Genomic DNA, 57,671 nt, shown 5'->3' with positions numbered 1-57,671 from the left:
CCCTGCGTCACCCTGGAGGATGCCCCGCGCTTCGGCTTTCGCGGCATTTTTCTCGACTGCGCCCGCCACTTCCACACCCCGGCAACCATCAAGCGCCTGCTCAAACTGATGAGCCTCTACAAGTTCAACCGCTTCCACTGGCACCTGACCGATGACGAAGGGTGGCGGATCGAGATCAAGGCATTCCCGGCACTGACCGACGTGGGCGCCTGGCGCGGCCACGATCTGGCGATCGCCCCCCAGCTGAGCGGCGGCGCCGAGCCCTATGGCGGCTACTACACCCAGAGCGAGGTGAAGGAGTTAGTGAGCTATGCCGGTGAGCTCGGCATCACCGTCATTCCCGAGATCGACATTCCGGGCCACTGCCACGCCGCCATCAAGGCGCTGCCCGAGCTGCTGGTGGAAGCGGCGGATCACTCCCGCTACCTCTCGGTCCAGCATTTCGATGACAACGTGCTCAACCCCGCACTGCCCGGCACCTACCGCTTTCTGGAGGCGGTGCTGGACGAGGTGTGCGAGCTCTTCCCCGGCCCGCAGATCCACATGGGCGGTGACGAGGTGCCGACCGGGGTCTGGACCGACAGCCCCGCCTGCCAACAGCTGATGGCCGAGCAGGGCTACTCCGACTGCCGCGAGCTGCAGGGCCATCTGCTGCGCCACTGCCAGCGCTATCTGGCCGCCAGAGGCAAACAGATGATCGGCTGGGAGGAGATCCTGCATGGCGACAAGGTGAGCCGCAAAGCGGCCATCTGTGCCTGGACCAGCTTCCAGGCGGGGCTGGACGCTGCCGCGGCCGGTTATCCGGTGGTGATGGCGCCCGCCCAGTTCCTCTATCTCGATCTCGCCTGGAGCGCCGATATTCATGAACCCGGCCTCTACTGGGCGGGTACCCTTAATCTGGAGCAGGTTTATGCTTGCGATCCTGCGCCAGCCGATTTCCATGCCAACGATAACATCCTCGGGGTGCTGAGCCCCTTGTGGTCAGAATTGATCACCAGTCGTGATCGTCTCGACTACATGTTGTTCCCGCGCATGCTGGCCACGGCCGAGGTGGCCTGGAGCGATCCTGCCCACAAGGGCTGGGATCACTTCGCCGCCCGCCTGCCGGGCCAGCTGCAGATCCTCGATCAGTTGCAGGTGCGCTACCGGATGCCACAGAGGTAATGTTGTCTCTATTTTGGCGGCCAATCGGCCGCCTTTTTTTTACCATTTGCCAACAAAAAATCTACTTACGACTACCACTCTCCTCTCATTGCGGGCAGAATGCAGCTCCCTATGAGGCTTGTCTGATGCGTCATCATGGATAGCCAGCAACCGCATCCAGATCTGCCACAATATAAAAACAAGACTATCAACAAGAACATCGAAGGATTTTCCTATGGCTCGCAGAGACGTCCATACCCAGGACAACGAAGTGGAGTTTCCTGCCGACCAACAACTGGTTTCCACCACTGACCTGCGCGGTGTGATCACCTACGCCAACCCCGCCTTCTGCCATATCGCCGGCTACTCGGTTGAGGAACTGGTGGGCCACAACCACAATCTGGTTCGCCATCCCGACATGCCCAAAGCCGCCTTTGCCGATCTCTGGGCCCGCCTCAAAGAGGGCAAGCCCTGGCGTGGCATGGTCAAAAACCGCTGCAAGGATGGCCGTTACTACTGGGTCGATGCTTATGTCACCCCCATCTACGAAGATGGCAAGATTAGCGGTTATCAATCGGTACGCTGCAAGCCGGAGCCCCAGCTCAAACACGTTGCCAGCCAGACCTATCAGGCCCTGCTCAAGGGCGAGCGAGGTGGCTCGCGCGGCCTCCCCTCCCTCAGCCACTTGCGCATGCCGTTACTGGGCGTGCTGTTGATCGGCCTGTTCAGCTGGGCCTTTCTCAGCCATGGCGCTGTGGCAACCCTGCTGATGCTGCTGCCCCTGCTGCTCATCGGCGGGGCTTACTGGCGCGAGATCTCTGCGCTGCCCCTCTATCTGCAACAGCTTGGTCGGGAGTATGACAGCCTGACCCGGCTGGTCTATTCCGGGGATGGCCCCGGTGCCATCGCCGATTTTCATATCAAGATGCTGCAAGCGCGGATCCGCACCGTACTGGGCCGGATCAACGATGCGACACATCCCCTGCAGGCTCTGGCGACCAATCTGAAACAGGCATCCCATCAGGCTTGCCTCGACATCAACAAGCAAGATGCCCAGACCCAGCAAATGGCTACTGCCATGACCCAGATGGCCAGCACGGCTCACGAGATTGCCCGCAACATTCAGGACTCCAACGGTCAGGTCAACGAAGCCCGCAGCCGCTGCGAACACACCAACAAGCAGCTGGGCAAGACCGAACAGCGCATCGAACAGCTCGCCAAACAAGCAGAACTGGCATTCAACTCGGCGGTGGAGCTGGCCAGCGAGTCAGAGCGGATCGGTAGCGTGATGGGCGAGATCCAGGGCATCGCCGACCAGACCAATCTGCTGGCCCTCAACGCCGCCATCGAGGCCGCCCGGGCCGGTGAACAGGGCCGCGGCTTTGCGGTGGTGGCAGACGAGGTACGCACCCTTTCTACTCGTACCCACAAGGCGACCGAGCAGATCCAGGGCAGCATCCAACAGATCCAGCACACCCTGGGACGCTGGCAGGGAATGATGCAGGAGAACCTGCAGCAGACCCGCGAGTGCGCCGAGATGACCCGCCAGGGCGCCAGCAGCCTGCATGCAGTGCTGGAGGAAATTGAACTGGTCACAGAGCACTCCACCCAGATCGCCACCGCCGCGGAGCAGCAGCAGGCGGTCGTGGAGGAACTCAGCCGCAGCATCCACCAGATCTCCGAGTACTCCCACGCCAACAGCCAGAAGATGCAGGAGGTCGACAGCTCCAGTCAGGAGCTGCTGGAGCGGGCCAAGCAACTCAAGGGGCTCAGCCAGACCTTCGGCTGAGCATTGCCAGCCCGATGACAGAAGCGCCACAATGGCGCTTCTGTCATTTTTGACGAGTCATGTTGATGAGAATGGAATCGAGCCCTGTCCCGCTGAACAAAGTTGCAAGAATCGAGGCGATCCTCGCCCTGATCCCGGCTGGCAAGGTGGTCAGCTATGGTCAGGTGGCCGATCTGGCCGGGCTGCCCGGACGGGCAAGACTGGTGGGCAAGGTATTGCGGGAAACCGACAAAGTGCTGCCGTGGCATCGCGTATTGGGCGCAGCGGGCACTATCTCGTTACCAAAAGGGTCGCAAGGCTTTGCCGAGCAGATGGGACGATTGCAACAAGAGGGGGTGCCGGTGATCGGCGGGCGGGTCAGAATGAAGGAGTGGCAATGGCAGCCCGACTTGGCCGAGCTGCTTTTTCTACTGCCGTTTTGAGGGGGTCACTGCCGGATCACTCCAACGGCGCCAGGATCTCGTCGCTGCGCACCTGCACCGGTATGGTCTCGTCCTCGCGCTGCAGCAGCACCAGCAGGCTCTGCCGGTCCACCTCCAGCACATAGGCCGCCCCTTCACGGGTCATGCAGCTCATGCCCGGCCGGATCTCGTTAATCTCCATCTCAACCTCCTTGTTACAACGCTACACTCCTTGCAGCAGTCTCAGTATACGCACATCAATAAACAAAGAGGCCCCTGGTCGGGGCCTCTTTTCATCACGCTTTCTTCGGCTTGGGCAAGCTCTGTTGCCAGGTGCCGTTGTCGTAGTGCGCGGTCCAGCCAGTCGCCTTGCCGTTAACCTCGCTCATCACGTACTGCTCCTTGGTCTTGCGACTGAAGCGCACGATGGCGGGATTGCCGTCCGGATCGGTGAGCGGCGCACCGGCCAGATACTTGTGCTTGGCGGAGATGCGATCCTTGAAGCGTTGCAGCTCTTCCACCAGCGGCGCGCGGGTCTCGCGCGACTTGGGGAAGTTGCTGGCAGCCAGGAACAGACCGGCCGCACCGTCACGCAGCACGAAGTAAGCATCAGACTGGGTGCACTTGAGCTCCGGCAGCGGCACCGGATCTTCCTTCGGCGGCGCGATATCACCGTTTTTCAGGATCTTGCGGGTGTTCTTGCAGGTTTCGTTGGTGCAGCCCATGTACTTGCCGAAACGGCCGTTCTTGAGCTGCATCTCGCTACCGCAACGGTCGCAGTCGATGCTCGGCCCTTCGTAGCCCTTGAGCTTGAACTGGCCTTTTTCGATTTCGTAGCCATCGCAATCGGGGTTGCGACCACAGACGTGCAGCTTGCGGCTGTCATCGATGATGTAGGCATCCATCGCGGTACCGCAGACTTCGCAGCGGTGCTTGGCGCGCAGTGCTTCGGTTTCGGCCTCATCCCCGTCGGTAGTGGAGACAAACTCGTCCGCAGAGACCAGGTTGATGGTCTTCTTGCAACGCTCTTTCGGCGGCAGGGCATAACCGGAGCAGCCGAGGAACACGCCGGTAGTGGCGGTACGGATCCCCATCTTGCGGCTGCAATCCGGGCAATCTATATCGGTCATCACCATCTGGTTGGCACGCATGCCGCCCTCTTCTGATGACTTGTCCGCTTTTTCCAGCTCTTGAGTAAACTCGGCGTAGAAGCTGTCCAGCACCTGCTTCCACTCAAGGCTCCCTTCGGCAACGCCATCGAGCTTGTCTTCCATCTTGGCGGTGAACTCGTAGTTCATCAGCTCGACGAAGTTTTCCACCAGACGATCGGTGACGATCTCACCCATCTTCTCGGCGAAGAAACGGCGACTCTCGACCCGCACATAACCACGATCGACGATGGTAGAGATGATGGAGGCGTAAGTGGAAGGACGGCCGATGCCGCGTTTTTCCAGCTCGCGTACCAGCGCCGCTTCGGTAAAGCGCGCCGGCGGCTTGGTGAAGTGCTGGCGCGGATCCAGCTTGACCAGTTTCAACACCTCGCCCACGGTCACCGCAGGCAGCTGGCTGTCGTCGCCTTTGCGACCCATCGGCGGCAGCGCCTTGGTCCAACCAGCGAAGCGCAAGATACGGCCACGGGCCTTGAGCTCGAACTCACCGGCCTTGACGGTCAGGGTAGAGGAGTCGTACTGAGCCGGGGTCATCTGACAGGCGACAAACTGACGCCAGATGAGATCGTACAGACGCATCGCATCCGGTTCCATCCCTTCCAGCATCTCGGCCGTGACCAGCACGCTGGAGGGACGGATCGCCTCGTGCGCTTCCTGGGCTCCCGCCTTGGCACCATAGAGCAGCGGTTCAGCGGGCAGATAGGCTGCGCCATACTGCTCGCCGATATATTCACGCAGCGCTTCGACCGCCTCTTTGCTGAGGTTGGTGGAGTCAGTACGCATGTAGGTGATGTAACCCGCCTCATAGAGACGCTGGGCCATCATCATGGTCTTCTTCACCCCGAAGCTCAGGCGGGTAGAGGCAGCCTGCTGCAAGGTGGAGGTAATGAACGGCGCGGAAGGTTTGGAGCCAGTCGGCTTGTCTTCCCTGTTTACCACCTTGTAATCGACCCCTTCCAGGGCGGCGACCGCGGCGAAGGTTTCGGCCTGGGTTACCGGCTTGAAGTCGGCACCATTGCGGCTAACCACATCCATACGCAGGGCAGACTGCTCACCGGTCAGCAGGTCGGCATTGAGATCCCAAAACTCGACCGGCACGAACGCCTTGATTTCACGCTCTTTATCGACGATGAGGCGCACCGCTACGGACTGCACCCGACCAGCAGACAGACCGCGAGCCAGCTTCTTCCACAACAGCGGGGAGACCATGTAACCCACCACCCGGTCGAGGAAACGACGGGCCTGCTGGGCATTGACACGGTGGATGTTCAGCTCGGATGGCTGAGCAAACGCCTCCTGGATGGCGCTCTTGGTGATCTCGTTGAACACCACCCGCTTGTAGCGGCTGTCGTCACCCCCGATGATCTCGCGCAGGTGCCAGGCGATCGCCTCTCCTTCTCTATCCAAGTCGGTTGCGAGATAGATGATGTCAGCTTTTTCAGCCAACGCTTGCAACTCGCTGACCACCTTCTCCTTGCCGGGCAAAATCTGGTAGTTAGCCTGCCAGCCAGCGGTCGGATTGATACCCATCCGGGCGAACAGAGCCTTGCGATCCTTGGCAGCCTTCTCGGTTTCGCTCAACTTGATGCCGCGAATGACAGGTTTCTTGGGCTCGGTGCTGGCGCTGCCACTGGTGGGCAGATCGCGAACATGACCGACGCTGGATTTCACCACGTAGTCCTTGCCCAGATATTTGTTGATCGTCTTGGCCTTGGCCGGAGACTCCACTATGACCAGTGATTTGCCCATGCTGTAACTATTATCCTCATTGCACCCGACGGGGTTGGTGTGCGGTTTTGTGGGGCTGTATAAGAGATTTGGCGCGAAAAAGCAATCTTGTGAGCAAATTTGCCTGACCAGCCCGAACCGCATTACATCTTTTATCGCTTCTTTATTTATTAATGCGAAGGCAGCGGGCCAGACGCAACCGCTTTTTCATTTTTCTGCCATACCGCCCCTCTTTTTATATCTGAAACGACATAAAAACGGCTGCTAGTTACCGGCTTGTTACAAAAAAATAAAATCTCCTTATAATGGCCCAACCCCGACGCAGCACGCGCGGAAGGAACCGCAACCTCTCATAAAAATCAAAAAGGATGTACTCAATGAAGCACTTCGAGGTCAATTTCGACGGTCTGGTCGGCCCGACCCATAACTACGCCGGTCTCTCTTACGGCAACGTTGCCTCCCAGAGCAATGCCCAGGAAGCCTCCAATCCGAAAGAGGCCGCCAAACAGGGGCTACGCAAGATGAAGGCGCTGACCGACCTTGGCATGACCCAGGGGATACTGGCGCCACAGGAGCGCCCCGATCTGGCCACCCTGCGCCGCCTCGGCTTCACCGGCAACGATGCCCGGGTGCTGGAGCAAGCCGCCAAACAGGCACCCGCCGTACTGGCCGCCTGTTACTCCGCCTCCAGCATGTGGACCGCCAACGCCGCCACTGTCTCGCCCAGTGCCGATACCCGGGATGGCCGCATTCACTTCACCCCCGCCAACCTGACCAACAAGTTTCACCGCTCCCTGGAGCCAGATGTCACCGGCCGCATCCTGCGCGCGGTGTTCAATAACGATCACCACTTCAGCCATCACCTCCATCTGCCAGAAAATGATCACTTCGGCGACGAGGGGGCTGCCAACCACACCCGGCTCTGCCGTGCCTATGGCGAAGCGGGGGTAGAGTTGTTCGTCTATGGCCGCAGTGCCTTTGACCACTCCCGCCCGGCGCCGAAGCGCTACCCGGCCCGCCAGACCCTGGAGGCGAGCCAGGCCATCGCCCGCCTGCACGGCCTTAGCGAGGAGAGCGTGGTGTTTATCCAGCAAAACCCGGAGGTGATCGATCAGGGGGTGTTTCACAACGACGTGATCGCGGTGGGCAACCAGAACGTGCTGTTCTTCCACCAACAAGCCTTCCTCAACACCGAGGCGGTGCTGGCCGAGATTAGCGGCAAGTTTGGCGAAGGGGAGCTGCACTTTATCGAAGTGCCGACCGCCGAGGTATCGGTGCTGGATGCGGTGAAATCCTACCTGTTCAACACCCAGATCCTCACCCTGGCCAATGGCGAGATGGCGATCATTGCCCCCACCGAGTGTCGCGACAATCCGGCTGTCTCGGCTTATCTCGACAAGCTGCTGACCTTGGGCACGCCGATCAAGGCAGTGCACTACATGGATGTAAAACAGAGCATGCGCAATGGTGGCGGCCCCGCCTGCCTGCGACTGCGGGTTGCCATGAACGATCAGGAACTCGCCGCCGTCAATCCGGCCTGCCTTATCAACGACCGCCAGTTCACCCGCCTCGACGGCTGGGTCGATCGCCACTACCGCGACCGCCTGAGCCTCGATGATCTGCGGGATCCGGCGCTGGTGCATGAATCCCGCAGTGCACTGGACGAGCTGACCCAGATCCTCAAACTCGGATCCATCTACCCGTTCCAGCGCTAAATGTGATAGCCGAGAAGACCGCCGACGCAGGCGGTCTTCTGCTATTGGCCTCCTCTTCACCACGCTCGCCAAGCTGTACTGTGCGGGTTTGTGCAGAAAATCAGCTTACAACTAGCTGATAAGTTTGAATTTTGAGCTTGCTGTATCAAAAAACAACGAACAGTCATTTTTTACTGTCATATCAGCCTGTCAGGGGTTCACAAACGCTGGGGATCTGCTAGTATGCGCCTCGCACTTGGGGAGGGGTTCCCGAGCGGCCAAAGGGATCAGACTGTAAATCTGACGGCTCTGCCTTCGAAGGTTCGAATCCTTCTCCCTCCACCATTCAAGTGCGAAAGTAGTGACAATCAGGAAATACCCCGTGGAGGGGTTCCCGAGCGGCCAAAGGGATCAGACTGTAAATCTGACGGCTCTGCCTTCGAAGGTTCGAATCCTTCTCCCTCCACCATTTTCCCGATTGATATGGCCGAATAATATATGCTTTACCCCTGTGGAGGGGTTCCCGAGCGGCCAAAGGGATCAGACTGTAAATCTGACGGCTCTGCCTTCGAAGGTTCGAATCCTTCTCCCTCCACCATCATTCAAGAAAACCCGGCCTAGCGCCGGGTTTTCGCTTTCTGCCCTCCTCCCGATTTTTCCCCGAGCATGTCAGATTTGACAGTTGCAACTGCATTCAATATCGCTGATTGTGGCAGCATCAACATCAGAGTATTCACATCATGTTTGAAGTCTGGGACGAGCATGGCCATGCAACCGGTCTGACACTGCAGGCGCTCAAAGTCAGAATAAGCAACGACTATCAGGGCGAGCTGATGGTGCGCTACAGCAACAAGCTGGGACTCCCCACGACCCTCTTTCTGACCATCCATCAGGGCGTTGCCTATCAGCGCTTCAAAGCCGGCTCGCCAAAGCTGGACTGGGAGTGGCTGGCCACCGCAGGCAATGGCCACAGCCCCCGCAATTTTATGAGTGAACAGTTCCCCTTACTCCAATTCTCCCTCGATAACTGAGTACCCATCTCTCTCGCTCAATAGCGTCAACTCCCCGATGATTTGCTGTAATTGGGCACGAAAGCGTGTCAGCTCATCACTACAAGCTGGCGATCCAAACTGGCGGATTTTCTCTTCCAATCGCCATGCCTGTTCAGCCAGCTGTGGCGCCATCATCATACTGATGGTGCCCGCCTGACGATGTACCCAATTGGCCAATCCATTGTCATCGAGTGGCGCCTGTGTCATCGACTGTTCAAGCTCCTGGCGAAAAAGCGGAAACATCTGCCGCAACTTGTCACCATGACCAAAAAATGCCTCCATGGCCGCTACATCAATCAAGGTTGGCGCGGGTAAGATCTGCCACTTCTGCAACATCTGGCGCAGAGTATCCAACAGCACCGGTTTGCCCAGCAGATCGTCCATGCCTGCGGCAAAACAGCGTTCAGCCTGTTCTGGCAACACATTGGCCGTCATGGCGATGATCAGTAGCCGCTCATCTTCCTCACCCGCCCGCACCCTGCGAGTGAACTCATACCCATCCATCACCGGCATCTGACAGTCACATAGCACCAGATCATAGGGATGCTGCGCGACCATCTCGAGGGCTTGCTGGCCATGCTCTGCCACATCGCAGTTCATCCCAAGTTGCCTGAGCTGGCGTATCACCAGCGACTGGTTGAGGGGATTGTCCTCCACCAGCAATACCCGGCAGGGCTGCATGGGTGCGCTCTTTCGCATCGCTTTCGTTGCCGTCCCATCGCTCAAGCCAAGCTGGCGATAGCAGACTTCCCACACCGCATGCCAAGTCATGGGATTGCTGTTGAGAATGTAACCCTCCTCATCACAGCGAAAGCCGAGGGGGGTTGCCAGCGGCAGCACCCGGATGAGCCCGTTGCCCGCCAGCTCATGGTCTGTGAAACGCAAATGAGCATCACCAGACTCTGACGTTCGTGTTACCCCCAAGGCATCAAGATGCAACAGTAGGGTGTGGCACAACTTCTCATCATGGAGATCGATGTGGGCTTGCACGCCGTTGAGACGCAGATCCGGCTCTCGCTGTGCCAGCACTGGCAACGTGACCGTCAGGCTGATGAAAGTGCCCAGCCCCGGGGCACTCTCCAGCCGGATCTCGCCCCCCATCAAGGTGGCCAGGGTCTGGCAGATACTCAGCCCCAAACCGCTGCCACCGTAACTGCGGGTGGTGGAGCTCTCCGCCTGCTCAAAGGCATTGAAGATCCGGCCAAGCGCCTCGGGGCTCATGCCGATACCGCTGTCGCGCACGCCGAACCGCAGTTGTTGTTGCCCCTCCCCTTGCGCCAGCAGTTGCACCGAGATCTCGATAAAGCCCCGCTCGGTGAACTTGATGGCATTGCTGACAAAGTTGAAGAGGATCTGGCGCAGACGCAGCGCATCACCGCTCACCCGAGCCGCCACACCGGCATCAGCCCACAGATAGACGCGCAACCCCTTACGGTGCACCTCGCTCACCGTCATGGTCAGCACGCTGTCGAGCAGCTCCCGGACAAGCAACGGGGCTTGTTCGAGCTGCATTTTGCCCGCCTCCAGCTTGGCGAAGTCGAGCACATTGTCGATCAGCGCATGCAGCCCCTGGGCACCGCGGTTGATGACCTCCACCATCTGGCGCTGATCCTGGGTCAGCTCGGTAAAGGTGAGCTGCTCCGCCATACCGACGATGCCATTCATCGGCGTGCGAATTTCGTGGCTCATGGTGGCCAGAAACTCCCCTTTCTGAGTGGCGGCTGATTCCGCCTTGGCCTTGGCTCTGGCCAGTGCAGCCTCAACCTGATGACGACGGACAATCTCCTGACGCAGCCGCCAGTAAGCCACCGACAGCACCAGGATAAAGAGCGTGATCGCCACCCCGGCGGGCAACAGGGTGCGTACCAGCTTTGCTCGGGGGATCCCCTCGCTATAGTTCAGCGCCAGCCAGCTATTGCGGATCTGGCGCTTCTCCTTGTCGCTCATGCTGACAAACACCCGGTTGACCAAGGGCAGCAAGGGGGCGTAGGGCTCACGTACCGCAACGGCCAGCTCATCCTTGAAGGGGGTGGGCGCGGCAATATGGAGTCGGTCATCAAACTGATCGGTGATAAGGCGGGAGACCACCACCAGATTGCCGATATAGGCATCCCCGTCCCCAGCGGCGACACGGGCCAGCCCCTCGCTGGCATCCCGGGTCGTGGTTAGTTCAAGATCGGGCACCAGCGCCCTGAGCTGGGGTATCAACATGCTGTCGGTCAACAGCAACTGTTTACCGGCCAGATCAGAGAGATCCCCGATAGGGAGGCTGCCACGGGCCGTCACCAGTACCATCGGGAATGATGCAAAGGGCTCGCTGGCATGCCAACCCACCAACCGTTCAATGATCCGGGTAGGCAATACCGCCAGATCCACATCGTGATGCAGCAGCAACTGCTGCAGCTCGGGCCAGCTCTGCACCGGCACACGGCTGTATGCCAGCCCCAGCTTCTCTTGCAGCAAGTCCAGATAATCAGCCATCAAGCCGACCGGGTTGCCACCCTCATCGTGATAAGAGAAGGGCACCCAGCCGGGGATCAATCCCAACTTTAGCGGCGGCAGCATCGAGAGCCAGGCTCGCTCATCAGGGCGCAGCAAAAAATTGCTGTGGCCCATGAAGTTGGGCTCCAGACTCTCCCCCAGCCAGCGTTTCTCCAGTTCACTGCGCGCCTCGACCGTCAGCGCCTGAATAGCAGTATCAAGCCGGATAGCAAGGGTGTGTTTCTGGCTGGCGACGCCAAGATGCAGGGTTTCCATCAACAAGGGAGACTGGGCGACCACCGCCAACGCCGGGTGACGCTCGATAAACAGATTGGCCACATGGAGGTTGCCGATATAGGCATCTGCCTGCCCTTGTTCAACCGCCTGCAGTGCGCTGCGGGTATCGACAAAAAGCCGGGGCGTGACATTCGGGTAGTGCAGCTTGACCAGCTTCTCTGTCAGAAAGCCTTTTTCGATGGCAATGCTCGCGGACTGCAACTGGCTCACATCCCGAAACAGGGCGCTGTCTTGTCGCACCACCACCACGGTCGGCGAGGTGTAGTAGGGCAGGCTATAGGTGACGCACTGACGCACCTCAGAGTTAAAGGCATCGAGCAGGATATCCAGCTTGCCACGGCAGGCATCGGTATACATGGCCTCCCAGTCGGGGTAGACCTGCCAGGCAATCCGGTAGTCCAGCTTTTTGGCTAATTGTTCCATCAATTCAACGCTAAAGCCGGATGCGACCTTGCCGTCCCACTGCTGAAAAGGGCCCCACCCTCCGGCCAATATGCCTACTTCAATCGTGGGTACAGAAGGCCCTTTTTCCGCAAATACGGCAGGCGTCAAGAAAAAAACCGAGACAATAATTATGAATCGTTTGATTAATGACATAAGCGAATAATATATAGGCATAACGATTCACGTATATTTACCAAAAGATAGATGCACCTGAAAAAATAGGGTGCGCACGGTAGTATAGAAATGCTAGCTTTGATAGTCTGAATATTATTCACCGCTTTATAAGAGGCTCATCCATGTCCTTCAAGATTATTCTTGCCGATGACCACCCCTTGATTCTGACCGGGATCCGCAGCCTGATTGAACAGATACAACCTCACTGTGAAGTAATTGCAGAAGCACACCAAGTATCTGACTTACTTGTATTATTGCAGCAGCATCATTGTGACCTGCTGATCACCGACTTCAGCATGCCGGGAGATATCCGCAGCGATGGCATGGTCATGATCCAGCAGTTGCGCCGTGATTATCCCAAGCTGCCCATGATTGTGCTGACCCAGATCCACAATGCCGGTATCTTGCAGTCACTGATCCAATTGGGGGTGAGCGGTGTCCTGCTCAAAAAAGCGGTGATCAGCGAATTATCCGATGCCATTCGTCAGATATTATCCGGACACAGCTATATCGGCAGTTCGGTGAAAAACCTGTTGGCCGAAACGGGCCTGGATCACCAGAGCAGCCTGGTGCACCTCACCCCCAAAGAGAGTGAAGTAGTGCGACTCTTGGCCAGCGGGATGTCCGTCACACAGGTGGCCGAGTACCTGCACCGCAGTGTCAAGACCATCAGTACCCAGAAGAAAAGTGCCATGCTGCGGCTCGGCCTGCAAAGCGATAGCGCCCTGTTTCACTATGCCAAAGAGCAAGGGTTGGCCTGATCTTTGACCGGAAAATGTTGAAGTCAATTTAAATTGCGGCATCATAAATAATAGTCACATTGCCTTTATAAGTGCTCCCAGGAAACTTCATCATCTCGGTCAAGGCTGGTTTATCAATCTTGAATATAAGAGTCCGTGCTGCATTTTTTGATAAACCTCCAAATGCTTTTTTTGTTTTCGTTAAAACAAACTCTTTTTTAGCTCCATTTTGATAAATAACATCAAATCGAGCTTTATGGCCAGTGCGGGTATTATTTAGCATGCAGTATTCACCATCAGGATATTGACAATTCAACCAAACATTATAACCTGCGCTAGACCATAGTCGATATGGTAACTCTGCAATCAAGTGAGGTGGTTGATGTGATTTTCCACGATAAATCCAGTCATGCCATCCACCAGGTGGTTGTAATAAAACTTTGTCACCGCCAGGGGGAAACTCCATTTTTATTTGATGACGAACTGTCATGGTAAAATTAATCGTTAACTGGTTATCTGAATAAGTGCCATTGCCAAAATCTAGATCCTTGTTCCGACCAATTGATAAGACCAAACTCCCTTTATAAACACCATTCTCCATTTTCAGTGGGTCAGGTGCATGTAATTTATAACCAAGATATATCTTTGACAAAGCAGTGCTATTGCTTGAAAATGTAGGTTTGAAATTATTATGATAGCATTTCCCTCCCGCCAACTGATTTGCAGGTTTTATGTCATAAAGATAAGCAACCTCGGACCAACTGGCCCAAGAAGGTAAAGAGTATTGACAATCTCCATCGATATGCCGCAGCCAGTCTGAGTCATTAACAAGCGCCTCCTTAGAAATATTAGGGTTCATATAGGCACCGATTTTAGTAAGAATGAATTTAAACGTATATGATTTCCCGCTATCTTGATTAACAAGAGAAACATCGCGAGCACCAACAAACCCAAGATAAGTAAGTGCATCTATCAGATTATTATTATTTTTTACTACACGCTGTATTCTCATTGATATAAAAACTGGCTGTGACTGGTCTACTGTCGATGTACCACTACACCAAAACCCTGACCAAGACTCACTATGGCAAGGTGTTGTGTTAATAAATTTTGCCCCATCTACTTCATACGTCGCGGGCTTATATTCTGCAGTCACATTGATAGATGCTGCCTGCACGGGTAACCCAAACAGCACGACTAGCCACAAACCATAATGCATCACACCAGCTCTCATTATCTCTTCCTGCTTAAGCACTTATTGACTGGCCCAGGCCTGGGCACTGCAGACCAGATCGCCCAGTAACAACACTTCCTGCTGACGTTCTGCTCGGGCCGTGTCCAGCGCTAGATCGCACTGCTGCGATCCCTGATACTCCACCTGCAAGCTGGGATTACGCTCGCTCATCTCCACCGCAAAGAAGCCATCGGCCTCGCTGACGGTGCGGCCCGCGTGGTTGACCACCATGGCCCCCTTCAATGGCGCACCCTGCCCATCCAGCAGACGGCCTATCACTGTCACCGTCTTCATCACCCGGACCTGGTGATAGGCCACCCCGCCCTTGTTGAGGTGATAGGGCAGCACGTTGGGGCGAATGCTCACCGAGGGCGCATCTTGGCCAGCCAGATCCAGCTGCACGGCACCGCTGCGATAGGCGGCGACAGGTATCAGGTTGCGGCCGGGCCGCAACTTGATATTGCCGCCCTGATCGTCATCGGCGCGCAGAGTCAGCTCAGGCATATCGGATTCCAGGTCCACTATCATGCCCGCCTCGTACCCCTGCGGCTGACCTGTCATGGTCAGGCTGCCCTCATCACCAAACGCCAGGGTACTGTCGAGGTTGAGCCCGCCGCTCAGGGCCCGGTTATAGGAGGAAGATTGCAGGTGAGCATCACCGCTGACCAACTCCCCCTGAAACCTGGCGTAACCTGCAGTGCCGACGCCGTAGCTGTCGGTGGTCAGGTTGGCCCCCACGCTCTGCAGTGCCCCCCACTCCAGCAACTGCTGGTAACTGAGAGAGGCGTTGCGCTCCTGCCCGCCGGAACGGGAGGTTCGGCTGCCGATGCCGATGGCCAGCAGGCTGCGATCACCCCCCAGGTTCATGCTCAGGGAGATCATGCCCCCCCTGTCCCTCGCATTATCGGTACTGATGCTACCCGGCCGGTCGAACACCGTCAGGTTCCAGCTCACCGTCTGACCGAGCAGATCGCCGTTGTAGCGCCAGCCCAGATCGGCCCCCAGCCCCCGCCCCACCTGATGGGCCAGATAGATGTTGGCGGAGTGGCGCTCATCGAGCCGCTGCTGCAACGACAGGTTGCTCTGCTTGAGGTCGCGGCTCTCTCCGTCGGCTTGCCCCTGCTGGCGCTGCTGCTGATGGCTCAGCACCAGGCTGCCCTCGCCATAGTGATACAAAGCCTGCAAGTCGAAGCCACTGCCCAGGCCTTGAGTCGCCATCAGGTTGCCAAACAGTCGCCACTGGTTATCCAGGCTCCAGTCAGCCGAGAGACCATGCTGCCAGCGCTGGTCGATATACTGGCTGGATGCCCCGACGATCACCGAGGGGGTAAGCAGATGGTTGAGCATGATGCCGCTGCTCAGAGGCCGGGCCGTCTCCTCTTCCCAGTTGCTGAGCAAGCGGGTCTGCTGGCCCACAAACAGGTTGAAGCGCCAGCTTTCATCCGGGTTTTGCCAGTTCATCGGCTTGTAGATCATCTCTCTGCGCCGCTCGGTCACCTGACCATCTTCCAGCACCCGCAACTCCACCTCGTAGATGCCGGCGGGCAGTACTTTGGTATCCAGCGCCTGCAAGCCCGAGATCACCTGCTGCGAGTTGATGAGCTGCCCATCCCGATAGATCTCCACCATGCCGGGTCGGCTCGGGGTGACATAGAGCGGCGTGGTACTGGCCTGACCCTGCTCTATCAACAGGGTGTCGGAGTCCCCCAGCATGACCCCCAGCACAGTCGGAGTTCCGCCGCCAAACAAGGTAGGCTGACGCACCAGGCCCTGGGCATAGGGCGAGAAGTAGCCCAACCGGTAGAAGCGCCCCTCTCCCTCACGCTCGGCATAAAGTTGCTGCACATGGTGCTGTGCCACCTGCCCGCTGCCGGACTGGCTCACTTCCCCCTCCAGCAGTGGGGTCCACTGGCCTATGCTGCCCTGGGCCATCAGGTTGTAACGGCCACTGCGCTGCTCCCCTTCCCCCTGAGCCAGGTTCAGCTGGTTGCGCAACAGGGCGCCATAGCTGCCCCCGCTGGGCAGGCTGTAATAGCGGCTCGCGTGCACTCCCTTTTCTGCTCCCGCCGTCAGCACCGACAACTGGGAATTTTCCAGGCTGTACTCCAGCGCCAGCACCTGGTCGGCGCACTGATTCTGGCAAGGGCCCAGCAGATGAGGCTCGCTCAACACCTTGCTCCAGCGCTGGCGGTCCCGCTCTTCCAGCTCACTCTCGTGGCTGTCGGTCAGGGCCAGCAGTTGCACGCTGGTGTCTTTGCCCAGCACTATCTCGCCTTCCCCCAGCAGTTGCCCATCCACCAGGATGCGCACCGCCAGCGGGACGCCGAAGAAGTGATCGGCAAAACCATCAGGTAAATCTTCCGCTTGTTGCAACAGATCAAGAGGTTGTGTGGTTCGCCCTCCCGTGGCCCAGGCAGGTACGCACAACACAACCAGGATCAGCAGGAAAGAGAAATACGGCACAACCTGTCTCACTCTTCTAAACGCAGACGAAAAGGCTCCCCCGATACAGGGAGCCAATTTTAATGACCGTCATTTATTTACGGACCTTTTGGTGGCGCTTCCGATTCAAATATCATGCTCACCACCCCCTGGTAGTTGCCTGGCTTGTAGCCGGCGTCAGGGGCATCCGCCGGGATCACTTCCAGCCCCAGCAACTTGCCGGTCTTGGCATCATCGGCCTTCATGACTTCTGCCGAGGTGGTGCCCAAGGTAACGCCATCAATCTTGACGGTCAGGGGAATGTAGTCATTGCCGCTGGTCATCGCCGCCGGGTTGGTCAGATAACCTTTAATCGCGCCTATGGTGCTCTTGGCATCCAGCTGCTTGCTCAGCTTGTCCAGCTTCTTGGTATAAGGGTTGTAGGCCAGCTTCTGCGGCGTGCTCATCCAGTTGTCCCCGCCGGTCGGCTGCACATAGAAAGCCTCGGTCGGGATCTGGGCGGTCACAGTGACCTGATGCTCAATACGTTCCGCCGCCATCAAGTTGGCCGATACCAGCATTGCCAGAGGCGCAGCTATCCATACTTTCATCACTCTCTCCTCTCTCGGATATACGAAACATCAGTGACCAATCACCATGTTTCTGCTCTTGTCACCTTCGATCAGTTCGAACCGATAAAGGTGATCGCTCTTTTTCATCAGTTGCTTCTGCATATTTGGCAACAGATGGATCTTGCTTGGGGTGGAACAGTTTCTTTTCCGCCCATCGCACTCTTCAAAAAAATCCAGCACTATGGTGGCATTGCCTTTATTCACGACTGTGGTCATGGTGTCTGTCTTTATCAATCGGGTATCAAAGCGACTCTCTTTTGGCATCACAAAAATAATGGCACCAAAGCCGGTCAATATATTTACCCCGGCAGAAACCTGCTGCTGATTCTCTTGAGCCATATTGGCATCCAGATCGAATCCATCCTCCTGTTTTGGTAATACGGGAATAAAACGGACCCTGAAATAGCGCTCTTTGTCCCGTTCCCCCATAAACAGCAGCCGGGTTGCCTGCACCCCATTGGCCGGAATAATCATGCGGGAGGGGCTGGCAATCAGTGCCCGGCGCGCCTCGGTCAGCTCTGCCGACTCCTGCGGCTGGCCTGCCGCATCGTAGGTGATCTCGTGAATTGCCACCTTGACGAAGGCGGTCGCGTCACCCTGATTACGAATGCGTTTTAAATAGGTACTTTGCTGGCCTGACATATAGTCATAAAGCGTGCCTATGCTAATCTCAGCCGATGCAAAAAGTTTACCGCTGAACATCAGCAGCAGGATGAGATATATTCTTTTCATTTTTATTCCAGACTGGTTTTCACATGCCGACGTTAATTTAATAGATGCCATTTATTAAAAAAGGCGTCAGTTGCATATCGCTGCGGCCAGTCTAGGTAGAATGACGGGGGAAGTTAATCAGAATAGTCCTATATTGCATTCGCAAAGTCAGGCTAATTATCAGACTATTCCTACGGAGTTTTGAACGTGCCCTCCTGTATTATGAGCAACCATATCCGTCAACAGGTAAGTGCCATGTTTGCGTTCAAAGAAGAGTTTCCGGTCAGTGACGTGGCATCCCTGACGACAGCGGACATTGCCGTGCCCTTTTATCAACCAATCGTTGACCGGGATCGCCAGGTCATCGGTTTTGAAGTGCTGGCCAGACGCTGGGAGCCCCGCCACCAGCGTTATCAGGGGATCGACTTTCCCTCCCTCAGCGATGAAGAGTCCCTGCATGTGGATATCGTCATGCTCAGAGCCATTCTGCGCGACTTGCCCGCACTGGCGAAGGGGAAGTCCTGCATGCTCTCCATCAACCTCAATCCGGCGCTGGGTTGTGCCACCTATCAGAACCTGTTGCTGCTGGTGCTGCTGCAGGCCCGCAAGCTGGATATCGCAATCTGGTTCGAGGTGGTGGAATACGCCCCGCTACAGCGCAAGGATCTGTCTCTTATCGAGGTGCTGCGCAGCCACGGTGCCCATATCGCCTGCGATGACTTTGGCACCCAGGAGTGCAATTTTCAGCGAGTGATGGCGCTCCCCTACGAGATCATCAAGCTGGATCGCTCCCTGCTGCTGCAAGCAACCAAGAGTAGCCATGCCTTGCGCATGCTGACCGGACTGGTGGAGTACCTGCAGCGGCTCGGTATGAAAGTGGTGTGCGAAGGGGTAGAAAACCAGACCCATATCGAGATAGCCAATCGCCTCGGCTGTGACTACCAGCAGGGTTACGCCTACGCCATACCCTCCCCCCTCTCCCGTTGGGCCTGAGCGGCTATTTCATATCGGCGTCCTATCGGCTCGCGCAGCCAACAATTTGCTGCCAAATTGCATGATGACGTGGGGGCGAGTACAATCTCGCACCCCGAATATCCGGCGCACCTTTTTTAGATAGGCCCCGGATATGCCGTCATCGGGTCGCGCGGCATTGAACCTCCTCCCGGAGTGTCATCTTGCACCGCTGCTCAACCACTACGATGCCATCAGGTGGCATCGTCCTGATTTGCAATCAGATATAAAGAGTCCGCCATGTTTAAACCAGAATTGCTCTCCCCCGCAGGTTCCCTCAAGAACATGCGTTACGCCTATGCCTATGGCGCCGATGCCGTCTATGCCGGCCAGCCCCGCTACAGCCTGCGGGTGCGCAACAACGAATTCGATCACGAAAACCTGCAGCTGGGCATCAACGAAGCCCATGCGCTGGGCAAGCAGTTCTATGTGGTGGCCAACATCCAGCCCCACAACTCCAAGCTCAAGACCTTTATCCGCGATATGCGCCCGGTAGTGGAGATGAAGCCGGATGCGCTGATCATGTCCGACCCCGGTCTTATCATGATGATGCGCGAAGCCTTCCCGGATATGCCGGTTCATCTCTCGGTGCAGGCCAACGCGGTCAACTGGGCCACGGTGAAGTTCTGGCATCAGATGGGCCTGACCCGCGCCATTCTCTCCCGCGAATTGTCGCTGGACGAGATCGAAGAGATCCGCATGCAGGTGCCGGAGATGGAGCTGGAAGTGTTCGTCCACGGGGCGCTGTGCATGGCCTACTCCGGCCGCTGCCTGCTCTCCGGCTACATCAACAAGCGTGACCCCAACCAGGGCACCTGCACCAACTCCTGCCGCTGGGAGTACAAGGTGCACGAGGGCAAGGAAGATGACGTGGGCCAGATCGTCCACCGTCAGGAGCCCATCGCCATCCGTCCGGACAACACGCTAGGCCTTGGCAAACCGACCGATGCGCTGGTGCTGCTGGAAGAATCCAACCGCCCGGGCGAGTACATGAGCGCGTTCGAGGACGAGCACGGCACCTACATCATGAACTCCAAAGACTTGCGCGCCGTCGAGCACGTCGAGCGACTGACCAAGATGGGCGTTCACTCGCTGAAAATCGAAGGTCGCACCAAGTCCTTCTACTACTGCGCCCGTACCGCTCAGGTCTATCGCAAGGCCATCGACGATGCGGTGGCGGGTCGTCCGTTCGATCGCAGCCTGATGGGCACCCTCGAGAATCTGGCCCACCGCGGCTACACCGAGGGCTTCCTGCGCCGTCATAACCACAGCGAGTACCAGAACTACGACTACGGCTACTCGGTCTCCGACACCCAGCAGTTTGTCGGCGAGATCACCGGTCGTAACGGCGACATGGTCGAGGTCGAGGTGAAGAACAAGTTCCTGGTGGGCAACAGCCTGGAGCTGATGACCCCGCAGGGTAACCTCAGCTTCAATCTGGAGCAGATGCAGAACCGCAAGGGCGAGCTGATTGATACCGCGCCGGGCAACGGTCACGTGGTCTATGTGCCAGTGCCGAAAGAAGTAGACGTCAACTTCGGCATCCTGCTGCGCAACCTCGGCGAGCGTCAGGATACCCGTCAGCCCCATTCGGCCGCTTGAGATGTCACTGCTCATCACCGACAAGTGCATCAACTGTGACATGTGCGATCCCGAGTGCCCCAACCAGGCCATCACGCTTGGCGAGGAGATCTACGAGATCGACCCCAGTCGCTGCACCGAGTGCGTCGGTCACTATGAGAAACCGACCTGTATCAGCGTCTGCCCTATCGACTGCATCATCTGGGATCCCGCTCATGTGGAGACCGAAGATCAGCTGATGGAAAAGTTCGTGCGGATGCACCGGCAGTAACTGATGCACAGAGAGTAAAATGAAAAAAGGCCGAGCAATCGGCCTTTTTTGATCCTGCGGTCAGTCGCAGATCATCACTTACCGACCAGCCGGTTCAAGGCTTCCAGTTCGCGCTGGGCCTCCAGCAGCTGGGTTTGGGATGCTTCCAGCTTGGCCTGCCGCTTGGCGATCTTCTCCGGCTTGCCGCCAGCTGTCGCCTCCTGCAAGTCACGTTGACGCTCAGTCACTTCGCGCTGACGCTGACTCACCCGCTGTTGCTGCTCCTTAAGCAGCCCCTCATCGGTGCAATAGGTCTTGATATTGCGGGCGGCACTCTCCAATCCGGCAATTTCCCCGCTGTTGTTGTGCGCCTTGGCAAACACCAGCTGAGCATTGACTGCCTGCAAGCGAGCATCGCAGCCGACCGGTTGACTGGCGTGAGCCTGACTCGCCAACAACAGCAATCCTGTTCCTACTATTTTCCACATAAGGGCTCATCCCATCATCTCTTCGAGCAGATGATGAGAACCCTGATACGGACAGAGGTCAAGCCGTTGGCCAAAAGAGACGACAGAAATTGCGAACCATCACGCCATCGCCACCCTATTGGTTCTACAATGACGCTTTTTAGGATCAGGAGTCTCTTATGAATCAACAGATTGTGGTGATTGCCAACGGCGCCCCCTACGGCAGCGAATCCCTGTTTAACGCCCTGCGTCTCGCTATCGCCCTCAACGAGCAGGGTGGCGCCAGCCTCAAACTGTTCCTGATGTCCGATGCGGTGGGCGCGGCGCTGGCCGGTCAGGCGCCGGCAGAGGGGTACAACCTGCGCCAGATGCTGGAGATCCTGCTGGCGCAAGGGGTGACCATTCGCCTGTGCAAGACCTGCACCGACGCCCGTGGCATCACTGCCCTGCCGCTGATCGAGGGCATTGAGGTCGGCACCCTGCCGATGCTGGCCCAGTGGACCCTGACCGCCGACAAGGTACTGACCTTTTAATCACGGCACCTTGGCTGCTCTGGGACACACTACCTGGCGGCCTCCTCCCGAGCGGAGGAGCTCCGCCGCCCATGATGACGGGCGCCAGCTTCATAAAGCCAGAAGGTGACCACGCAGAGCAGTGCCATCAGCACATAGAGCAGCTGGCCGCTCCACTGCTCGAGGATCCAGCCTCCCAGCAGCGCGCCTGCGGCCCCGCCCAACCCTGCCAATGCGCTGGCGCCAAAGTAGCTCCCCTTGAGGTGGGGCGGGGCCATCTGGTCGATCAGCACGTTGAGCAGGGGGAACAGGATGGTCTCGCCGATACTGAGCAGCAGCACGGCGCCAAACCAGTGGCTGCGCACCGTCGGATCCCCCAGCGCGAAGAGCAGCTGGGCCGCCAGAAAGAGCGCCATGCCGATATGAAGCCGCACCCGCACCGGCCAGCGTGACAATAACCGCAGCAGCGGAAATTGCAGCAGCACCACGGTCAGGGCATTGGTTGCCACCAGCAGGGCAATCAGCTCGGCCACCTGCGGCATACCGGCCCGGGTCAGGTATTGCACCAGAGGCGAGTGAAACTGGGAGTAGACCAGCACCATCAACAAGTTGGCCATCACCAGCAGCAGGAAGGCCCGATCCGCCAGCAGCACCTTGATGGCATCCCGCAGCCCGGGGCCAGCCGCCCCCGGCTTTGCTGCGCTGCCAGCTTTGCGAAATCCCCAGCCAAAGGCCAGCGCCAGCAGCAGATAGCTCACCACCAGAAACAGGAAGGTCTCCTGCTGGGCATTGATCCCGAGGGTCACCCCGAGCAGCGGCCCCAACGCCGCCCCCAGGTTGAGCAGAAAATAGCGCAGGTGCAGTGCCAGCTCCCGCGCCTTGGCCGAGGCCAGGCTGTCGGCCATCAGCGCCTTGCCGGGGGCATCAATGAGCCCCGACGAGAGGCCGCTGCCCATCACCCCGATCCCGAGCCAGAACACAGTGTGCGAAAAGCCGAGCAGGCCGAAACAGAGCATCGCTACCAGACAACCGGCCAGCAGTATGCTGCGCCGCCCGAAGCGATCAGAGAGCCAGCCGCCATAGAAACTCACCAGAGTGGAGAGGGCCATCGAGCCCCCCAGCAACAGGCCGATGAAGGTGGCCGAGAGGTCATACTCCCGATAAAGCAAAATGGAGAGGAAGGGCCACACCATGTAGTAGCTGGTGCGCACCATGAAGGTGCCCAGAATGACGATCCAGACCAGCGGGGTAAAGTGCCTGAAGGTGCTCCATGACATAGCTCTGCTCCATGACCCCGCAGCGGTTACCACAAGATCCTTCATTAAACGGGGAAAGCATTCAGTTGTAACAGAGGGCTTCAATAGAAACAATGCTCGCTCACCATCAAGGTGCCACCGGATGCAACAAGGCCAGCCGGTGGGCACCGGCTGGCCTTTTTATCACGGGTTTCCCCTCGGGCTAACGCCAGAGGGGCGGGCTTAGCGCCAGGGGCTCTGCTGCCACAAACGCCCCAGTCCGGCTTCGAGCGCCTGCGCGCCCTGCTGCCCCAGCTTCTGGGTCAGGCTTTTTGGCTTGCGATAGCTGATACCGATCACCTTGTGGTGGCTGGCCTGCGCCAGCAGGTAGTCATCGCTGGTGCAGAGAGTATCCACCAGCCCCAGTCCCTTGGCCTGACTCGCCAGCCAGTGCTCACCGGTGGTGACCTGATCGATATCGAGTTGCGGGCGGTGCTCGGCCACAAAGGCCTTGAAGCGCTCGTGGATGGCGCCCAGCTCCTCGCGAAACTTCTCGCGCCCCAGATCGTCGTTCTCACCGAACATGGTGATGGTGCGCTTGTACTGACCGGCGGTGTGCATCTCGAATTCGATGTCGTGCTTTTTCAGCAACTTGTTGAAGTTCGGCAGTTGGGCGATCACCCCGATGGAGCCGACGATGGCAAAGGGGGCAGCCAGGATCTGATCCGCCACGCAGGCCATCATGTAGCCGCCGCTCGCCGCCACCTTGTCGATGGCCACCGTGAGTTTGACCCCCTTGTCCCGCAGCCGTTGCAACTGGGAAGCGGCCAAGCCGTAGCCATGCACCACGCCGCCACCGGATTCTAGTCGCAGCAGCACCTCGTCGCCGGGCTGGGCCACGCCGATCACCGCGCTCACCTCCTCGCGCAAGGAGGCCACCTCTTTGGCATCCATGCTGCCGTTGAAATCGAGCACGAACAGGCGACTGCGCTCATCCCCCGCCTTGGTGCGCTTTTTCTGCTCCTCTTTCTGCTGCTTTTCCAGCACCTTGCGTTCGGCCTTGCTGGCCAGCGCGCTCTTGAGGGCAAACTGCCCCTGCTCCAGCTCGCTCGAGAGATCGGTCACCACCAGCTCCCCCTTGCGCGCTTTCGGCTGGCGGCTGCTAACGATCATCATGATGATGGCGCCGATGGCCAGCAGGAAGGTCACTGTCTTGGCCAGAAACAGGCCGTATTCGGTCAGAAATGTCACGATGGACTCCACAATGGATCGGTTTTCGTCACATTCTAGGGAGTTTGACGGATGCGCGCAAAAAATCGCAGTCAGCATGTCGAAAAACCAACCCAAGCATCACAACCTCTCTATTTTGTTCACATTTTTCTTGCCACTGGCTGGTCAAACAGGCGCGCGGATCAGTACACTTAGCGCCGATTGCCATGCACTTATGGCCGGAATTTGTTAACAGGAGTTGTCATGCTCGATTATCAGGCACCCCGCGATCTGCTCAAGGATAAAGTCATTCTGGTCACCGGTGCCGGCGACGGGATCGGCCGCGAAGCCGCCCTCACCTACGCCGCCCACGGTGCCACCGTGATCCTGCTCGGCCGCACCAGCGCCAAACTCGAAGCCGTGTATGACCAGATTGAAGCCGCCGGTTATCCGCTGCCCGCCATAGTGCCGGTGGATCTGAAAGGGGCCACTGCTGCCCACTACCGTGGCATGGCCGAGACCTTCGCCCAGCAGTTTGGCCGCCTCGACGGCGTGCTGTTCAACGCCGGTCTGCTCGGCACCCTCTCCCCGTTTGAACACATTCAAGAGAAAGAGTGGGACGAGGTGATGCAGGTCAACGTCAAATCAGAATTCCTGCTAACCCAGGCGCTGCTGCCACTGCTGCGTCAGACTGCCAAGGCGCAGGGCGAAGCCTCCATCGTCTACACCTCCTCCAGCGTGGGACGCAAAGGGCGCGCCTACTGGGGCACCTATGCCATCTCCAAATTCGCCATCGAGGGGATGATGGAAGTGCTGGCCGACGAGCTGGAGAACACCGGCGTGCGGGTCAACACCCTCAACCCGGGCGGTACCCGCACCAAGATGCGCGCCAGCGCCTTCCCGGCAGAGGATCCCATGAACCTCAAGACCCCGGCCGACCTGATGCCGCTCTACCTCTACCTGATGGGGTCAGACAGCCGCGGCAAAACCGGCCAGACTTTTGTGGCCCAGCCGAAATAAACAGATGGCGCAGCCCAAATAAGCAGGTAGCGCAGCCGAAATAAACAAGTTGCGTGGCCCAGCCCAAATAAATCAATAAAATACCCAGAGAGTTGTGCCGCAGGGATTAAATTGAATAGGGAGCTTCGGCTCCCTGTAGCAGCCCCTGACCATCCTATCTCCAATCAGGTTGAATTATGTTTCGTCCCAAGAGCACGTTTGAGCAATGGCGGATCTTTCAGGCGGTGGTCGATTGCGGCGGCTACGCCCAGGCGGCCGAGGCGCTGAACAAGAGCCAGTCCTCCCTCAATCATGCGGTTGCGAAGTTGCAGCAGAGTCTGGGAGTGCCCTTGCTGGAGGTGCGCGGTCGCAAGGCGGTGCTGACCCCGGCGGGAGAGATCTTCCTCAAGCGGGCACGGCAGTTGAGCCAGCAGGTGGAGGAGCTGGAGAATCTGGCCAACAACCTAGAGCGCCATTGGGAGCCGCAGATCAACCTCTATGTCTCGGCGTTGCAGCCAAGGGATCGCCTCTATCGGGCGCTGGCCAGCTTCTATCCCCGCAGCCGGGGTTGCCGGATCAATCTGCACGAACGTATTCACTGTCACTTCAATGCCCTGCAGCCGGGGGATCTGATGCTCTCCGAGCACCTGCCCGGCGATCAGGCTGGCCTGCCGCTGGACGAGGTATCCCTGCTGCCCCTCTGCGCCGCCAGCCATCCGCTGGCACAGGAGAGGGGGGCGATCCGCAGCGATGTGCTGATCGGCCACAACCAGATAAGCCTGCATCCCCCCATTCACCGCTCGGTAGACTGGAACGATGCAGATGACATCGGCTGGAAGGCCACCCACTACCACGAAGTAACCGCCATGCTGCGTCTCGGCCTTGGCTACGCCTGGCTGCCGCGTCATCTGGTGGAGCGGGAACTGGCGGAAGGCTCGCTGGTACAGCTGGATCTGGAAAGTGGCAACGAGCGCCACCTCTACACCTATCTGCTGACCCTCTCCCCGGAATCCCTCGGCCCCGCTACCGAACTGCTGCTACGCTGCCTGCGCAACGAATATCAGAGTGAGTCAGCACAGCTCCCACGGGCCCAGCCCCGGCACGGCAAATAACAGCTAAATCTCCCATCAGACGTCGGGCACCCGCCAGCAGGCGGCCAGTGCCACCAGCGCCAATACCAGTGCCACCATAAAGACCCCGTGAAAACTCCACACCTCCGCCACCACACCGGCGATGGCCCCCGCCATGATGGAACCGGTACGGATACTATTGGCAAACAGGGTGGTTGCCACCCCTGCCCGTCCCGGCATCAGATCCTGAAAATAAGACATGCCGATCCCCGCCACTATGCCGATGAAAATGGCATTGAACAGCTGCAGCCCAATCAGGGCATGTTGATCAGTGAGGGTCACCAGTCCGCCATAAAACAAAGCGCCGGACAGCACCGCCAGCAACATCATGGGGCGCTTGCCAAAACGGGCCGTGTAGTAGCCTGCCAGCAACATAAAGGGGATCTCGATGGCAGCGGCAGTGCCCATCAATATCCCTGCGAGCTTCTCATCCAGTCCCAGCTCGCGGGTGATATAAAGCGGCATATTGATGAGGTACATGCTGTTGCAGGTCCACATCAGGGTGGAGGCGATAAAGAGCGCCCGCACTGCCGGATCCCGCCAGCTGCTGACCCGCTCGGTCTCTTCAGCCATGTTGGGTAGCGGCAGGGAGGGCAACCAGCGCCACACCACAAACGCGCAGAGCAGATAGGCCAGCGCCGAGGCCAGGTACATCAGCTCGAAGCCATAGCCGATGGCCAGCGCAAAGGCGATGGGCGGGCCTATCACCCAGGCCAGCGAAAATTGAGCCCGCATCACCGAGCTGAACATGTCCGCCCGCTTGTTACGGCTGTCCGAATACTCCCGCGCTAGGGCAAACAACTGGGGGCTGGCAGTGGCCGCCAGTGCCGCCAGCAACACCCCCAGACTCGCCAATAACCAGTAATTGCGGTTCCAGGCAAACAGCAAGGAGAGCGCTACACCGGCAAAACAGCAGCGCAGGATCAGCCGTTTGCGATCCCCCTTGTTGTCGGAGCGATGACCCAGCCACTGGGTGACCAGAATGCCCACCACCGCATTGATGGTGTAAAAGAGCCCGACCAGTACCGGGCGCACCTGCACCTCCTCGGCCAGAAACAGGCTCAAGGTCGGCACCTGCAGCGCCACCGCGACGCCAGTCATAAAGGTCACCGCCAGAAATGAAAGGGACACCGGATCCGGGCGTTTTACCGCCGCTATCGACAAGCTCATTGCGTTACCACTGATTGGAAGGAAAAAGGCGGACCCACTGGCTGCGGCCGTATGAAAATTCGGCGCTTATCTTATGTCACTATCAAGAGCAGGTTCAAGGATGGCATAAGCGGGTGTGCGCCTTGCGAGGGAGGCCGTGACCCCGTAGAGTGAACCCCCATCCGACCAGCACAAGGAGTTCGCATGTTTGATTTTGATCGGGAAATAGAGCGCAGTGGCACCATGAGCCTGAAGTGGGACAAGTACAAGGATCAGGATGTGCTGCCCATGTGGGTTGCCGACACCGACTTTGCCTCCCCCCCTGCGGTGGTCGAGGCGCTGACCGCCCGGGTTGCCCACGGTATTTTTGGCTACTCGCGCCCCTCGCCGCGCCTGATCGAACTCATTATCGAACGGATGGCGACCCGCTATGGCTGGGCTATCGAGCCCGAATGGCTGGTGTTCCTGCCGGGCGTGGTGCCGGGACTCAACCTTGCCTGCAAGGCGTGGAGCCAGCATGGCCGCGGCATTATCACTCCCAAGCCGGTCTATTACCCCTTCCTGCAGGCCCCCGGTTTCAACGACCGTCCGCTGCTCACAGTGCCGATGATTGAAGAGGCAGGCCGCTGGGTGCTGGATCTGGCAGAGCTGGAGCGTCAGGCCCCCGCTGCGGATCTGCTGCTGCTCTGCAACCCCCACAACCCGGGCGGCACCATCTTTACCCGTGACGAACTGCTGGCCATCGATGCCATCGCCGCGCGCCACAATCTGGTGATCTGCTCCGATGAAATCCACTGCGATCTGCTGCTGGATAAACATGCCCGCCACATTCCCTACGGCGCCATCAGTGCGGAAGCGGCCGAACGCTGCGCGGTGATGATGGCCCCGAGCAAGACCTTCAATATCGCCGGTCTTTGCTGCTCCTTCGCCATCATCCCCAACGCCCGTCTGCGCTTTAGGCTGCAGCAGGCGATGCGCGGCATCAGCGCCGACGTCAACTTGCTGGGCTTTGTCGCCGCCGAAGCGGCCTATGAGGGTGGCGAGCAGTGGCTCTGCGAGCAGCTCGACTATCTGGCAGCCAATCTGGCCCTGATCCAGCAAGCGGTTGCCCGCTGGCCCGGCGTCACGCTGGCCAGCCATCAGGCCACTTATCTGGCCTGGATCGATGTGAGCGCCCTTGGCCTTGCCGACCCCATCGCTTTCTTCGAGCAGGCCGGGGTCGGGCTCTCACCGGGTGCCCAATTTGGCAATGGCCAGTTCGTGCGGCTCAACTTCGGCTGCACCAAGGCACGGCTGACCGACGCGCTGGCGCGAATGGAAGGGGCGATCCTCAACCACAGCAAGCCCTAGTCAGCGGCAACGGGATGGGGTCAGCCCCATCCTTTGTTACCCGGCGTCGTCAGCCACAGCTCCACTCAGTAAACGGTCAATTATGTCTCTACGGATCTTGCGTCACCTTCTGCTCCCCCTCTGTGCATTGCCAGCGCTGCTCCCCTTGAGCAGTCAAGCACTGACCATAGGAACCGGCCCGCTCAATGGCGTCTACTACCCGACTGGCGGTGCCATCTGCCGGGTGCTCAATGCTGGCCATGCCCTGCACGGGGACAGCTGCACCGTGCAGAGCACCCGTGGCTCCATGGCTAACCTCAAGGCGTTGAACAAGGGGGAAGTACAGCTGGCGCTGGTGCAGTCCGATGTGTTGCACCACGCCCTGCACGGCAGCGGCCCGTTCAGCGGGCAGGGCGCCAACCATGAGCTGCGCAGCCTGTTTCGCCTCTATCAGGAGTCGCTGACCCTGCTGGCGGCCCCCAATAGCGGCATCACCACCCTGGCGGATATCGAAGGGAAGCGGGTCTATCCGGGCAACCCCGGCACCGGTGAACAGATCACCAGCAAGGCCCTGATGGCCGCGATGGGGTGGCAACCCGGACAGTTTGTCGCCTACCAACTCAAGTCGAACAGTGAACCACTGGAAGGGCTGTGTGATGGCTCGCTGGATGCCGCCTTTGTGGTCGAGGGTCATCCCAGCCTCTCTATTGGCGATCTCATCAATCGTTGCAAAGTTCGCCTCATCCCCATCGAAGGGGAGCAGGTCGACAAGCTGCTCAAACATCATCCCTACTACCAGCGCAGCCGCATCGCGGCCAACCTCTATCCGGGGCAGACCAGCTCTCTTAACAATATCGGGATGAGTGCCGAACTGGTGACGCTGGACAGCTTGCCGGACCCCATCGTTCGTACTGTGCGCGATACCCTGCTGGCCCGAGTCAAGCAGTTCAGCCGCCTCCATCCCGCCTTGAGCAAGGTGACCCCCGAACAGTTGCAGGCCCAAACCGAGCTGCCTTTGCACTCGGGGATGTCGGATCAGCCACCCGAGCCGCTATCACTGACCCCCGAGCAATTAGCGCCAGAGCAGTTCACAGCGGCGCCGTTGACCTCAGGCGCAGAGCAAACGGCGATGCAGGCCAGTGCCGCCGAAGGGACGGCAGCCCTTACCGACATCCCGGCTGATGCCACCGCCACCAGCAGCGCAGCACTGGCCACCGGCAGCGCAGCGCTGGCCACCGAAAGCGCAGCACTGACCACCGAAAGCGCAGCGCTGGCCACCGAAAGCGCCCCCTTGCCCGAGGCCGCGCTCGAGGTCACCCCTGAGCTGACAGCGCCAGCCACCGAGGTGACGACCAACGCCAGCCTGACACCCTCGGCCTCCTCCGCCGCGCCAACCGTTCCTGCGGTATCGGCGGCCGCTGCGACCCAACTGCAGGCGAGCGCCGCGTCGGCAACGGTGTCAGCAGCACAGGGGACACAGCCCACGGCCAGCAGCGCGGTTGCTAGCGAAACCCCACCGCAGGATAAAGCTGACGCAACCCTCTCACCCGCCAGCAGCGCAGCCGCGCCGCTGCAACCCTGAATCGGGCAGCACAGAGCAACGGATCAGGGCAGCCTCGGCTGCCCTGATTGTGAGTGCCCACTTGCGATAATTGGCTGGTAGCAATTGGCTGGTGGAAATTTTCTTGTGGGAATGGTTGCGCAACCTGACTGCCCTGCTACTGCTCAAATCCCCGGGTCAGATAGGGATTGGGCTTCTGGATCTCCTCCTCCACCCAGTGCAGCAGTTGCTTGATGGCCCGCGACAGCACCTGATTCTGACGCACCACATAGCCCAGACTGGTGCCGGGAAAATCGCTCAGGCTGGTGACTGGCGCGGTCAGGTTGAGGCGCGGATGCAAAGAAAAATCCGGCACTATGGCGACGCCAAAGCCAGCCTCGGCCCAATCGAGCTGGGCATCCACGCTGCCCACCTCCATGATGCGGCAAGGGGGCAACGCCAGCAGCGGCAACGACGGATCGATCACCGCCCGGGTACGAGTATCATGGCCCAACAAGATCAGGGTCGGCTCATCGAGGGGATCGCTCTCTCCCGCAATGGCCCGCTCTTGCCAACGTGCCAGCCCGTGGCCCAGCGCACACCAGGTCACCTGCTGCAGCTCGGTATAGAACAGCGGCTCGCTGCGCTTTTGCGCCATCACGAAGCCCAAATCCGCCTTGCCCGCCTTGACCAGCTCGGCGGCCTGATCCGAGGTGGTGTTGAACAGGGTGAGATCGATGCCGGGAAACTCCCGCTTGAAACGCTGGAACGGCTGGATCAACAACAGCCGCGAGATAATGTCGCTGGCGGCGATGGCCAGCGTCCCCTGACTCAACTGGTTAAGGGCATTGAGATCGGACTGACAGAGCTGCAGCTCGGCGATGGTGCGCTCGGCACTTTGCAGCAAGCGCTCCCCTGCCTGCGTCAGCCGAAACGGGCTGCGCTCGATCAGCCGCACCCGGGTCGCCTGCTCCAGCCGCTTGAGATGCAGGCTGACATTGGGCTGGGTCATGTGCAGCTCGGTGGCGGTCTGACCAAAATGTTGCAATCTGGCCAGGGTGACAAAGGTTTGCAGCCAGTGAATATCCAGCATAAGAGTCCCTCAACCCGCTATTGACGCGGTCTGCACGGCAAAACTGGGCCGTTTGCCGCTTAATTGGCCACCATTATATGGCTTTCTTATCGGAATTATAAAAATAATTAATTTTTCTAATCCGCATCAGGCTCCTAGGATGGACGCCTAACGTCTTAGGAGAAAGAGTCATGTCGTCTATCGTAGTCGTAGGTGCTAACTGGGGTGATGAAGGCAAAGGCCGCATCGTTGATTATCTGGCAGGTCAAGCTGGCGCCAGCATTCGCTTCCAGGGCGGCAACAACGCTGGCCACACCGTGGTCAACGATCTTGGCACCTTCAAGCTGCACCAAATCCCCAGTGGCGTATTCAGCCCGGATTGCCTGGTTGTTCTCGGCCCTGGCATGGTGATCAGCCCAGAGAAACTGACCGTTGAGCTTGATGAAGTCAAAGCCTCCGGCGTGACTCCGAAGCTGGCAATCTCTGATCGCGCAACCCTCTGCCTGCCGCTGCACGCGCTGGAAGATACCCTGGAAGAGCTGCGTCTGGGCGATGGCGCCTATGGCTCTACCCGTCAAGGTATTGCTCCCGCCTACGGTGATCGCGTGATGAAGAAAGCGATCCTGGTTGGCTGGTTGAAGCAGCCGGACGTGCTGGTCGAGCGCATCCAGTTCATGCTGGACTGGAAACTGCCGCAGATGAAGGCTATCTATCCGACCTTCGAATTCACCCAGACCGCCCAAGAGATGGCCGACTGGCTGCTGGAAGTCTCTGCCCCGTGGATCGACGCCGTTTGCAACGTCAGCATGCCGCTCAAAGCGCTGCAGGCTGAAGGCAAGACCCTGCTGTTCGAAGCGCAGCTGGGTGCTGGCCGTGACCTCATCTATGGTGAGTACCCATGGGTCACCTCCTCCCACGTTTCCGGTGCTTATGCCGGTATCGGTGGCGGCCTGCCGGCACTGCGCCCAGAGCGCATCATCGCCGTGGCCAAGGCATTCAGCTCCTCTGTCGGTACCGGCACCCTGCTGACCGCCATGGAGAACCAGGACGAGTTCCGCAAGATCACCAACGAGTTCGGTGCCACCACCGGTCGTCCCCGTGACGTTGGCTACTTCGATGCCGTCGCTACCAAGAACGGTGTTGAGCTGCAAGCGGCGACCGAAGTTGCCCTGACCAAGCTGGACTGCCTGACCGGCCTGCCGGATCTGAAGATCTGCGTCGCTTATGAAGGTGCTCACACCGAGAACCCGATCTGGCCACAGACTGCAGCCCTCAAGCCTGTCTATGAAGTGATGGAAAGCTGGAGTGAAGACATCACCGGCTGCCGCACCTTCGAAAGCCTGCCTAAAGCCGCCCAGAACTACGTGCTGCGTATTGAAGCACTGCTGGGTGTGCCGGTTCCGATGGTTTCCGTCGGCCCAGGCCGTGACGAGATGATCCTGCGCTAAGCAGCCCTCTCATCGTCAAACAAAAAACCGGCATCCATGATGCCGGTTTTTTTATGGCTGTCATGCTGCCAGCACAGTGAAAAAGTAAGTAAAAACAATGCCAGTCAGATTTAACTGACTGGCATTAACCATGACGGTGGTAACTTTTATCCCTACCAGCTTAATGCTGTGAGGCCGTTACTGCACAGAGACCGTCAGCTCTGGATGCCCAAATGCTATGAGCTGGCCGTTAGAACGTTGGAAATATTGGCTCCAGAAGGATTCTAGATTCTGGATCATCTTGCCACTCCGATAACCGTTTTTTGTATCGGTAGGCACAAAGGCCGCCCCATGCACATAAACCCTTGCACCGTTGAAGTCAGCAACCAGATTAGCCTTTTCGACCTTGGCTAGCTCCACTGAAGGCGAAATATCACGGATCCCTTTGGATTGATAGAAACTACCAAAGTCACTGTATTCCAGCATGTCAGACATCAGCAGAATGACGTTATCCTTCACGCCCTCAGCCGCTCGGATATCGTCGCTCACCGCCTTGAGGCTAAACAGGATCTCGCTGCGCGGGATATCTGTCGAGGATTTGCCCATGGTTTGAACAAACTGCTTACCAAATTGTTGCAACATAACTTTGGGTTGAGCAGCAAGACATTGATCGAGCTTCTTGGCGTTCATCATCGGCACATCACCCAGTTGCGATTGGTCAAGCCCTTTATCTAGCTGGCCTGCATATTTGAGCTGCATGTAGTGGCCTTCCAAATAGGCGGAAAAGGAGTACAAGCGCAACTGATCGCCCGGCTGCAGGAATCGCTTGATATGCTCCCAGGCGGTGCGCTGCAGATCCGACGTGAGCGGCGTGGTCTGATCCACCACAACCGACAACATGCGGCCCGAGGGCGCTGGCTTGAACTCGATAATCCTAGCCTGTTGATAGCAACTGCTCAGGTCGTTGCGTTCTGCTGCCATCACTGTCGCAGGAAGCATCAACATCAGCGCCAGAAGGATCTGTGGTTTCATCACGCCTCCACTTTGTCGAGCATTTGCAATCGACGTGCTCGTTTAAGGTCGTCCACAGACACGCCCTTCTTCTTAGCGACATAGTCCATGTCGTCAGCTTCAAATTGAGTAAGATCGCCCCAAGCATGAGGATCGAAACCTGCCACCCTTTCTCCCTCGGAATGCGCCTTTGGTGCTTCGATGGTCTGGGTCACCTGTGCCATGTCAGCCACTGGTGCTACCGATTCAGCTGATGGTACTGATGTGGCTGCGAGCGGAACCGGTTGATAGGATTGAGCAACAACTTGTGGCTGTGCCACTGTAGGTCTCGCACCAAAGACAGCCACCAGTTCATTGAACGTCGCCTTTTGAGCCATCAACGCAGGATTATTGATCGCGGCGAACCGGGGGCCAGCAACATCAGTGATCGCCCAGATCTTCTCGTTATCCTTAGCGTTTATCGCGGCCTTCAAATCCGTTATGGTCTTGGCGACGTAATCGGTGAGCAGATCGGTACTATGCTGGCCGATCGCCCGGTTTTTCTGGTTATGCTCAATGATCGCCTGCTCTTCCACATAGCGCAGGAAGGTGCGACTGTCTTTGTTATGACTCAGGTCGTCCTTCGTCTTACCGTTCACCCTGAACACCTTGTCCTGCAACGACTGCAACTTCACCAAAGAAGATTGGGCATCTTGAGCAATGGTGGCAGCTTTGGCCTTGTGGTGACGGACAAACTCGTCAGCACTGTTGTACTTGTGGGTCAACTCCCAGGCACGACGTGAGTAGGTACCAGCGAAGCCGTGACGGAAAGCAAGGTAGGTAGAGGCGAACTGGATAAAGCAGAACAAACCAGACAGCACCGCAAAGGTCACCAACGAGGCGCGGTGCATCGCATCAATCTGGTCTTGCGCTGACTTCTGGCTGCTATTAATTGACAACTCGGCCATGTCAGTAGGCAAAGGGATCTCCTCCTCGCCAGATGCAACAGGGAAATCATCGGCACTCTGGACGACGGATGTCGGATTCTCAACCAACATAGCTTCCTGCTGGTTCAGGGTTTCGGTTCGAACCCAAAATGCAGCGATAGCCAGCCCTACGATAAAGATCCCATACCCAGCAATAATCGAGAACCGGCGCTGTGGCTGCCCGTATTTATCGAGCGGCACATTGATCCGGTTCAGCAATTGTTGGAAGGGTTTAGCCTCATTGTCGTCATAGGTATTGTCGATAGTCGCGTTGAGCGTCTTTGTCATGTCTGCCCCATCACGAATCGACTCGTAGGAGAGGATCTTGTTCACTACCCCGTTGCGGTAGAGTTGACGGCCTGCAAACTCGGACAGAACCAAAGCGATAATGGAGATAACCAAGCCCAGGAAGAACGCGCCGACAATGGCCGTGTTGGGGGTTGCCATAGTAAGGGCAAACGGTGCCAACGCATAGCCAAAGGCTGATGCTTCAATCACCATCAGGACGATCATGAGCAGCCAGATACCCAATCCCTTTTCAGACCGGTCCGCCTCGTCTGCTTTGCCCAGATAATCCAGGTTGCGCTTGAAATTCTCTTCTGATGGCTGATGCTCTGAGTAATAGGTTTGATACGCACCGCACACCCCTTTCTCACCGGCATTGAAGCCGACTGCATTGGGGTTGTCCTCAGACCTCTCCTCGTTTTTACCCGGCATTCTGGTCCAAACTGCAATGCGGCCAATCCATGGCAACCGCAGCCGCATCTCCATGTGCCAGTATTTTACTTCGTACCAATAAACGATGGTGGTCACGACCGCAACCATCAGGCCGATCACCAGACTGATGATGTGCCAGGCACCCGACAGGGCGTGAATGATGTTTTCAAACATGTCTAATTCCCTTAACGACGCTTGGGCAGGTATTGGGCCACATAGGCATCACCCTGCTTCGGATAGTAAATTTCGCCCGCAACCGCAGCACCAGATCGTTTGTCGAACACAACGTCCATGCACGACACTGGCGAAGCGGCCTGATTAACGGCAAATACCCGATAGAGGATTTGAGTCTCCCCTTCATAGGTATTGGCGACCGATTCAATCTTGGCGGTCTGCTTTTTGGATTTCTTGTAGTCCGGGATGAACTGCATGGCGGGCTGCTTAGCCACTTTCGCTTCGTCACGCAGTACCGCAACCGGCCCCACCGAGGCCACATGACCATTCACAGCGGCGACCCATGGTTTACCATTGAGGCCAGGGAAGTATTCTTCGGTAGAATGTTCCGCCAACGGTTGGCCATTCGCCAGATTCTTAACCTGGCCCTCGACCCGGGGCATATCCCCTATGCAAGAACTGATAGGTGCACTGGCGTAAGCCGGAGTGATAATGGAGAAGGTAGGGGTTTTTGGCGCAATGCTGCCGGTCAGCGGTGAGGAACTGTCGGCAACCAGATGACCACCAAAGTCGATAGTTCCCTTGCCGGCCAGTTTGATCGCTACAGATTCACTGGCGGTCGATGAAGGGGAGAGAACGTCACCCGACTTAGGCTGAGCGACCGGCTTATCATTGAGGGGAGCTGTAGCTGTAGCTGTAGTCGTCGACTCGGTAGCGTTAGCAGACTTAGCTGGTGTTGTTTCAGCCTTCATCGTCTTTTGGGTCACAGCTGTGGTAGTGGAAGCCAATGCGACCTTACTCGCAGAACCGGTACCATGAGCTAAATATTTGGGACTGGCACGTTCCTCACTCACACGCTTGACCAGCAAGGCCTCATTTTGCACCTCGACCAACTCGACCCTGCGGTTCTGTGCCCTACCATCTTCGTTGTCGTTGCTGGCAATTGGTCGGGAAGAGCCTGCCCCCTGGTAGTAGATATCGCTACGAGGCACACCGGCAGCAGCCAATATCTGGCCCATGGCCCGAGCTCGTTCCTCAGAAAGGCGCTGATTGAACTGAGCAGCACCAGCAGAATCGGTATGGCCGACCACCAACACCTTTCTACGTTGATTCTCGGGGAGCTTGGACTGTTCTTCCCGTTTGCTGGCAAACTCTTGCGCCACACGGGTCATTTTCCGGTGGCCCTCGGTGGTTAAGTTGGCAGAACCGACCGGGAACATCTCGGCGTACTCTATAGACGCTTCAAGTCCCACAGCTGTAGAAGATTCATCTTTCGGTTTCTGTTGCTCCTGAACGGCAGCCACTTGCAGTTCGCGTACCTGCATTTTTAAACCTTCTTCCTTGGCTATTTTTTGCAACCGATCAACTCGGTCTTTGTACCAAAGGCCGCCACCACACCCCACAGCGGCACCGGCAACAGCGCCGAGGAGCACCTTGTCGCTACCACCTTGGGTGGCACCGATCGCCGCTCCAGCAAGAGCGCCGAGCAAGCCACCACCGGCACAGCTTACCCAGCTATCACTCTCAGCCACTTGCTTGTCGATGGTTGCACACCCTGTCACGGACAAGGTTATGGCCATCGCCAGCACTGTTGGCCTATCTATAGGCATCCTAATCATTACTTATCCCTTTTTTTGTTATGTTTACCTGAATAGCAAGATTTATTGCCAGTCCCTCAAATCACCGCGAGTCAGTAGACAAAACACTGAGTAGCGCGTTGATAAACAATTCCATGATAAATACCGGCACACCCGGAATATCATCGGGACTGGTCTTAATATTGAGTTGGGCGAAAAATCACCAACACACCACGTGCGGTCGCAACATGCTCAGAACGCTCAATAGACAACCAGTTATTTTTATTTAAGTTTTTTAGGCTGTTTTCCTAGGCAATACCGTTTCTCCTCGGGAATATTTCAGCAAAAGACAGGCTCTCTTATCCAGATATCCAATCGCCTTACCATTGAGAAAGTATCCACAAACCAAGGGACTCCAAATGGAGTCAGACAATCAATATTGCAGCCCATATTGTGCCTCATACGAGAATTCAATGCAGCCTCATTATGTAGATTGCGAAGGGGGGATCCCGCGCTGGGCAGAAGTCGCCGACAAGGAGAACGCGGCGCGGGTGCGCGAGGTGATGCTCAACACCCAAGAGTTCAATGAGCAGCTCGGCCAGCACCATCTCGTTAACGGCGCAGCTCTCCATGACGGCCTGGGTGAGCAGGTGACTGGTCAGCTCCATCTGACAAAGCATGCGTACCTGCGGATAGGCGGTCTCACTAGGCAGCAGGATATCGAGCTGATTGACCAGCTGAGCCATGGGGACGTGGTGGAACATGGCCATGCCGATGATGGCCCAGACCCGCAGTTCCATGGGTATATGGCGACGGCGCAGGTTGGCAACGCCCTCCTCACCGAGCCGGTCGATAATGAGCGCAGAGGGAATGAAGTCGGAGAGTGGCTCAAACTGGGCAGCATTGCTGGCATGAAGGAAGTCGAGAGCCTGTTAGATACGCATAAAAAATCCGAAACCAATCAATAGGTTTCGGATTTTTACACATCAGGAGGAGCGGTCAATAGATCTTTAACTGATTGGCATTACCGTGCCGGTCGCTTGGCACCATTCCCTTTGGCCGCAGGCTTGCTGCCTTGAGTGGCGGGTTTGGCGCCCGGCTTGACAGAGCCAGCGCGGGTCGGCGCCTTGCCCTTGTGAGCGGGTTTCCCCTGCCCTGTCGGTTTAGCATCTGGAGCGGCAGGCTTGCCGTTGCCTGCCCCTTTCTGCAACTGGCCACCCACAGGTTTGCCATTGCCCGCCTTGCCGCCATGTTTGCTGGCCGCCGGGGCATTAGCTGCGCCAGCCTCGCTGCGGGCGGCACTGTTACCACGTCCGTTGCTCTGGCCGCCAGTCCCCTTGTTACCCGTGCCATTACCACCATTGCCACGTTGGTGACTGATGTTGCTATGGCGGGTCAGGGCCGGTTTTAGCCCCTTGTTGGTGCTGCGCGAGGCCACCGCCTCACCACGCCCTTCCGCTGGCACCAGACAGCCGGGGCCGTTGCCGATCAGGTGGCCCTTGCCCATGGCGAGCAGGGCTTCGCGGATCATCGGCCAACCGGCCGGATCGTGGTAGCGCAGCAGCGCCTTGTGCAGGCGGCGACGGCGCTCACCCTTGACCACGAACACATCGCCACCGGTGCGGCTCACCTTGTTGAGTGGGTTTTTCTCGGTGTAATACATGGTGGTGGCGTTGGCCAGCGGCGACGGGTAGAAGTTCTGCACCTGATCGAGCTTGAAGCGGTTCTCTTTAACCCACAGCGCCATATTCACCATGTCTTCATCGGTAGTGCCCGGGTGGGCGGAGATGAAGTAGGGGATCAGGTACTGCTGCTTGCCCGCCTCTTTCGAGTATTTGTCGAACAGCTCCTTGAACTGGTAGTAGCTGCCCATGCCCGGCTTCATCATCTTGGAGAGCGGCCCCTCCTCGGTGTGTTCCGGCGCGATCTTGAGGTAGCCGCCGACGTGGTACTTGGCCAGCTCCTTGATATAACGGGGATCTTCTACCGCGATGTCGTAACGCACGCCGGAGGCGATGAGGATCTTCTTGATCCCCTTGAGGTCACGCGCCTTGCGATAGAGGTTGATGGTCGGGGTGTGGTCGGTGTCCATGTGGGCGCAGATGGTGGGCCAGACACAGGAGGCACGACGACAGGTCTGCTCGGCCTTGGGGCTCTGGCAGCGCAGCTTGTACATGTTGGCGGTGGGGCCGCCGAGATCCGAGATAACGCCGGTAAAGCCGGGCACCTTGTCGCGGATATCTTCAATTTCTTTCAAGATCGACTCTTCCGAACGGCTCTGGATGATGCGCCCTTCGTGTTCGGTGATGGAGCAGAAGGAGCAGCCGCCAAAGCAGCCGCGCATGATGTTGACCGAGGTCTTGATCATCTCGAAAGCCGGGATCTTCTCGTTGCCATAGGCCGGGTGCGGCACCCGCTGGTAGGGCAGGCCGAACACGCCATCCATCTCGTCGGTTTCGAGCGGGAAGGCGGGCGGGTTGACCCAGATGATGCGATCACCGTGGGCCTGCGACAGGGCGCGGGCGCAGCCGGGGTTGGTCTCGTGGTGCAGAATGCGCGAGGCGTGGGCATAGAGCACCTTGTCCTCTTTGACCCGCTCGAACGCCGGCAGCTTGACGTAGGTCAGCTCCCACGGCTTGGGCTTGGGCGGCTGCACCAGCACCGGCTGGGCCTCTTGGGCGGCAGGGGCCGCTTCGGTGGCGTCGTCCGAGCAGGGCGCCCCTTCCATATAGGGGTTCATGATGGGATCGATGCGGCCAATCTGGTCGAGCTTGCTTGAATCCACTCCTTTCCAACCCGGCAGCGGCTCCTTGCGGATCACCGCGGTGCCGCGAATATCCTGCATGGTGTCGATGCTCTCCCCCGCTGCGATGCGGTGGGCCACCTCGATCAGCGGACGCTCGGCGTTGCCGTAAATCAGGATATCGGCCTTGGCATCGAGCAGGATGGAACGGCGAATGGTCTCTGACCAGTAGTCGTAGTGGGCGATGCGGCGCAGGGATGCCTCGATGCCGCCAATCAGCACCGGCACCTCTTTGAACGCCTCTTTGCAGCGCTGGGTATAGACCAGGGTGGCTCTGTCCGGCCGCTTGCCGCCCACATCCCCCGGGGTGTAGGCGTCGTCGTGGCGCAGCTTCTTGTCGGAGGTGTAGCGGTTGATCATGGAGTCCATGTTGCCCGCAGTCACCCCGAAGAAGAGGTTCGGTTTGCCAAGGCGCATAAAGTCATCCTTCGATGACCAGTCCGGCTGGGCGATGATGCCGACCCGAAAACCCTGGGATTCGAGCATGCGGCCAATCACCGCCATGCCGAAGCTCGGGTGATCCACATAGGCATCCCCGGTCACCAGAATGACGTCGCAGCTGTCCCAACCCAGCTTGTCCATCTCTTTGCGGGACATGGGCAGGAAGGGCGCCGTGCCGTAGCACTCGGCCCAATAGCGGGGATAGGAGAAAAGGTTGGGTACCGGCTGCATTTTGAACACCTGGAAAAATTCGGGTCGCGCATTATACCGGTTGCGGCCAAGGGGAGCGATGGCTTTTTGTCCCTATAGATCCCACGGAATAGGCCGCCGCCAGCAATAGCAAGGGCGCCCGCAGGCGCCCTTGTGATGATAAGGCTGACAACTGGCCCCGCTTGGGTTCAAGTCAGGATTGAGGTCAGAGCAGCGGAGGGTGCGACTCCCCTGCCCCTTTGGCGGCCAGCGCTTCGTCAACCTGCTGATCCCGCGCCCCTGTCATACCAGCGTGGCGCGCCAGCAGATGGTAGATGGCGGGCACCACCAGCAGGGTGACCAAGGTTGCCAACGACAGCCCGAAGAACACCACTGTACCCACCGCCATCCGGCTCTCGTAGCCCGCCCCCATGGAGAGCATCAGCGGCACCGCACCGATAATGGCAGTGAGGGAGGTCATCAGGATCGGCCGCAGCCGGCGCACCGAACCGGCGATGATCGCCTCCTCGAACGATTCCCCCCGCTGGCGCAGCTGGTTGATGAACTCGACGATCAAGATGCCGTTCTTGGTCACCATGCCGATCAGCATGATCATCCCAATCTGGCTGTAGATGCTCATCTCCTGCCCCGTTAGCCAGAGGCCCAGCAGACCACCGAAGATGCCGAGCGGCACCGTCATCATCACCACCGCCGGGGTCAGGGTGCTCTCGAACTGGGCCACCAGCACCAGATAGACCACCAGCAGGGCGAGGCCAAACACCAGCGCCATCTCCCCCTGATTGTCGCGGTAATCCTTGGAATCACCGGCGTAATCCACCGTCATGCCGGTCGGCAAATTGGTGTTGGCCCAGCCATCGAGAAAATCGAGGGCCTCACCGAGGGTGTGGTCGGGGTGCACATCGGCCGTCAGGGTAATCGCCTTCTGCCGCTGATAGTGGTTGAGACGGTTGGCGGTCGCCACCTGTTTGACGGTGGCCAGGGTCGAGAGGCTCACCATCTCGCCGTTGGCGGCTTTCAGGTAGATACGGCCAAGATCCGAGATGCCGTTGAACTCGGTCTGGTTGCCACGCAGATAAACGTCATACTCCTCGCCTCTGTCCACGTAAGTTGTCTTGCTCACCCCGCCCAACATCGCCTGCAAGGTGTTGGCGACGGTGGAGACCGGAATGCCAAGCTGGCTGGCGCTGTCGCGATTGATGGTCACCTGCAGCTCGGGGGTCTTCTCGGCATAGTCCAGATCCGGGCTCAGCATCAGGCCGCTGGCCAGCGCCGCCTTTTGCAGTTCAAGTCCCTGCAGGTAGAGCTCGCCATAGTCGTTACCCTGCAGCACAAACTGCACCGGCGCAGTGGACCCACCACGAAAACCCGGCATAAAGGGACGGATCATCACATCAGGAATACCTGACAGCTTGCCCCCCAGGGTGCGGGCAAACTCACTGGCGGTGATATCCCGCGCGGCCCAGTCGGTGAGCTGGATGATCGCCATGCCGGTCTGATCGCCACCGCGGCCAAAGGCAGGGGTACTGAAGCTGAGCGCCTGTACCACCCCTTCCCCCAGCATCGGCATGATGGCGGACTCCACCTGCTGCATGTTGCGCTTCATCCGCTCTATGCTGGTGCCCTCGGCCCCCTTGACGAAGACGAACACCACCCCGCGATCCTCGGTGGGGGTCAGACTGTTGGGGATCTGGCTAAACAGCGCGCCAATGCCACCAAGGCAGAGCAGCAACAGCAGCGGCATCCAACGGGAGCGGCGCAATACCCACGCCAGCAGCTGGCGATAGATCTCCTCCAGCCAGCCCATGCCACGATCGAGCCCGGCGGTCAGCCGATTCGGCTTATCCAGCGGGCGCATCAGCCAGGATCCCATGGCGGGGGTCAGGGTCAGTGCCACCAGCGAGGAGCAGAGCACGGCGAGCGAGAGCAGGATCGCAAACTCGGTAAAGAGCCGCCCCACCATGCCATCCATAAAGGCGATGGGGACAAACACCATCACCAGCACGGCGGTGGTGGCGATCACCGCAAAGCCCACCTCGCGGGTGCCGTGCCAGGCGGCCAGCAGCGGCGGTTCGCCCCGCTGCAGATGGTGGTGGATGTTCTCCACCACCACGATGGCGTCATCCACCACCAGCCCTATGGCGAGAATAAGCGCCAGCAGGGTGATGAGGTTGATGGAAAAACCAAAGTACCAGGCGCCGATAAAGGCGGAGATCAGCGATACCGGCACCGTAATGGCCGGAATAAGGGTGGTACGGGCCTGTCCGAGGAACAGATAGAGCACCGCCACCACCAGCACGGCGCAGATGGCCAGGGTCTCGTACACCTCGTCGATGGCCTGCTTGATAAAGACGGTGGAGTCGTAATCCACCTCGAGCTTGGCTCCCTCCGGCAGGAAGCGCTGCATCTCGCCGAGCTTCTGCTCGATCCCCTGCGCCACTGCCAGCGGGTTGGCGGTGGACTGGGCGACGATGCCGATACCCAGACTCTCTTTGCCGTTGCGCTGATAGGCGCTGTCTTCGTTCTTGGCCCCCACCGCCACATCGGCGATATCGGCCAGATAGACGCTCTGACCGTTGGCGGCAGCGCGGATCTGCAACTGCTGGAAATCCTCCGCCGTGTGGTAAAGCCGGGCGATCTGCACCGCCATGGTCATGCTGTTGTTGCGGATCTCGCCCCCCGGCAGCTCGATATTGTCCCGCTTGAGGGCATCCTGCACATCGGTCACATTGATGCCACGGGCCGCCATATCCGCGGGTCGCAGCCGCACATACATCACCTGAGTCAGGTCACCGGAGAGCTCAACCTCACTCACCCCATCCACCAGACTCAGGGGGTCGACCAATACGCGGTTGGCGTAGTCGGTCATGGCGGTGCGGTCCATCTGGCTGCTGCTGAAGTTGAGCCAGATAGCCACATCGCCGTTGCCGCTGTCTTTGGTCACCAGCGGATCATCGGCATCATCCGGCAGCTTATCCTTCGCCCGGGAGAGGGCATCGCGCACATCAGAGACCCCTTCCACCATGTTCCAGCCGAGCTTGAACTCGACGGTGATCATCGAGCGCCCCTTGCGGGTCATGGAGTTGATGTTCTTGATGCCACTGATGCCGGAGAGTTGATCCTCGATGGGTTTAGTCACCTGACTCTCCATCACCGAGGGGGCAGCCCCCTCATACATGGTGGTGATGGAGACCGACGGGGTCTGCACATCGGGCATCTCCCGTACCGTCAACTTGGAAAAAGCCACCAGCCCGAACACGGTGAGCAGCGCGCTGAGCACCACCGCCACCAGCGGGCGGCGTACTGAAATATCGGAGAGCCACATCAGCCGTTCACCTCAGCCAGATCGCGCACCTGCACCCCATCACGCAGATTGACCAAGCCCTCGACCACGATACGATCGCCGACTTTGAGCCCCTCGGTGACCCAGACGGTCTCCCCTTCGGTCTCACCGAGCACCACAGGCACCCGTTTGACCCGGCCATCGGCCTCCAGGCGGTAAACAAAACGCTGCTCACCAGCATACTCCACCGACTGGGCCGGGATCAGGGTGAGTTGCTGGGCAGGCAGTGCCAGCGCCACATTGAGTAACATGCCCGGCCGCAACTGGCCGCTGTCATTGGGGATCATCACCCGCGCCTTGATGTTTTGGGTATCGTTGGAGACGCGGCTATCGAGGGTGGTGAGGGTGCCGCTAAAGTGCTGATCCGGCCAGGCGGTACTGGTGGCGGTGACCGCCATGCCCGGCTTCAGCAGGGAGAGGTAACGCTCCGGCACCGCCAGATCGAGGCGCAGTTTGTCGATCTCATCCAGATGCAGCAGGGTATCGCCGCTGTTGACCAGCGCCCCTTCGCTCAGATCAATCAGGCTCACGGTGCCGGCAAACGGCGCCCGCAAAGTGCGCAGGGAGAGCTCATAACGGGCGGCATCGAGGCGCGCCTGCACCTGCGCCACCATGGCCTCCTGCCCATCCAGCAACGATTGGGTCACGGCGCCACGGGCGACCAGTTTACGCATCTCCCCCAGCTTGCGATTTTCATCGCGCAGGCTGGCACTCTGCTCGGCCACCGCCGCCTGCTGCTTGCCGGTATCCAGCGCAATCAGGGTATCGCCCTGGTTGACCTGCTGACCCGACTGCACCGCAATCTTGACGATGCGACCGGTCACCTCGGGGCTGATCACCACCGAATTGTTGGCAACCAGCTTGCCCACCAGTTTGAGGGTCGGCTCGGCCAGGCTCTGCGCGACCGTTTGGCTACGAATATTGACCTCTCTGGCCGGGGCTTTGGCGGCGGGTTCGCTGTGGCGCATGGTCCAGACAGCAGCAATCACAATCAAGGAAAGGCCCACACCGAGCCAGATACGCATTTTCATCGAACGATCCATGAAGAGTTGGAAGGTAAATCCAGATTGGGGCCATTTTAGCCCCATACTATGCCGTAACTATGTATAAATGTGACAAAACGTAACAGGCGTGGCGCGAGATCACTGCATCTTGGTCGGTTCAGTTTTTTTTCAGACCAGCTCGCATACACTAACGGCTATTTCCTTCGCCATACCGGGTATGTTGCCTATGCCGATGCTGTCAGATCACACCTCTTCCTCGCGTTCGCGTCTTCTCTGGCTGTTATTCGTGCTGGTGATCCTGCTGGTGGGTCTGATCCTGCGACAAAGCCTGAAGCAGATAGAGAGCCTCTACCAAAGCGACACCTTCAACAGCGCCATCCACTTGCGGGATCAATTCAAACAGACCCAGGTGTTTCTGGAGGCGATGCGCGGTCAGGCCGAAGAGCGACTGCGCAGCGACCCCCAGTCGGTGCTGACCCGCCAGCTCTACCATCATATTCAACCACTGCCTGATCAGGGACTGGTGCTCGATCATCTCCCCGCCGAGTTGCCTGCGGGACTGGCGGGTAACCTCACCGGTGAGGGGCCGCTACCGCCACCGGGCAGCGAACGGGAGGCGCGAATTCATCTGGCCCTGAGCCTCTCCCCCTTGCTGGCCACCGCCAGCCAACGCCTGGGCAACGAGATTGCCTGGGTCTATTTCACCGGGGTGGATAACTTCATCTATCTCTACCCCTGGGTCCCCTCCAGTCGGTACCGGTTTTCCTACAACATCTATGAAAAACACGCCTGGCAGGATGCACTGGCCACCCCCAACCCGACCAAAGTGACCATCATCTCCCGCCCCTACGAGGATTTCGCGGGCCTTGGCACCATGATCACCCTGTCGCAGCCTCTCTACCAAGACGACACCCTGGTCGGCATGATCAACATCGATATCTTGCTGGCGCACCTGCAGCAGCAACTCAATACCCTGACTCCAGCGCTCGGCAAGTATCTGCTGCTCAATCAGTACCAGCAGGTGTTGGCCAGCAGTGCGCAACAGCCGGTGGTGCCGAAAAACACCGAGCCAACCGCAGAGTACCAGTGGCGGGAGGGGGCATTGCAACTGACCCTGGCGATCCCGGACACCCCCTTGCGGCTAGTACACAGCGTCACCCTGCTGCCGCTGGCGTGGGCCATGCTCTGCCAGTCAGCGCCCCCCCTGCTCGCCATCCTCTTTATGCTGCTGGCGGTGCTCTCCAACCTGAGATCCCATCGTCTCAACCAGCGGCTTAACTATCTCTCCTGTCATGATGCCCTCACCGGCGCCTTCAACCGCCACTATCTGGCGCGACTGGAGCAGTCGGGCGAGCTGACGCGACAGCGGCCGGGGATCCTGATGTTCGATGCGGATCACTTCAAACGGGTCAACGACAACTTCGGCCACGCCGTCGGCGATATGGTGCTGATCCGGCTGGTGCAGCTCTGTCAGCAACAGCTAAGAAAACAAGACTGCCTGATCCGCTGGGGCGGCGAAGAGTTTTTGCTGCTGGTCAACGATTGCAACGAAACGCAGCTCGCCGACATGGCGGAGCGGCTCAGAACCGCCGTGGCCGATAATGACTGGGCTGCCATTGAACCAGCACTGGCGGTGACCATCAGCCTCGGCTATCACCCCCACGCAGATGGCACCCCGCTTCAGGAGGCGGTGCGCCGTGCCGACGAGGCGCTCTATCAGGCCAAGGCCAACGGCCGCAACCGCAGCGAAAAATGGCAGGGTGACGCCTGATGACTCTCGACGTAAGCTGATCCCTCAAATCCCTTTTTGGAGGAAAGTCGTGCCACGTAAACCCCGCGTAGGGCTCGCTCTCGGGAGCGGCGCCGCCAGAGGATGGGCCCACATCGGCGTCATCCGCGCTCTTGAGCGTCTCGGCATCAAACCAGATTTGATCGCTGGCTGCTCCATCGGCAGCTTTGTTGGTGCTGCGTATGCCGCCGGAGAACTGGATCGGCTGGAGTCATGGGTGCGCGGCTTTACTCGCCTGCAGGTGGTCAGCCTGCTCGATCCTGCCCTCTCTGGCGGCCTGTTTCGCGGCGAAAAGGTGTTTGGCCTTGCTGCCAGCCATTTGGGAGACCCCGCTCTCGAGAGCCTGCCCATTCCCTTCGCCTGTGTCGCCACCGAACTCGATACCGGCCGCGAGATCTGGCTACAACAAGGCCCGCTGCGCCAGTCGGTGCGCGCCTCCTGCGGCATGCCGGGGATCCTGACCCCGACCCGGGTTAACGACCGCTGGCTGGTCGATGGCGCCGTGGTCAATCCGGTGCCCATCTCACTGGCCCGCGCCATGGGGGCCGAGGTGGTGATTGCGGTCAACCTCAATACCGACATGCATCAACCCTGGACCGATGAGCCGGATCAACCGGGCAGCAGCGGCCTGCTCAGTCAGTGGCTCAATAGAGGGGAGACGCCCCCCGCCACGCCCGGTCTGTGGAGCGTGATGAGCGGCGCCATCAACATCATGCAGGAGCGGATCACCCGTGCCCGCATGGCTGGTGACCCGCCAGACATTCAGCTCTGCCCGCGCCTTGGCAGCTTATCCATCATGGATTTTCATCGCGCCAGCGACGCCATCAATGAGGGGGAAGCCTGTGTCGAGCGCAACCTCGATCAGCTCAAGGATGAACTGGGCCGCCTCGGGTTACTGTAACCCTCACACCGATCGCACCAACAAAAAGAGCGCCTTACGGCGCTCTTTTGCTATGACCAAACGGCAGGCTTAGAACAGCCCCAACCCTTTGAGCATCACGATCAGGATCAGCAGCGGCGACACGTAACGGATGATGAAGAACAGTGGCTTGAGGATTGGCAAAGCCAGCTCGCCGCCATTGCTCAGGGCATCGCGCATCTTCTCCTCGCCCCATACCCAGCCCACGAACAGGCAGAGGAAGATACCGCCCAGCGGCATCAGGATGTTGGAGGAGAGGTAGTCGAACAGATCGAAGAAGGTCTTGCCCGCAATCTGCACATCAGCCAGCACGTTATTGGAGAGCGCGCAGGTGGAACCGACCGCCCCCAGCACCAGCAAGTTGATCAGGGTCGCCTTGGGGCGGCTCATCTTGAAACGCTCGGAGAGCACCGACACCGGCACTTCCAGAATGGAGAGCATGGCGCCGGTGGCGGCGATGGCTGACAGCACGAAGAAGAGCACCATGAACACATGGCCAAACGGGATGCTGGCAAACACCGCCGGAATGGTGATGAACAGCAGGGAAGGACCGGCGGTCGGCTCGAACCCGAAGGCAAACACCGCCGGAAAGATGGCGATACCGGCAAGCATGGAGACGAACAGGTCGGCGCACATTACCCGAAAGGCGGTGACCGGAATGTTCTGGTCATCACGGAAGTAGCTGCCGTAAGTCATCATGCAGCCCATGCCGATGGAGAGCTTGAAGAAAGCCAGCCCCATGGCGGTCAACACCACCCCAGCGGTGATCTTGGAAAAATCTGGCGAGAAAAGGAAGGAGAGCCCTTCGCTCGCCCCCGGCAGGGTCAAACTGCGGACACCAATGATCAACAACAGGATAAAGAGCACCGGCATCAACTTCTTGGTGACCGCTTCGATCCCCTTGGAGACCCCCATCAACAAGATGCCGCCCATCAGGGCCAGTACCAGCCACTGCCACAGCAGGCTCTGCAGCGGGTTGCTGATCAGCGCGCCAAATGCAGCGCCGGTGACCTTGGGATCGGTGGAGAGAATGGAGCCGTCGATCGCCTTGAAGATATAGGCAAACACCCAGGCAGCCACTTCCGAGTAAAAAGACATGATCAGGAAGGCTGCCAGCACCCCCATCACCGCAATCAGCCACCAGGGTTGGCCCTTGGGTGCCAGCTTGCTGAGGGTAGTCACCGCATCAGTCTTGCTTTTGCGACCCAGCATGATCTCGGAGATCATCACCGGCAAACCGACCAGCAGGGTCGCGATCACGTAGACCAGCAAAAAGCTGGCGCCACCGTTTTCACCGGTCAGATAGGGGAATTTCCAGATATTACCGAGGCCGACGGCAGAGCCTAAGGTGGCGGCGAGCACGCCGAACTTGCTGGTAAAGCCATCGCGGGCCTTGGGGGTGGTTTGACTCATACTTGTCTCACTTATTTCGCATCATGCGAGATGAACCGGGTTTTGAGGGTAGGAATTTTCTGAGGTTTGTGGTGGTTTGCCAAGATTTTTTGAGCAAAAGCCCTATATAGAGCACAGATAACGAAAATGCAGGCGCCAGGATGCTGATTTTCAGGCAAAAAAATGCCGCCCGCAGGCGGCATTTCTATTCACATTAATGATCACGCCTTGGCGAGGTCATCCGGTCCAATCTGGCCGATTTCGGCGACTTTTTTGTCTGCCAGCAGCCAGAGGGTGAACTTGTGCAGATCCGGGTGGTGAGCCAGGGCAACCAGGAAGGCGCCACCCACTTCACGATAACCCAGCTCGTAGTTCTTCAGCGTGGTGGGGGGAACACCCAGCAGATCAGCAAACTTCGGACGGCTCAAACCAACCGCTTCGCGGATCTGACGGATCTTCTTGCCAACAGTGACGATATTTGAATTCATAATGTTCCATACTCCGTTTTTGGCGGATTTACTCCGCCTTATTTTTCGCGACGACTCGTAGTCAAGTGTATCAGTTTTGTGCGGACTCGTTATGGTCGAGCCTCTATCTTTATGAGCGCCTTTCGGCGACAACCCTTGTCTTCATCGCGGATGGTAATCGCTCAGCCGCTTCAGGTAAACAGTCTCGAAAAGAAACCACATATTGTGGCCCCCCTAATAACTCGTATAATCTGCCGGCTACCCATAAAGAGGAATAAGTATGGCGTTTCCCGGCATTATCTCTCGCCTGCACCCCGTTTCCAGCTCCGCAGAACTGCAGCGACAACTCCATCAGGGTGAACAATATCGCGCCGAAGCATTCTGGCTCCCGGGCCTGTTGCACAGCCAGGCCAACGAGGTCTTGGTGACCCTGTCAGACAAATGCAGCCTGTTTTTAGAACTGGACCACCAGGATTTGCCTCTGCGCAGCCACGATGGAACATTGCATAGCAACGGCCAGATTATCACCGTCAATGGACAAACAATGACCTTGGCAACCACCCCGGGTGATGGTGGTCTGGTACCCGAATCTGGCATGGCCGAGATGGCCGTCTGGCTGGAGGCGGGACACCGCCATTTTCTCTGTTCAGCTGCGGTTCAGCCTGTGGCGCGGGCCATCCTCAATATCTGGCCATTAGACCCCTATCTGGCACGCCATTTTTTGACTGGTTTCACCCCCCTGTTACAGGGTGCAACGGAGGCAGATTACCTCGCAGTCTTTACGGCCAGAGAATATCCAGCCAACCCGCATTCTGACTGGGTTCAGGCCTATATGAAGCTTGAAAAGAAACTGCACCGGGCCTATCTGGATCACTAATTAATCTGGATAAACAGCCAGTTATCCACACGACACAATTTGCCATAAGGCTCATTTGTGAGCTTGATCATGTTTTCAAATCGGCATAGAGTGCGCCTCGTCATTGGAATGACGCCAGCTGCCTGGTAGCGGTTTATTACGTTCTGCGTACCGTACCAGTGCACGAGACACACCAGGAGAGTGTGCAAACCCGGAACCTCCGGGTCACCTGCCAGACTCGACGCCAGCAGTACGGCGGAGCTGCAGTTTACATAAATTAAAAAGTGCGAAGCACGTGAACAACGTGCGATCTCAACGAGGATTTTTTTATGATGAAAATGGCTCCTTCCCTGATTGCCATCGCTATGGCTACTCTGGGTGCTACCGCTGCTCACGCTGCTGACGACATCTACTTCGGTGCCGGTGTTGGTGCTGCTCACTTCAACGGTCTGAACAAGATCGATGGCGGTGGTTACGAAGGTACTGAAGATGCTGCCGCTGCCAACGCGTTCGTCGGCTACAACTTCACCGAAAACTTCGGTACCGAGCTGGGTTACCAGTATGCTGGTCGTGGCAACACCGAAGGTCTGCGTTACGAGAACCAGGGTGCCACCCTGTCCGGTATCGCTCGTCTGCCAGTTGGCAACGACTTCTCCCTGTTTGCTGAAGGCGGCGCCTACTGGGCTCACACTGACGGCCTGGGCATCAGCGACACTAAAGTGTCCCCACTGGCTGGTGCTGGTGTGACTTACAAAGTAAACGACGCGCTGGATCTGCAAGCTCGTTACCGTTACATGTGGGACGTGGCTGACCTGAACGTTGACGGTATCCACTATAAGTCCAACCAGAGCGTTGCTACTCTGGAAGCGGTATACCACCCGTTCCGCACTTCCTACGTTGCTCCGGTAGCAGCTCCGGTTGTTGCAGAAGCTCCGGCCCCTGCTCCGCAGATGGTTGAGAAGAGCTTTGCTCTGAACTCTGACGTACTGTTTGCCTTCGGCAAAGAGACTCTGAAGCCGGAAGGCGTTGCAGCCCTGAACGGTCTGTACCAGCAAATCGTTGAATTCCAGCCGAAAGATGGCAACGCTGTTGTTGTTGGTTACACCGACCGTATCGGTTCCGACGCTTACAACCAGAAGCTGTCTGAAGCACGTGCTCGCACCGTTGCCAACTTCCTGGTAACCAAAGGCATGGCCGCTAGCAAAGTTGCTATCGAAGGTCGTGGCGAAGCTAACCCGGTAACCGGTACCAAGTGCAACAACGTTACCGCTAAAGCCCAGCTGATCTCCTGCCTGGCTCCGGATCGTCGCGTAGAAGTACGTGTATCTGGCGTACAAGAAGTTCAGAAGTAATTTGAACTGACTTGAATGCTACGAAAAGGGGATGCTAACGCATCCCCTTTTGCATATCTATTTCCCCCTCCCCCGCTTGCCTGTCACATCTCCCCCTTAACTTGCCTGCTAACGCCCAAAAGCATAGAGTAGTTGCGCCTGTAAGGTATTGGATAAGCACTAAAAAGCGCTTCGTGTCCGGTCTGTTGTCCATGACGCCAATGCATCATGAGAGTCCAAAAGCCTTCGCTATCCACTTTGCTGGCGATTTTTTCGCAGCAATAAAAACAAGTGCATTGCCCGACATGGGCTAACACAACGAGGATAAACCGATGAAACTCAAAATGGCTCCTACCCTGATTGCACTGGCGCTGGCCGCCGCAGGCACCACAGCACAAGCCGCCGATGACTGGTATACCGGTATCGGTGCAGGTTGGGCCTATGCCCACGGTCTGGATGATGTTAAGGGTCTGGATACCGATAAAGATGCCACTGCACTGAGTCTGTTCGGCGGCTACAACTTCAACGACTACTATGCCGCTGAACTGGGCTACCTCTACGCTGGCAGTGCTGGCGTTGACGGAACCGACTTCAAAACCCAGGGTGCAACCCTCTCCGGCATCGCCCGTCTGCCGCTGGGCGACATCTTCTCGGTGTTTGCTGAAGGTGGTGCCTACTTCAATCACGTCAACGGCAATGGCAACAGCGACAACGGCACCGCGCCGCTGGCTGGTCTCGGCTTGACTGCCAAGGTCTCTGACCTTATCGATGTGCAAGCCCGCTACCGCTATCTGTGGAATCTGGGCAGCGAGCAGAAAACCTGGGAGAGCGACATGAGCGTCGCCACCCTGGAGCTGGTGCTGCACCCGAACCGCACCTCCTATGTGGCACCGGTTGCCGCCCCCGCCCCTGAGCCGGTTCCCGAGCCGGTGCTGGTCGACAAAAACTTCGCCCTGAGCTCTGATGTGCTGTTTGCCTTTGGCAAATCGACCCTCAAGCCAGAAGGTGTCGCAGCGCTCAACACCCTCTATCAGCAGATCGTTGAGGTTCAGCCGAAAGATGGCAGCGCCGTGGTCGTCGGTTACACCGATCGCATCGGCTCTGACGCCTACAACCAGAAACTCTCCGAAGCGCGCGCTCGTACCGTCGCCGACTTCCTGGTAGGCAAGGGTCTGCCTGCTGGCAAAGTTGCCATCGAAGGTCGCGGTGAAGCCAATCCGGTCACCGGCACCCAGTGCAACAGCGTCAAGGGCAAGGCTCAGCTGATCTCCTGCCTGGCGCCGGATCGCCGCGTTGAAGTGCGCGTCACCGGCGTGCAACAAGTCAAACAGTAATCCTGTCATCCGACATAGCAAGGAGGCCACCTGGCCTCCTTTTTCTTGCCGCTCATTTCGCCCATCTTGTAACTCTCCTCTGTGACCTCTCCATCTTACCGTCTCGCGTCCATGATTCAGGTTCGCAGCGGGTGGCCCCCATACCTCTTTGGTGGTTAAAAGCAGCCCGTCACCTATACATAAGTGTGGGGTTTGACCAGCAGGCAACCCCACTACACCAAACATCGACGAGGATACGCGATGAACATAAGAGTAAAACCTGTGTGGATTGCACTGGCATTGGCGAGCACAGGCGCACAAGCGGAACCGGTTAACGACTGGTATGCCGGGGTCGGCGGTGGCTGGGCCATTGCCCACAATCTGAATGATTTCAGTCAGGATGTCGGCAAGGATGCGACTGCGCTCTCCCTGTTTGGCGGCTACAACTTCACGGAAAATCTGGGGGCCGAGATTGGCTATCTCTCCACCGGTGACTGGGATATCAGCGGCCATGACTTCAACAGCAAGGGAGCCACGCTGTCAGTCATTGGCCGCCTGCCGCTCAGCGAGATGTTCTCGCTCTTTGCCGAGGGCGGTGGCTATATCTATCACGTAGAATCAGTCAACGGCGGGGACGACAACCTGGCACCGCTGGCTGGTCTGGGAGTGACTGCCCGGCTCCATGACTGGGTCGATCTGCAGGCACGCTACCGCTACATAGTGCGCGTTGGCGATGACCCGGATAACGGCAAAGCCAACAGCGGCACCCAGCGCTGGGTCAGCGACATCAGCACCGCCACGCTGGAGCTGGTGATCCACCCGAACCGCAGCCAACCCGCAGAAGCGGTCCCCACGCCCGCCCCGGTCGTGGTCCCCCCTCCACCAGCCGAACCGGAAGTGGTGGATCAAACCTTCAACCTCAGTTCCGATGTGCTGTTCGCCTTTGGCCAAGCAGATCTCAAACAGGAGGGGATGAGTGCGCTGGAAGATCTCTACCAGCAGATCGTCGACGTACAACCCAAGGATGGCAGTGCGGTCGTGATGGGTTATAGCGACCGTATCGGTTCAGCGGCCAACAATCAGGCACTGTCGGAGGCGCGGGCAACCACGGTGGCCAACTTCCTGATCAGCAAAGGGCTGCCCGCCGACAAGGTGAGCATCCAGGGCAATGGTGCAAGCAATCCGGTCACCGGCAACCAGTGTGATGCCATCAAGGCGAAGGCGGCACTCATCGACTGCCTTGGGCCGGATCGCCGGGTCGAGGTGCGCGTCACCGGCGTGCAGAGTGCCAGCGAGTAGTTCATCTTGAGGCGATCCCCATGTCAGCCGTGCAGTAAAAAGGGATGCTTGCGCATCCCTTTTGCTTTGCCGTGGAATCCACGCCCCATCCAATCAGAACGAGGTGCGGCGGTAGCGGCGGTACTCCGGATGCCAGAAGTTGGCTTCGATGGCCTGATCGATCACCTCGTCCGGGGTCTGCACCGCTTTACCCTGCAGCATGGCGGTCTTGGCCACCATCTTGGCGATGTAACGGGAGACCTCGTGAATATCTGCCAAATCCGGCAGTAGCGAGCCTTCCGCACCTTTTACCAGCGGTGAGCACTCAGCCAGCGCGCGGCTGGCCGACATCAGCATGGCATCGGTCACCCGGGTGGCGCCGGAGGCGATAACGCCCAGACCAATCCCCGGGAAGATAAAGGAGTTGTTGCACTGGGCGATGACGTAACGCTTGCCCTTGTGCTCCACCGGCGCAAACGGGCTGCCGGTTGCCACCAGCGCCTGACCGTCGGTCCAGCGGATCAAATCAGCAGGCGTCGCCTCGACCCGGGAGGTGGGGTTGGAGAGCGGGAAGATGATGGGGCGGGCACAGTGCTTGTGCATGGTCTTGACCACCTCTTCGGTAAACAGCCCCGGCTGGCCGGATACCCCGATCAAGATGTCAGGATGACCGTGCTCCATCACCTCCAGCAAAGAGATGTTGTCCCCCACCGGCCAGTCGGCAATGCACTCCACCGGCTGGGAGAGACGGCGCTGGAAGTCGAGCTGGTTGGGGATCTTGTCGGTGATAAGACCGAAACGGTCCACCATAAAGACCCGGCCCCGGGCCTGTGCATCGGTCAGCCCCTCGGCCTTCATCTGCGCCACTATCTGCTCGGCAATCCCACAACCGGCACTGCCCGCACCGAGGAAGGCGACCCGCTTCTCGGAGAGCTTGGCACCAGAGGCCTTGCAGGCGGCGATCAGGCTGCCCAGGGTCACTGCGGCAGTACCCTGAATATCATCGTTGAAGCAGCAGAGCTCGTTCTTGTAGCGGTTGAGCAACGGCATGGCGTTGTTCTGGGCGAAATCCTCGAACTGCAGCAGGATATCGGGCCAGCGGCGCTTGACCGCCTGAATGAAGGCATCGACAAACTCCGCATACTCTTCACCTGAGATGCGCGGATTGCGCCAGCCCATATAGAAGGGGTCATTGAGCAGTTGCTGGTTGTTGGTGCCCGCATCCAGCACCACCGGCAGGCAGTAGGCTGGGGAGATACCGCCACAGGCGGTGTAGAGCGACAACTTGCCGATGGGGATGCCCATGCCGCCAATCCCCTGGTCACCCAGACCCAGGATCCGCTCGCCATCGGTGACCACGATCACCTTGACGTTCTGCTTGGTGGCGTTTTGCAGCATGTCATCGATCCGGTCCATATCCGGATAGGAGATAAACAGGCCACGGGCGCGGCGGTAGATGTTGGAGAACTCCTCGCACGCCTTGCCCACGGTCGGGGTATAGATGATCGGCAACATCTCGGTCAGGTGGTTGTGCAACAGACGGTAAAACAGCGTCTCGTTGGTGTCCTGAATGTTGCGCAGATAGATGTGCTTATCCATGTCGTTACCAAACGCCATGAACTGGCGATAGGCGCGCTCGGCCTGCTCTTCGATGGTCTCGATATTTTGCGGCAGTAACCCTTCGAGATTAAAGTGGCCGCGCTCTTCACTGGTGAAGGCGCTTCCCTTGTTGAGCAGTGGGGTCTCCAGCAGGGCGGGACCGGCGTAGGGAATGTAGAGGGGGCGTTTCTTATTATCTTCAAACATGGATCTTGATACCTAAACGATTAGCGGAACGTAGGAGCCCGCCGATCCTAGGGACTTGCGCCATGAATTTCAAAGAGTTTGCACATCTGTTGCAAAAGGTTTGCGACCCAGTCGACGAAAAGTACCCGGCGTCTGCCCTGTCAGGCGGCGAAAGCGGTTGGCAAAGTTGGCCCCATCGCTGTAACCGACCCGGAGCGCCAGCTCACCGAGTGACCAGTTGGTATAGAGCAGCAGCTGGCGTGCCTTGCTCATTCTGAGCTCGGTCACCCTCGCCATCGGCCCCATGCCAAATGCTTGCTGACAGAGGCGATGCAGATGGGGCACCGAGCAAGCCATCTGGTCAGCCAGCAGGGCCACACTCCAGGGTTCGTCAAGGCGCGCCTCCACCCGGCGAAACAGCGCCTGTAACCGCAGCTCCGGGGTGCCGCGAACCTCCCCTTGCAGGGTGCGCTCCAGCAGTGCCAGCAGTGCCAGCAGCAAACTGAGTAGTTGAGGCTGCAACGGTGAGCGCACGCCTTCTACCTGCATCAGGCTGAGCAGATGGTAGAGCTGATCGCCGCCATCCCCCTGCCAGATGCGATGACCAAGCCGGTGCAGGTGCTGCCAGCGCGGCACGTCATCGAGCAAAATCCAGCTGATCTGCCAGCTCTCCCCAACCAGCTTGAGACCACCAGGCTGTGCGGCAGGCAGAAAGATGAGCGACCCGGCCGGAATGGCTTGCTCCCCCTCGGCGGTGAGCAGCACCCCACCCTCATCGTGGCTCACCATCAGGATGTGGAACTCAGGCCGGTTGCGGCGGATCAGGTAGTGATCCCGCACCAGGGAGAGGCCGGTCAGAAGGATGCCCGCCTCACCGAGCAGGGGCAGCCCTTCACGCCCCAGCATCCACTCTTCGCAGGCTGGCGCTATCTCCAGACACTCGCTGATAAATGGCATAACACCTCAACAGGATAGTTTTGCACAAGAAAACCGAGAGGTATCCACAGTGGGGAAACTTCGACATCCACCTATCATACCCCTGAAACACCTTGCTTTTCTCACCCCAGGTTAACAACTATGAATTATTGGCAAGCGATTTTAAAACAAACCACCGATCGTGAGTTCATGACCCGACTGTGGCGGCTGGCGCTGCCTGTCTCGCTGCAGTCCATGATGTTCTCCCTGCTCGGCCTCATCGATATCATGATGGTGAGTCAGCTTGGCACCACGGCGGTAGCGGCGGTCGGCTTGGGTAACCGGGTCGTGTTTTTCAATATG

The 57,671-nt window shown here is 58.4% G+C and carries 44 protein-coding genes, 3 tRNA genes and 1 pseudogene (2 of these 48 running past the window's edge); 25 read left to right on the top strand and 23 right to left on the bottom strand.

Annotation, left to right across the window (positions count from 1 at the left end; translation table 11 throughout):
* The 3 genes from ACY8FN_RS09165 to ACY8FN_RS09155 form a co-directional block, all read left to right on the top strand.
* On the top strand, positions 1–1,164 hold the 3' portion of the coding sequence (locus ACY8FN_RS09165; protein WP_463099816.1) for a beta-N-acetylhexosaminidase. Its footprint begins 717 nt before the window's first position; the window shows 1,164 of its 1,881 coding nt (coding positions 718–1,881); its start codon lies beyond the left edge, outside the window; its stop codon occupies positions 1,162–1,164.
* A gap of 214 nt (positions 1,165–1,378) precedes the next feature.
* Entirely contained in the window at positions 1,379–2,932 is a 1,554-nt protein-coding gene (locus ACY8FN_RS09160) for a methyl-accepting chemotaxis protein (protein ID WP_463099815.1), read from the top strand.
* A 65-nt stretch (positions 2,933–2,997) separates the two neighbouring features.
* Complete coding sequence (locus tag ACY8FN_RS09155; protein ID WP_139691042.1) at positions 2,998–3,354, top strand: MGMT family protein; 357 nt, start codon at positions 2,998–3,000, stop codon at positions 3,352–3,354.
* Positions 3,355–3,370: 16 nt separating this feature from the next.
* Here ACY8FN_RS09155 and ACY8FN_RS09150 read toward each other — a convergent pair whose 3' ends face one another.
* Positions 3,371–3,535, bottom strand: a complete 165-nt coding sequence (locus tag ACY8FN_RS09150) for a hypothetical protein (RefSeq protein ID WP_162850141.1) — start codon at positions 3,533–3,535, stop codon at positions 3,371–3,373.
* A gap of 94 nt (positions 3,536–3,629) precedes the next feature.
* Entirely contained in the window at positions 3,630–6,251 is a 2,622-nt protein-coding gene (gene topA / locus ACY8FN_RS09145) for a type I DNA topoisomerase (RefSeq protein ID WP_101318291.1), read from the bottom strand.
* A 356-nt stretch (positions 6,252–6,607) separates the two neighbouring features.
* On the opposite strand from topA, the gene astB reads away from it, so the two are divergent.
* The 5 genes from astB (at position 6,608) to ACY8FN_RS09120 (ending at position 8,955) form a co-directional block, all read left to right on the top strand.
* Positions 6,608–7,945 (top strand): N-succinylarginine dihydrolase, encoded by a 1,338-nt coding sequence (astB, locus tag ACY8FN_RS09140; RefSeq protein WP_463099814.1) that lies wholly within the window; start codon positions 6,608–6,610, stop codon positions 7,943–7,945.
* Between the two features lie 239 nt (positions 7,946–8,184).
* Positions 8,185–8,269, top strand: a tRNA-Tyr gene (locus tag ACY8FN_RS09135).
* Between the two features lie 39 nt (positions 8,270–8,308).
* Positions 8,309–8,393 (top strand) — tRNA-Tyr (locus tag ACY8FN_RS09130).
* A 44-nt stretch (positions 8,394–8,437) separates the two neighbouring features.
* A tRNA-Tyr gene (locus ACY8FN_RS09125) sits at positions 8,438–8,522 on the top strand.
* 142 nt (positions 8,523–8,664) lie between these two features.
* Positions 8,665–8,955: a hypothetical protein gene (locus ACY8FN_RS09120; RefSeq protein WP_101325358.1), complete on the top strand. Its 291-nt coding sequence runs from the start codon at positions 8,665–8,667 to the stop codon at positions 8,953–8,955.
* Here ACY8FN_RS09120 and ACY8FN_RS09115 read toward each other — a convergent pair.
* Positions 8,929–12,372, bottom strand: a complete 3,444-nt coding sequence (locus ACY8FN_RS09115; RefSeq protein WP_463099813.1) for an ATP-binding protein — start codon at positions 12,370–12,372, stop codon at positions 8,929–8,931. The genes ACY8FN_RS09120 and ACY8FN_RS09115 overlap by 27 nt on opposite strands.
* 122 nt (positions 12,373–12,494) lie before the next feature.
* Between ACY8FN_RS09115 and ACY8FN_RS09110 the strand changes: the two genes are divergently transcribed.
* Positions 12,495–13,133: a response regulator gene (locus ACY8FN_RS09110; protein WP_463099812.1), complete on the top strand. Its 639-nt coding sequence runs from the start codon at positions 12,495–12,497 to the stop codon at positions 13,131–13,133.
* Positions 13,134–13,161: 28 nt separating this feature from the next.
* Here ACY8FN_RS09110 and ACY8FN_RS09105 read toward each other — a convergent pair whose 3' ends face one another.
* The 4 genes from ACY8FN_RS09105 to ACY8FN_RS09090 all read right to left on the bottom strand — a co-directional run bounded on the left by ACY8FN_RS09105 (position 13,162) and on the right by ACY8FN_RS09090 (position 18,131).
* Positions 13,162–14,346, bottom strand: coding sequence for a hypothetical protein (locus tag ACY8FN_RS09105; RefSeq protein ID WP_463099811.1), 1,185 nt, complete (start codon positions 14,344–14,346; stop codon positions 13,162–13,164).
* A 21-nt stretch (positions 14,347–14,367) separates the two neighbouring features.
* A complete protein-coding gene (locus tag ACY8FN_RS09100; RefSeq protein ID WP_463099810.1) occupies positions 14,368–16,809 on the bottom strand; it encodes a CS1-pili formation C-terminal domain-containing protein in 2,442 nt (813 codons plus the stop codon).
* A gap of 77 nt (positions 16,810–16,886) precedes the next feature.
* Positions 16,887–17,378 carry a CS1 type fimbrial major subunit gene (locus ACY8FN_RS09095; protein ID WP_275906502.1) on the bottom strand — a complete coding sequence of 164 codons (492 nt, stop codon included), beginning with the start codon at positions 17,376–17,378 and terminating at the stop codon, positions 16,887–16,889.
* 30 nt (positions 17,379–17,408) lie between these two features.
* The gene (locus tag ACY8FN_RS09090) at positions 17,409–18,131 is read right to left on the bottom strand and encodes a hypothetical protein (RefSeq protein ID WP_463101148.1); all 723 of its coding nucleotides are present in this window, start codon (positions 18,129–18,131) and stop codon (positions 17,409–17,411) included.
* Between the two features lie 234 nt (positions 18,132–18,365).
* On the opposite strand from ACY8FN_RS09090, the gene ACY8FN_RS09085 reads away from it, so the two are divergent.
* The 3 genes from ACY8FN_RS09085 to ACY8FN_RS09075 all read left to right on the top strand — a co-directional run bounded on the left by ACY8FN_RS09085 (position 18,366) and on the right by ACY8FN_RS09075 (position 20,973).
* Entirely contained in the window at positions 18,366–19,103 is a 738-nt protein-coding gene (locus tag ACY8FN_RS09085) for an EAL domain-containing protein (protein WP_463099809.1), read from the top strand.
* Between the two features lie 258 nt (positions 19,104–19,361).
* A complete protein-coding gene (trhP, locus tag ACY8FN_RS09080) occupies positions 19,362–20,723 on the top strand; it encodes a prephenate-dependent tRNA uridine(34) hydroxylase TrhP (RefSeq protein ID WP_042020596.1) in 1,362 nt (453 codons plus the stop codon).
* Between the two features lies 1 nt (position 20,724).
* On the top strand, positions 20,725–20,973 hold the full coding sequence (locus tag ACY8FN_RS09075) for a YfhL family 4Fe-4S dicluster ferredoxin (protein WP_042020594.1): 249 nt from the start codon (positions 20,725–20,727) through the stop codon (positions 20,971–20,973).
* A gap of 74 nt (positions 20,974–21,047) precedes the next feature.
* Here ACY8FN_RS09075 and ACY8FN_RS09070 read toward each other — a convergent pair whose 3' ends face one another.
* Positions 21,048–21,440 carry a DUF1090 domain-containing protein gene (locus tag ACY8FN_RS09070; protein ID WP_463099808.1) on the bottom strand — a complete coding sequence of 131 codons (393 nt, stop codon included), beginning with the start codon at positions 21,438–21,440 and terminating at the stop codon, positions 21,048–21,050.
* Positions 21,441–21,598: 158 nt separating this feature from the next.
* On the opposite strand from ACY8FN_RS09070, the gene ACY8FN_RS09065 reads away from it, so the two are divergent.
* Positions 21,599–21,952 carry a DsrE/DsrF/TusD sulfur relay family protein gene (locus ACY8FN_RS09065; protein ID WP_463099807.1) on the top strand — a complete coding sequence of 118 codons (354 nt, stop codon included), beginning with the start codon at positions 21,599–21,601 and terminating at the stop codon, positions 21,950–21,952.
* A gap of 29 nt (positions 21,953–21,981) precedes the next feature.
* Here the strand turns inward: ACY8FN_RS09065 and ACY8FN_RS09060 are convergent, their stop codons facing one another.
* A complete protein-coding gene (locus ACY8FN_RS09060) occupies positions 21,982–23,208 on the bottom strand; it encodes an MFS transporter (protein ID WP_463099806.1) in 1,227 nt (408 codons plus the stop codon).
* Positions 23,209–23,409: 201 nt separating this feature from the next.
* A complete protein-coding gene (gene sohB / locus ACY8FN_RS09055; protein WP_463099805.1) occupies positions 23,410–24,417 on the bottom strand; it encodes a protease SohB in 1,008 nt (335 codons plus the stop codon).
* A gap of 222 nt (positions 24,418–24,639) precedes the next feature.
* Here sohB and ACY8FN_RS09050 point away from each other — a divergent pair, with 222 nt between their 5' ends.
* Together ACY8FN_RS09050 and ACY8FN_RS09045 are read left to right on the top strand one after the other, a co-directional pair.
* Positions 24,640–25,395 (top strand): YciK family oxidoreductase, encoded by a 756-nt coding sequence (locus ACY8FN_RS09050; RefSeq protein ID WP_042061343.1) that lies wholly within the window; start codon positions 24,640–24,642, stop codon positions 25,393–25,395.
* A gap of 176 nt (positions 25,396–25,571) precedes the next feature.
* Positions 25,572–26,486 carry a LysR family transcriptional regulator gene (locus ACY8FN_RS09045; protein WP_463099804.1) on the top strand — a complete coding sequence of 305 codons (915 nt, stop codon included), beginning with the start codon at positions 25,572–25,574 and terminating at the stop codon, positions 26,484–26,486.
* 15 nt (positions 26,487–26,501) lie between these two features.
* Here ACY8FN_RS09045 and ACY8FN_RS09040 read toward each other — a convergent pair whose 3' ends face one another.
* Entirely contained in the window at positions 26,502–27,674 is a 1,173-nt protein-coding gene (locus tag ACY8FN_RS09040) for an MFS transporter (protein ID WP_463099803.1), read from the bottom strand.
* Between the two features lie 183 nt (positions 27,675–27,857).
* Between ACY8FN_RS09040 and ACY8FN_RS09035 the strand changes: the two genes are divergently transcribed.
* Positions 27,858–29,003: a MalY/PatB family protein gene (locus ACY8FN_RS09035; protein ID WP_463099802.1), complete on the top strand. Its 1,146-nt coding sequence runs from the start codon at positions 27,858–27,860 to the stop codon at positions 29,001–29,003.
* Between the two features lie 82 nt (positions 29,004–29,085).
* Positions 29,086–30,564: a TAXI family TRAP transporter solute-binding subunit gene (locus ACY8FN_RS09030; protein WP_463099801.1), complete on the top strand. Its 1,479-nt coding sequence runs from the start codon at positions 29,086–29,088 to the stop codon at positions 30,562–30,564.
* 136 nt (positions 30,565–30,700) lie between these two features.
* Here ACY8FN_RS09030 and ACY8FN_RS09025 read toward each other — a convergent pair whose 3' ends face one another.
* Entirely contained in the window at positions 30,701–31,615 is a 915-nt protein-coding gene (locus ACY8FN_RS09025; protein ID WP_463099800.1) for a LysR family transcriptional regulator, read from the bottom strand.
* 170 nt (positions 31,616–31,785) lie between these two features.
* Here ACY8FN_RS09025 and ACY8FN_RS09020 point away from each other — a divergent pair, with 170 nt between their 5' ends.
* On the top strand, positions 31,786–33,042 hold the full coding sequence (locus tag ACY8FN_RS09020; protein ID WP_042020579.1) for an adenylosuccinate synthetase: 1,257 nt from the start codon (positions 31,786–31,788) through the stop codon (positions 33,040–33,042).
* 177 nt (positions 33,043–33,219) lie between these two features.
* Here ACY8FN_RS09020 and ACY8FN_RS09015 read toward each other — a convergent pair whose 3' ends face one another.
* The 7 genes and pseudogenes from ACY8FN_RS09015 to ACY8FN_RS08985 form a co-directional block, all read right to left on the bottom strand.
* Positions 33,220–34,053, bottom strand: a complete 834-nt coding sequence (locus ACY8FN_RS09015; RefSeq protein WP_463099799.1) for a hypothetical protein — start codon at positions 34,051–34,053, stop codon at positions 33,220–33,222.
* Positions 34,053–35,888 (bottom strand): hypothetical protein, encoded by a 1,836-nt coding sequence (locus ACY8FN_RS09010; RefSeq protein ID WP_463099798.1) that lies wholly within the window; start codon positions 35,886–35,888, stop codon positions 34,053–34,055. Before ACY8FN_RS09010 ends, ACY8FN_RS09015 begins: the two co-directional genes overlap by 1 nt.
* Before the next feature lie 11 nt (positions 35,889–35,899).
* Positions 35,900–37,468, bottom strand: coding sequence for an OmpA family protein (locus tag ACY8FN_RS09005; protein WP_162517245.1), 1,569 nt, complete (start codon positions 37,466–37,468; stop codon positions 35,900–35,902).
* A gap of 581 nt (positions 37,469–38,049) precedes the next feature.
* Positions 38,050–38,397 (bottom strand): annotated as a pseudogene (locus ACY8FN_RS09000) (transposase domain-containing protein); the annotation flags it as partial.
* A 92-nt stretch (positions 38,398–38,489) separates the two neighbouring features.
* Positions 38,490–40,940, bottom strand: coding sequence for a YgiQ family radical SAM protein (locus ACY8FN_RS08995; protein WP_463099797.1), 2,451 nt, complete (start codon positions 40,938–40,940; stop codon positions 38,490–38,492).
* A 184-nt stretch (positions 40,941–41,124) separates the two neighbouring features.
* Positions 41,125–44,241, bottom strand: a complete 3,117-nt coding sequence (locus ACY8FN_RS08990) for an efflux RND transporter permease subunit (protein WP_463099796.1) — start codon at positions 44,239–44,241, stop codon at positions 41,125–41,127.
* A complete protein-coding gene (locus ACY8FN_RS08985) occupies positions 44,241–45,290 on the bottom strand; it encodes an efflux RND transporter periplasmic adaptor subunit (RefSeq protein ID WP_162515498.1) in 1,050 nt (349 codons plus the stop codon). The genes ACY8FN_RS08990 and ACY8FN_RS08985 overlap by 1 nt, the downstream gene beginning before the upstream one ends.
* A 199-nt stretch (positions 45,291–45,489) precedes the next feature.
* On the opposite strand from ACY8FN_RS08985, the gene ACY8FN_RS08980 reads away from it, so the two are divergent.
* Both ACY8FN_RS08980 and ACY8FN_RS08975 read left to right on the top strand, forming a co-directional pair.
* Positions 45,490–47,034: a sensor domain-containing diguanylate cyclase gene (locus ACY8FN_RS08980; protein ID WP_463099795.1), complete on the top strand. Its 1,545-nt coding sequence runs from the start codon at positions 45,490–45,492 to the stop codon at positions 47,032–47,034.
* A 49-nt stretch (positions 47,035–47,083) separates the two neighbouring features.
* Positions 47,084–47,953, top strand: coding sequence for a patatin-like phospholipase family protein (locus ACY8FN_RS08975; protein ID WP_463099794.1), 870 nt, complete (start codon positions 47,084–47,086; stop codon positions 47,951–47,953).
* 69 nt (positions 47,954–48,022) lie between these two features.
* Here the strand turns inward: ACY8FN_RS08975 and ACY8FN_RS08970 are convergent, their stop codons facing one another.
* Both ACY8FN_RS08970 and ACY8FN_RS08965 read right to left on the bottom strand, forming a co-directional pair.
* On the bottom strand, positions 48,023–49,384 hold the full coding sequence (locus ACY8FN_RS08970; RefSeq protein ID WP_101325378.1) for a sodium-dependent transporter: 1,362 nt from the start codon (positions 49,382–49,384) through the stop codon (positions 48,023–48,025).
* A gap of 200 nt (positions 49,385–49,584) precedes the next feature.
* Positions 49,585–49,851 (bottom strand): helix-turn-helix domain-containing protein, encoded by a 267-nt coding sequence (locus tag ACY8FN_RS08965; RefSeq protein WP_005338367.1) that lies wholly within the window; start codon positions 49,849–49,851, stop codon positions 49,585–49,587.
* Between the two features lie 259 nt (positions 49,852–50,110).
* On the opposite strand from ACY8FN_RS08965, the gene ACY8FN_RS08960 reads away from it, so the two are divergent.
* From ACY8FN_RS08960 to ACY8FN_RS08945, 4 genes are all read left to right on the top strand, one after another.
* Positions 50,111–50,707, top strand: coding sequence for a hypothetical protein (locus ACY8FN_RS08960; protein WP_139719222.1), 597 nt, complete (start codon positions 50,111–50,113; stop codon positions 50,705–50,707).
* 308 nt (positions 50,708–51,015) lie between these two features.
* Complete coding sequence (gene ompA / locus ACY8FN_RS08955) at positions 51,016–52,038, top strand: porin OmpA (RefSeq protein ID WP_463099793.1); 1,023 nt, start codon at positions 51,016–51,018, stop codon at positions 52,036–52,038.
* A gap of 311 nt (positions 52,039–52,349) precedes the next feature.
* Positions 52,350–53,351, top strand: coding sequence for a porin OmpA (gene ompA / locus ACY8FN_RS08950; RefSeq protein WP_463099792.1), 1,002 nt, complete (start codon positions 52,350–52,352; stop codon positions 53,349–53,351).
* Between the two features lie 240 nt (positions 53,352–53,591).
* A complete protein-coding gene (locus tag ACY8FN_RS08945) occupies positions 53,592–54,629 on the top strand; it encodes an OmpA family protein (RefSeq protein ID WP_463099791.1) in 1,038 nt (345 codons plus the stop codon).
* A gap of 93 nt (positions 54,630–54,722) precedes the next feature.
* Here ACY8FN_RS08945 and ACY8FN_RS08940 read toward each other — a convergent pair whose 3' ends face one another.
* Positions 54,723–56,414, bottom strand: a complete 1,692-nt coding sequence (locus ACY8FN_RS08940) for an NAD-dependent malic enzyme (RefSeq protein WP_463099790.1) — start codon at positions 56,412–56,414, stop codon at positions 54,723–54,725.
* 69 nt (positions 56,415–56,483) lie between these two features.
* A complete protein-coding gene (locus tag ACY8FN_RS08935) occupies positions 56,484–57,350 on the bottom strand; it encodes a helix-turn-helix transcriptional regulator (protein ID WP_463099789.1) in 867 nt (288 codons plus the stop codon).
* A gap of 120 nt (positions 57,351–57,470) precedes the next feature.
* Between ACY8FN_RS08935 and ACY8FN_RS08930 the strand changes: the two genes are divergently transcribed.
* On the top strand, positions 57,471–57,671 hold the 5' portion of the coding sequence (locus ACY8FN_RS08930; RefSeq protein ID WP_463099788.1) for an MATE family efflux transporter. Its footprint extends 1,179 nt past the window's final position; 201 of the gene's 1,380 nt are visible here — the first part of the coding sequence; it begins with the start codon at positions 57,471–57,473; its stop codon lies off the right edge, out of view.

Source organism: Aeromonas sp. 160P, from assembly GCF_055193095.1.
This window is presented reverse-complemented; position numbering and strand designations above follow the sequence as displayed.

Excerpts from the sequence above, each read along its gene's own strand:
- astB (WP_463099814.1), top strand. The coding sequence starts at position 6,608 with ATGAAGCACTTCGAGGTCAATTTCGACGGTCTGGTCGGCCCGACCCAT.
- trhP (WP_042020596.1), top strand. The coding sequence starts at position 19,362 with ATGTTTAAACCAGAATTGCTCTCCCCCGCAGGTTCCCTCAAGAACATG.
- ACY8FN_RS08945 (WP_463099791.1), top strand. The coding sequence starts at position 53,592 with ATGAACATAAGAGTAAAACCTGTGTGGATTGCACTGGCATTGGCGAGC.
- ACY8FN_RS08995 (WP_463099797.1), bottom strand. The coding sequence starts at position 40,940 with ATGCAGCCGGTACCCAACCTTTTCTCCTATCCCCGCTATTGGGCCGAG.
- ACY8FN_RS08940 (WP_463099790.1), bottom strand. The coding sequence starts at position 56,414 with ATGTTTGAAGATAATAAGAAACGCCCCCTCTACATTCCCTACGCCGGT.
- ACY8FN_RS09010 (WP_463099798.1), bottom strand. The coding sequence starts at position 35,888 with ATGTTTGAAAACATCATTCACGCCCTGTCGGGTGCCTGGCACATCATC.
- ACY8FN_RS09105 (WP_463099811.1), bottom strand. The coding sequence starts at position 14,346 with ATGAGAGCTGGTGTGATGCATTATGGTTTGTGGCTAGTCGTGCTGTTT.
- ACY8FN_RS09065 (WP_463099807.1), top strand. The coding sequence starts at position 21,599 with ATGAATCAACAGATTGTGGTGATTGCCAACGGCGCCCCCTACGGCAGC.
- ACY8FN_RS08980 (WP_463099795.1), top strand. The coding sequence starts at position 45,490 with ATGCCGATGCTGTCAGATCACACCTCTTCCTCGCGTTCGCGTCTTCTC.
- ACY8FN_RS08965 (WP_005338367.1), bottom strand. The coding sequence starts at position 49,851 with ATGAATTCAAATATCGTCACTGTTGGCAAGAAGATCCGTCAGATCCGC.
- ACY8FN_RS09115 (WP_463099813.1), bottom strand. The coding sequence starts at position 12,372 with ATGCCTATATATTATTCGCTTATGTCATTAATCAAACGATTCATAATT.
- ACY8FN_RS09090 (WP_463101148.1), bottom strand. The coding sequence starts at position 18,131 with ATGAAAAGAATATATCTCATCCTGCTGCTGATGTTCAGCGGTAAACTT.
- ACY8FN_RS09045 (WP_463099804.1), top strand. The coding sequence starts at position 25,572 with ATGTTTCGTCCCAAGAGCACGTTTGAGCAATGGCGGATCTTTCAGGCG.
- ompA (WP_463099793.1), top strand. The coding sequence starts at position 51,016 with ATGATGAAAATGGCTCCTTCCCTGATTGCCATCGCTATGGCTACTCTG.
- ACY8FN_RS09075 (WP_042020594.1), top strand. The coding sequence starts at position 20,725 with ATGTCACTGCTCATCACCGACAAGTGCATCAACTGTGACATGTGCGAT.
- ACY8FN_RS09015 (WP_463099799.1), bottom strand. The coding sequence starts at position 34,053 with ATGAAACCACAGATCCTTCTGGCGCTGATGTTGATGCTTCCTGCGACA.
- ACY8FN_RS08970 (WP_101325378.1), bottom strand. The coding sequence starts at position 49,384 with ATGAGTCAAACCACCCCCAAGGCCCGCGATGGCTTTACCAGCAAGTTC.
- ACY8FN_RS09035 (WP_463099802.1), top strand. The coding sequence starts at position 27,858 with ATGTTTGATTTTGATCGGGAAATAGAGCGCAGTGGCACCATGAGCCTG.
- ACY8FN_RS08985 (WP_162515498.1), bottom strand. The coding sequence starts at position 45,290 with ATGAAAATGCGTATCTGGCTCGGTGTGGGCCTTTCCTTGATTGTGATT.
- ACY8FN_RS09150 (WP_162850141.1), bottom strand. The coding sequence starts at position 3,535 with ATGGAGATTAACGAGATCCGGCCGGGCATGAGCTGCATGACCCGTGAA.
- ACY8FN_RS09155 (WP_139691042.1), top strand. The coding sequence starts at position 2,998 with ATGAGAATGGAATCGAGCCCTGTCCCGCTGAACAAAGTTGCAAGAATC.
- ACY8FN_RS09085 (WP_463099809.1), top strand. The coding sequence starts at position 18,366 with ATGTTTGCGTTCAAAGAAGAGTTTCCGGTCAGTGACGTGGCATCCCTG.
- ACY8FN_RS09020 (WP_042020579.1), top strand. The coding sequence starts at position 31,786 with ATGTCGTCTATCGTAGTCGTAGGTGCTAACTGGGGTGATGAAGGCAAA.
- ACY8FN_RS09160 (WP_463099815.1), top strand. The coding sequence starts at position 1,379 with ATGGCTCGCAGAGACGTCCATACCCAGGACAACGAAGTGGAGTTTCCT.
- ACY8FN_RS09040 (WP_463099803.1), bottom strand. The coding sequence starts at position 27,674 with ATGAGCTTGTCGATAGCGGCGGTAAAACGCCCGGATCCGGTGTCCCTT.
- ACY8FN_RS08935 (WP_463099789.1), bottom strand. The coding sequence starts at position 57,350 with ATGCCATTTATCAGCGAGTGTCTGGAGATAGCGCCAGCCTGCGAAGAG.
- ACY8FN_RS09095 (WP_275906502.1), bottom strand. The coding sequence starts at position 17,378 with ATGAAAGTATGGATAGCTGCGCCTCTGGCAATGCTGGTATCGGCCAAC.
- ACY8FN_RS09030 (WP_463099801.1), top strand. The coding sequence starts at position 29,086 with ATGTCTCTACGGATCTTGCGTCACCTTCTGCTCCCCCTCTGTGCATTG.
- ACY8FN_RS08960 (WP_139719222.1), top strand. The coding sequence starts at position 50,111 with ATGGCGTTTCCCGGCATTATCTCTCGCCTGCACCCCGTTTCCAGCTCC.
- topA (WP_101318291.1), bottom strand. The coding sequence starts at position 6,251 with ATGGGCAAATCACTGGTCATAGTGGAGTCTCCGGCCAAGGCCAAGACG.
- ACY8FN_RS09110 (WP_463099812.1), top strand. The coding sequence starts at position 12,495 with ATGTCCTTCAAGATTATTCTTGCCGATGACCACCCCTTGATTCTGACC.
- ACY8FN_RS08990 (WP_463099796.1), bottom strand. The coding sequence starts at position 44,241 with ATGTGGCTCTCCGATATTTCAGTACGCCGCCCGCTGGTGGCGGTGGTG.
- ACY8FN_RS09005 (WP_162517245.1), bottom strand. The coding sequence starts at position 37,468 with ATGGCCATAACCTTGTCCGTGACAGGGTGTGCAACCATCGACAAGCAA.
- ACY8FN_RS09025 (WP_463099800.1), bottom strand. The coding sequence starts at position 31,615 with ATGCTGGATATTCACTGGCTGCAAACCTTTGTCACCCTGGCCAGATTG.
- ompA (WP_463099792.1), top strand. The coding sequence starts at position 52,350 with ATGAAACTCAAAATGGCTCCTACCCTGATTGCACTGGCGCTGGCCGCC.
- ACY8FN_RS09120 (WP_101325358.1), top strand. The coding sequence starts at position 8,665 with ATGTTTGAAGTCTGGGACGAGCATGGCCATGCAACCGGTCTGACACTG.
- ACY8FN_RS09050 (WP_042061343.1), top strand. The coding sequence starts at position 24,640 with ATGCTCGATTATCAGGCACCCCGCGATCTGCTCAAGGATAAAGTCATT.
- ACY8FN_RS09060 (WP_463099806.1), bottom strand. The coding sequence starts at position 23,208 with ATGTCATGGAGCACCTTCAGGCACTTTACCCCGCTGGTCTGGATCGTC.
- ACY8FN_RS09070 (WP_463099808.1), bottom strand. The coding sequence starts at position 21,440 with ATGTGGAAAATAGTAGGAACAGGATTGCTGTTGTTGGCGAGTCAGGCT.